Raw genomic sequence first — 57,671 nt, forward strand, 5'->3', positions numbered from 1 at the left:
GCGAGGCATGAAATAATCCTTTACAAACATCTCTTTTTTTCCCTGGGACTACTTAACGATGCTCGCTGTTCAAGCTGATTTTTTAAAGCCTTGAGATCACAAGGCTAACTTTAATCAACATCAGGGCTTACTTTCTAAGAGGTTGTCTGAGAAGTATCATTTGCTACATCAAAGCCCCCTAAATCCCCCAAAATTGGGGGACTTTTAGAAGCAAATTGACTCTTGTTCCCCCCAAATTTGGGGGGCTAGGGGGGCAAAATTCAGTATCAAAAAACTTTTCAGATATCCTCTAAGTAAGCGCTATAGTTAAGTCTTAAAGTTTAGCAACAATTTATCAATAGTTAATACTTAGTATAAGCAAAATTTATAACTCAATAAAATAAGGATTTTGTGAATCATACCGATTCCTAGTTTCCGAGAGAGAAAAATCTAGTTAAATTTAATGAATATAAACATAAGCAAAAGGTAAATAATTTTCTCTTTTGTAGGTTTCCCGATCTTACTTGGGAGTATCTGACTGATCTCAAGTCCGGTAGCATCAGTATTGTCTAAAACAAGAGTAATCAAGGAAAAAGGGCAAAAAAAAGCCGACTATAAACCAGGGAATCAAACGGACTTGATATCAAATTTCAGAGTAAGGTCACTGTCTACATCTAAGAGTTGCAGCATAAAACTATCATGAAAAAATTACCAATAGCTATAGCTGGGGCAGTGGTTTTTAGCCTAGGAACAATCGGAACAGCCCAGGCGGCATCATTCCTCTCTACTGCCAATGGAGAAGTTGGAAAAATCGATACCTCAACTGGAAAATTCACACCATTAAACAGCAACGATATCCCCTTTTTTGATATAGCTTTATCCAATAGTGGTGAGCTATTTGGTGTCACTCCCAGCGCTTTGTATAGTATTGATAAAAGCACAGGCTTATCCTCCCTAATTGGCTACCTTTTTGCGTTTATAAATGCTTTAGGGTTTTCTGATGATGATGATAAAGTCCTTTACGGCGCTGGAGATGATAGTTTTTATACTATTGATACCTCTAGTGGGGCTGCATCATTAGTGGCCAAAATTCCTAACTTCAACAGCAGTGGCGACATAGCATTCGATTCTGTAAATAATCAATTTTTTGCCACATCACTCTCTGTTGATGGCAGCTCTGACATTTTGTTCTCTATCGCTAATGACGGTACAGCTAGTGAAATTGGTAGTATCGGCTTTAGCGATATATTTGGCTTATTCTTTGAAAATGGAACGTTGTTCGGTTACACAGCTGATGGACAACAGATCACCATCGATCCAACCACAGGAGCAGGTACTTTTAGTCAAAATGTCGCCTTCGCGGGTATTAATAGGATCTATGGAGCAGCAGGTTTTTCTAGCATTAATGTTTTTGAACCGATGTCGTTTGTTCTTAGCACTACTGTTCCTGAACCGATGTCGGTGCTAAGTCTGCTAGCAGTAGGAGCCTTTGGTGCGGGTGTGCTCTCTAAGCACAAACCGTAATAGCAACGGTATAGTTAACCGCTATAGTTAACTGTTGAGGATTCACGGTAACCAACCTATACTCTCCTATCCTGGTGAGGGTAGCTTGGTGATCCAAGCACTGAGATCCACTGCTAAGGTTTGACCCAAATTGAGTAGGGGGCTTGGGGAAACTGAAGTACTAAAAGAAGTGCTACAGGTACACATTTTACATAGCCAAGGATAGCTGCCATTGCTATCACTATCTTTACTATCTTTCTTTAAATCTTGGCTTTGGATCAGCTGAGGCAAAAATTGGTTATGGAAGTACTCCAAGTAAAGTTCTTGGCAACGATCTAAGGATAAGCTGAGATTGAGCTGATTGCCTAGATCAATCATTTTCTCTAGCCGTTGAATATCAACTTCCATGTCCTCTGGGTTACTATCGTAAAGAATTTGCCAGAGCGTACGCAAAATTAACTTTTCTAAGGTTTGCTTGACTTCTATGCTATTCAACTGACAGTGGAGATGATTTGCTGCTGTTGCGATCGCTTCTAACTCTGCCAACCTACTCCATACCACCTGCTGATCACTGCTATCACTATCTAATGCCCTAATCACAGTAATACACTGATTGGATATAGCAATTTCTGCTGCTACTTGCAACTCCTTGGGAACAGATAACCCACCCTGATGGAAAGCGATCAAGGCTCTATAATTATCCCGATAAACCTCGGTATAGAGCTGATCCAAACGGGTCAAGGTTTCCTGGCTCAACAGCTGCATAATCCGGTGTCGTTCTTCAGCAAACAGATGCTGCCAATTAAAATGTTGCTGCCCAAACAGCTGATTCATTACCAAAATTGTGTGGGCTGCACTGCCTTGGTCTAGGGCATTAAATAATGTGTCCAACCGCTGGCGGTAGCCTCGACATTCAGCAAGGGGTTGAATACAGCAGTGGAAGTCCCAACCACCTAGGTATAGCAAGGCAAACACAAAATCACCACTTGCCCTAGTGATCTCAGAAGCCAATTGTAACTGTCCCACAGCTAGGGTTAATGCCCCGATTCGTTTTAGCTGGTAATATTGCTGATGGGCATAGTAACAGTAGATTTTGTCTTTTTGGGAATACTTCTTAAATAGGGAACTAATGGCGTAGTCTGCTACTACTTGCTTCCAGCTAACCTGGGCTGACACCACTAGTTGCTGATAAATCTGGTCACCAGTTTTAAAGCATCCCACATTACTGGGTGCTAGAGCAAGGCGTTGGATAAATTCTTCTTCCAGTTGAACTTTAGCAACATCACCAGCTAACTCCATAGCACGGGCAGCATAGCGCAGAATCTGAACCCCTTCTGGACGGGAGATTTCCTCAAAAAACCAACCACAACTGGTATACATCAGCAGAGCATGACGCTGCATTTCCAGCAGTCGTAAGGCATCTACTTGTTCGGCGGTCGTCAGTAGGTGAGTACTATGACGCTCCAGAAAACTGTCCACATTAGCTGGGGAACGGTTCTGAATCACTTGGATATACTCATCCCGCGCTAGCCAAGGGTCATGGAAGAATTGGCTACCAGTCTCTTGATAAACCTGAATCAATTCATCCCGTAACCAATCCAGAGCATTCCGCAGGGGACGACGCCACCTTTGGTGCCACTTCCCATCACCACCACAGCCACAATCATCTTGCCAACGGTCAACCCCATGGGAGCAACTCCAAGCTGTTACTGGCTTCAGTACCACCTCCCAGGTGGGCGGATTAAAGCTAAGGTAGTGGGCAAAGTTGGTTACTGTCCAGTTACGCTCGGGAAACTCATGGGTAAAAGCGTAGGCAATACACTTCTCAGTGCCTGTTTTGTGATGGCCAAAGGTTTCTCCATCCGTTGCCACAGCAATCAACTGGGCACTGCGATGATTCCCACGTACTGCTTGACCCAAACGCTTGGCAAAGTGTTCAGTGCTGCTGAGTAAATCATTGAAGCCCATATCTCTGGAGATTGGGCCATCATAGAAAAAGATATCAATAAATTTGCCATTTTTGAGGAAGCAACGGTAAGGGCGAGTAGGGTCAATCTGAGCACCTCCCACTTCCTGCCATGGAGAATTACTATTGTGTTCACTGGTGTGTTCACTGGTGTGTTCACTGGGAATTGGGCGGCAACGTTGAGCTTGGGAAGGGGCTAGGATAATAAACCGAATATCTTCTGCTACCAGTGCTTCCAAGGTGGGATAGTCTACTGCCGTTTCCGCCAGCCACATCCCTTCGGGTTCACGACCAAAGCGGGAACGGAAGTCCGCTTTTCCCCAACGGATTTGGGTGTATTTGTCCCGTTCATTGGCTAAGGGAAGGATGATGTGGTTGTAAACTTGAGCGATCGCATTCCCATGACCATTTAAGCGTACGCAACTCTTCTTGTCCGCTTCCAGAATCCGCTGATACACTTCGAGATCGTAATCTTCCAGCCATGACATTAAGGTTGGACCAATATTGAAGCTCAAATAGTCATAGTTGTTGACAATATCTATCACTTCCCCTTGGTCATTTAATACCCTGGCAAAGGCATTGGGGCGGTAGCACTCATAGTAAATCCGTTCGTTCCAGTCATGAAACGGAGCAGCAGTAGGCTGACGCTCAATGGTATCTAGATCAGGGTTTTCCCGAGGCGGTTGGTAGAAATGACCATGGATAGTAATATAGACACCGGTGGCCGTATCTAGGGAGTCATTGTTGAGCGTCGAGTAGTGTTTTATCTTGGCAGTGGACTTAGCAGTGGACTTTATTTCCTCAGCTTGTAAAACTAGCAGTTCAGCTACTGAAGTCATGGGAATATGCATTCAAAAAAACAGCAAGACAGCTAACCCAACCCCAGAACGTAATGTTTGGGGCCCGGCAGCGAATACCCTTGAGCAAACTTATACTGGTTTGGCAGTAACGAACAAAAGTAGCGGATAGTTAGGACAAACGTTAAATGCTTAACACAATTATTAATGCAACTGCAAGGTTTAATTCAAGTAATTCTAATCAGTTTATGGAAATTGCGGTAATCTTATCAATCTTAACCAGATCATAGCAAATTTCTATGGTTAAAAAATATACCCTAGGACTGATGCGCTTGAGAAATCGTTGAGTATCGAAAAGCTTTATTGAGCACACCAGCTACAGCGTAAGCTACTTGACTATCTAATTTATCTCTCTAAGTTGATCAGCTAACACGCATCCAAATTTAATCTTTTCATGTTATGAAAGAAACCGTCAAACCATCCGCCCATCTCCCTATCTCCCCATCTCCCCATCTCCTCATCTCCCCATCAGTCTCAACCCAAAAATTAAGTGCGTGACAGCTTAGGGGCGTGACAGCTTAGGGAGACGGGGGGATGGCAAGAGGGATTGACCAAGCCCGTTTCGATACTGCCCTAGTCCCCCAAACTAAATAGAATAGTAAATCTCTTGAGGTAAAGAAACCTAGATGCTCACCAAAAACCAAATTTTGTCAATTTTCCTACTGTTTATTCCCATTTCAGTAGCCGCTGAATTTCTAGAGTGGAACTCGGCGGTTATTTTCATTACCTCTTGCTTAGCAATTATTCCTTTAGCAGCATGGATGGGAACAGCCACAGAAGAAATCGCTGTGGTGCTCGGTCCAAACCTAGGAGGGTTATTAAATGCCACCTTTGGGAACGCTACAGAATTAATCATTGCCCTAATTGCCCTGAATGCTGGGTTAGTAGAAGTGGTTAAAGCCACCATCACTGGCTCCATCATCGGTAACCTACTCCTAGTGATGGGATTTGCGATGCTGCTGGGTGGATTGCGTTACAAAGAACAGGAGTTTCAGCCCATTGTGGCGCGGGTGAATGCCTCTTCAATGAACCTAGCAGTGATTGCCATGTTGCTACCAACAGCAATGGATACCACATCCATTGGTATTCCTCAATCTACATTACAACAGCTTTCAGTAGCAGTTGCCCTAGTTTTAATTCTGGTTTATGGGCTAACTTTATTATTTTCCATGAAAACCCACACCTATCTATTTGATGTGGGAATCGCGGAAATGGAGTTAGAAGAAACAGAGGAGGGTGAAATTGCCAGTTCCGAATCTAAACATCTGCCTAATATCTGGTTGTGGGTGGGAGTCTTGGTAGTGGTTACCCTGCTAGTGGCTCTAGAGTCAGAACTTGTGGTGGATAGCTTGGAATCTGCCACATCACAGTTAGGACTAACAGCGCTGTTTACCGGAGTAATTTTACTGCCCGTAATTGGTAATGCAGCAGAACACGCCACTGCGGTAACTGTCGCGATGAAGAATAAGATGGATCTCTCAGTTTCCGTAGCCGTGGGGTCTAGTCTGCAAATTGCCCTATTTGTTGCCCCAGTGTTAGTGCTAGCTGGGTGGTTTATGGGTCAGCCCATGGATTTGGATTTTAATCCCTTTGAATTGGTAGCAGTAGCCGTAGCTGTGTTGATTACTAATTCGATTAGTTCTGATGGTAAGTCAAATTGGCTCGAAGGAGTGTTGCTATTAGCAGCTTATGTGGTATTAGGACTAGCGTTTTACTTCCATCCAGTGGTTGAAGGATTGGGATGAGTTAACGCCTAGTGTGTAGAGTGTGATGGATGAAGGTGATGATAAACAAAGCAATGCTCGCCCGGTCGTGGCTACGGGAACGCAAAATTTAAGTGAATAAACTTGTCATCAAAAAAATGGGTCTGAAACCCCGTGCTTCTAGGACGGCTTTGTGTTATCTTCTTTGAAGACGCGATGACCTGAAAAGAAAAGGTGAAAATCCTAGCAGTGGGACGCTTTGGTTAAATGGTAGCTACCCGAAATGGATGCTCGGTCAAAGACTCCAATTCCAGCCCTCTGCAAGCACAAGTCTTTTTGGAGAGCGAATCACAATACTTAAAAAAAAGTAGACTCAATGACATTTTGTCGGAGAGAGTAGAGGCAATTGGCACCGCCAAGTGGGCTATCAACCCCATGTTGGTAGTTGTTACGAGCAATGCCCCAAAAGGGTACCTCCTCTAAAGAATCCTCGCGCCTTTAGGCCGGGGAGTGTCAACATCCCTGTCATCCCAAAAAAATCTGGCTATAGTAAAGCTAGAGGGGTCAATTGTCAATGATAAATCGGTTTGATTCGTAAGACAAATTGATTGGTAAGAAAAATCATGATCTAATCCACCCCTTTAGCCTTTGCCCTTTGCCCTTCATCCACCCATCTAGCTTGAGATTAACCGAGCACGCTGATGGGATGGATGAGCCCCTGAGGACATTAAGCCGAGATGCTGGAAGCCGAACAGATATTACATGAGCGCTATCAACTCAAGCAACAACTGGGACATAATGCTGGACGACAAACTTGGCTAGCTGAAGATATAGGAGTTTCACCTCCAGAATTGGTAGTTGTTAAACTGCTGGCATTTGGTGGTGACGTTAATTGGGACGATTTAAAACTCTTTGAGCGAGAAGCACAGGTACTTAAACAGCTCAATCATCCCCGTATTCCCAAGTATCATGATTATTTTAACATTGATGACCGAGTACTCTGGTTTGGCTTGGTACACAACTATATACCTGGCTCCTCCCTCAAGGAACAACTAAATCAAGGTAAACGATTTACAGAAGGGGAAGTGCGCCAAATCGCTGTGGATGTGCTGAAAATTCTTGAATTTCTCCATCAGCTCAATCCAGCCGTACTACACCGAGATATTAAGCCTAGCAATCTAATTTTAGGGGATGATGGGCAGATTTATGTCATCGATTTCGGGTCAGTACAGGATCGGGCGTCCCAAGAGGGCGCGACATTTACGGTAGTGGGAACCTATGGTTACGCCCCCATGGAACAGTTTGGTGGTAGGGCAGTACCAGCATCGGATTTGTATGGCTTAGGGGCGACGTTGATTCATTTGCTCACCGGGACTGCACCTGCTGACTTGCCCCAGCGGAATTTGCGCATTTGCTTTAAAGACCAAGTCAACCTCAGTGCTAACCTGATCAGCTGGATTCAGAAGCTGACAGAACCAGCTCCAGAGCAACGTTTCAAAAGTGCGTCTGAGGCAATTCTAGCCCTAGAGTTGGGCATGACACTTAATACTCCCAAAAGCAACAAACTGAGCAGACCCACCCCAGTCAAATTTGTGAATAATTCAGGTCAAGGGGGTGTATTGGATGATCGAGTACCGGTACCAGATGAAATCAAAGGCTGGAACTGGGGAGCTTTTTTGATACCTTGGTTTTGGCCTATGACAAATAATGTTTGGATTGGACTGATAGCATGGGTGCCTCAATTGGGTTGGTTAATGGCGATCGCGCTCGGTGCCAAGGGCAATGAATGGGCTTGGAAAAGTCGTCGCTGGCGGAGTATTGAACACTTCAAAGCTCACCAAAGAGGCTGGGCAATCGTGGGGATTCTCTTTGGCGCACCACTGAGCGTGATGTTGTGGATACTTGTCTTGGGCTTGATCTCAAGTTTTTAATACGAAAAGGATCTAGCTTGCCCCTTCGCGCTGGGAAAAGTAGAACTCAAACATGACAATACTTCTAGCAAAATTAGACCATTGGAATTGTCAAGAAACAGCAGTATTTATCGCAGTATGTATCAAAGATAATAACGGACCATTCTGCTCTGTGCCACTAACCGCTAATTCGCTATGACACAAGTAAACCCGCTCTGTAACTCTACCGAATAAATCTCGCAAAATCCGCTCTAATCGCTGTTGATCAGCTTGGACTTTATCTTCCTCTGTCCAAGGACGTCCAGACCATTCCTTTAGAAATAGATGAGCTCCGAAAAGGGTAGCTGCACCACCACTGAGCCAGAGGGAAGAACCTGCATCTAACCAAAAGTGCCAACGGTGGCAGCGGCGAGCGGCACGGTATTGGAAAATAGTAGCAAGGGTGACGGCATTGGTAGCTGTGGGTAGGCGGCGGACGGGATAGGGATTAGCAGTAACGGTGCCACGACGTAGCATCAGAATGAATTGGGCGATAGTTTGGGTGGAACGCTGACGGTTAGACGGTTGTTGGTTCGTTTGGCTCGAATCATTCACCTTCAACTCTTTCCCCAGGCGTCCATTCACTTCCCAGTAGTGTTGAGCGGTTTCCATCAGTTCCCGCAGTGCTGCTAGCTGGTCATAGGCAAGATTAGAGCCATGCCACAAAAATTTCTGAATAGCGCGGTCGAAAACTACCAGGCACGAAGGAATCAGACCCTGTTGTTGTTGCTCGCGCTGTAGTTCTAACCATTGGAAAATCTCTGAGTAGGCAGTGGTTGCCTGATGCCCTAACCTATCCCAGCGAGGAAACGACTCCACTGGTAACAGACGAGGTTGCTCAGGATCAGGAGCATAGCAGTGATCCGCTAATAAACCAGCACGGACAGGGTCAATTAGGGTTGCCGGTTGCAGATTTGAACTCTCAACCTTCAACCTTTCAACCTTCAACCTTTCAACCTTCAACCTTTCAACCTTCAACCTTTCAACATTCAACCTTTCACCCTTCAACTCCTGCACTTGTGGTTGGCTACTGAGTACTACCAGCATTTGTGCGATCGCATCTCGATTCACTAACCGTCCCAAGCCAGGATACACTAGCGCTAGTAGGGTTAGTAATCCCTGAACCATCGGTGAGCTAATTAATGGGCGCTGGTCATTGAGGGGTTCGACAGCAATACCTTGGTTAGTCAGGATTTCCGTTAAGGTGTAGCGTGCGATCGCATCTAGACCTGGAGCAATGATCGCTATTTCACCAGGCTGCACTTGCCCAGACTTGACAGCTTGACTAATCACCCCAGCCGTTTGCTGCAACAGTTGAGCACGGGAGGTGGTTTGAATCGATTGGATAGACTCAGGTAGACCCTCAATAAACATGGAATTAGTAATTAATTCCACTACTGTGTTTGCCAATTCAACGGGCATTGCATCAATAGATGAATCCGGTAAGATTTCCACCAAGCAACGGGATGCCAAATCTGCTAGATAATTCGGGTCAGCATTAAGTCCCAAGCGTACCTGTCCATTAGGATTAAAGCTAAAAGCTCCCACAGCCCCTTGATTGAGTAGAGTCTCAAATAAATCCCGAGCGATCGCAGGATAGTCATCCACATCATCCGCCAGCACTGCCTGATACCGCTGCTGTAAATACTGCTGATAAGTGGGGTCTGGCAACAAATACCGCCAATACAGTTCAGCAATAATCCCGTAGCTTAAGAATCCCCTCTCTAGACACCAGCTTCGCCACTCTAGCAACAGCTTTCCCACCGTTGACCAAAGTTCCGGGTTTCCTTCCTCCTCTGGAATCCCGACCGTTAACATGTGGGGAATGTCTTCAACAGGTATCCCACTCACTGCTGCTAATTGTAACAAGTCCAGGAGCCGACGAACTCTAGTGTAATCATTCCCCCCTGGCAGTTGTAGTAGATCATTATCCAGGTCAGTACGCCAGTGCTGGGTGGCTAAGTCCTGCTCAGTCTCAGGACGCAATCGCAACGGAAACTGTGCCTTGATATCCAATCGCCCAATTAACAAGGGCCAAAATAGCATTACCTCATCTTGGAAAAAACCTAAAGGTGTCTTGGAAAGTACTGGATACCGTCCCCGGATTACCTCTGTCAGCCGATCTGCAAACTGACGCCGATTATCGTCATTAGCAGCAAACACTAAAATTCCTGGGGCTTTTGAGGGGGTTCGTTGATATCTTGAACTCGACTTTGGGTTTGACCAATCCAGTCCTCCTTCAACCCATTGGTAAAACTGACTGACAAGGCGAGTTGTTTTGCCAGTGCGAGTTGAGCCAATGATCCACAGTGAATTTTGAGCCACAAAATTTTTCTTTAGGTAATTTGCTATTATAGCACAACTAGGATGTAAGAGTTCTAGGAATAATTAGGTGTAAGAATGCACCCCTTAGATGTTGAGAGTATGATCCTAGAGAATTGAATGAATCTTCAAACTATCTTACGCACAGCTAGACAATGGTTCTTCAATACACCAGAGAGAGCCTTGGATCAGGCATACAAAGCGGCACTAAAAATTAAAGCGATTGAAGATGAATATTTTGGAGGTAAAAAAATCTCCGCCGATACCAGTCAATATAGTAACAGCGTTATTGCCTATTTTGAGGCAGAAATTAATAAATATATCAAGACTATCAACGTTAGACTAGCAGAATTTAAAACCAGTCGTTCTGTTATAATAAATTCTGAATTAACTGGATCTAATCCTCTCGAAACTAGTCAACAACAAGCTAGAGAAAATTCTCGGTTATCTGAGTCAATCGACCTCAGCGATCAGCAGTCAATACTTATTGAAAAATTAAATTTTATTGATGAAATTATCAACAAGTATGCGGCCCCAAAACCGGAAAAATCCACCGCAGCATTGATTCCCATAAACCAAAAGCCAGATAATCAGATTACTAACGCCAGTCCAAGACAGGTTATCAAGCAAAATTCCAATCTTAGAGAAGCTGCTTATTTGGAATCAGACAACAATTCATCTCGAAATAATCAAGGAGCTAACTCCAAGAAAATCACCGATAAAACCGGTGTATTACCTAGGTCAATCGTAGGAACAGTCAAAAGAATTCAGCAGGAACTCGATCCACGAGCTGAAGATAAAGTTGTCAAAACCTTTCGTCGGTCTCAACGTAAAACCGTAATCTCTATTAAATTTATCCTCATTTTAACTATTGTTCCTATTTTAACTCAGCAAATTTCTAAAACGTTTTTAGTTAGTCCCATAGTTGATCACTTTAGAAGTAGCCAGGAATCAGCTATTTTTTTAAATTATGAAATGGAAGAAGAAGCTCTGGTAGAGTTAAAAAAATTTGAAGAAGAACTCCACTTTAGAAGCTTACTGGGGTTTACTCCTAAACTATCTGAGGAGGAGATGGAAGAAGAAATTAAGCATAAAGCTAACGAACTGGCAGAAGACTATCATAATCAAGGATCCAATGCCATTAAAAATATTTTTGCTGACATTATAGCTCTAGTTAGTTTTGCCTTAGTTATCATGAACAGCAAACGAGATGTAATTATTTTAAAATCGTTTATGGATGATATTATCTATGGGCTTAGTGATAGTGCCAAAGCGTTTATAATTATTTTGTTTACCGATATATTTGTAGGATTCCACTCTCCTCACGGTTGGGAAATAATCCTAGAAGCCCTATCCCGACATTTAGGAATACCAGAAAGTCGAGAGTTTATATTTTTGTTTATTGCCACATTTCCAGTTATCTTGGATTCAGTGATAAAATATTGGATTTTCCGCTATCTGAATCGGATATCTCCTTCAGCAGTAGCTACCTATCGCACCATGAATGAATAATAATGGCTTTACCGTACTTTTTAGGCTAAATAAACAGTCTGTAAGAGGGAACGGGGAACAGCGATGCAGCGCGGTCTTGGGGAGGCAGCGCGGTCTTGGGGAGGCAGTGCGGTCTTGGGGGTTTCCCCCATGAGCAACTGCCGTGGTTCCCCCCATGAGCGACTGCCGTGGTTTCCCCCATGAGCGACTACATCAAGACGGGAACAGGGAATAGTGGTAAGAGGCGGTATTCTAAAAATTTTGTTACTTGAAGAGCATAATTTTTCTGTCTTGATACAGTCACTCATGGGGGTTTAGCTAAAGACCGCTATTGAATAAGCATAATAATATAGCCGTAAAAATAAAGCTTAAGACATGTTTATTTTCCCTATTCCCTATTCCCTATTCCCTACTCCCTACTCCCTACTCCCTACTCCCTACTCCCTACTCCCTCACCCAATTTAAATATAGCCATTTTGGCAATATTCAAACTTTAAAACTTACAACTTGAGCATAGAGATAAGCGATTGTTTCAGACATGATTGACCGCACTCCTTGACTAGAAACCCACCACTGTTTTGGTTCATAGTCAAGGGAATTAGCAGCTATTGCTCCAACTTTAATCTCAGGACCAAGAACTTGCTTAAATAGCATCCAACTTCTGCGAGTATGAACATCAAACGAATAAAGATTAATCGATTTTATTGATTCATCAGACGTTAATAGCCACTCCCGTAACGCCTGAACCGATGCTAAGGTACGATTGACAGTAACATCTGGTGCTGGAACAGCAACTAATTTATCTGGCTCAAAACCCAGTGCGATAAACGTTGCCGCAGTCAATTCAGCATAGCTTTTATACTCTGACAGATAATATCCTTTACGCAGAGGAAGGCCAGTGGTGATTATTTTTTGATAATTACCCCGATCAAATTCTTCCATGGCACCTTTTAAGGCATAGTCCGGTAGCCATCCTTCTACTACTAAAGCATCAGCGTTAATGGGAGAATTAATCGATAAAAATGGGTGGATATGAGTTAACATAAAGAGACTAAACGTAATAATCAAAAAAATATTCACAAACCATCCTTTAACCGTTAAACCCCACTGTTTTCGCCTACATACTAAACGCATGATTGGGACTTTTTATGAAAAATTATCTCGTCAATAGTCACTAGTCATTAGTAACCACAAATAAATGATATTGTGGTCACTAATGTATGGTATAGCCTACGGTAGAGAAAACCGTGGTCACCTAATCACTGATGACTAAGAATTACTGATGACTAGTAACGTCTAGAGCATCTTACTTTTCTAGTACTTACCAATCAAAGTCCCATCTGTCCGGATTATTTTAAAAAGGATTCTATTCAGTCCGCTTGCTTCCTTCGTTTATAGTCTTATTTTTTGATAATTGACTAATGACTAGCAGCTTATTAATTCTCTACAGGTTTGTAAGCATTCAGCCGTCAGCTGTCAGCCGTCAGCTGTCAGCCGTCAGGTTAAAATAAACCTCCTTCGCGTAGCGTGTGCCTATGCCCAATGCGCAATGGGCAAACAGGAGAATTTAATAGTTCGAGATTAATGAAAATTGGAGTAAGCATTCAGCAGTCAGCGGTCAGTGCTCAGTGCTCAGTGCTCAGCGTTCAGCGTTCAGCGGTCAGCGGTCAGCTTATTTTACTCAAAAGCTGTTCGGTGTAGCTTGGCCTACGGCCAATGGCACCTCAAGTAGCACCATCTGTAGCGCTAATCGCTGACCGCTGATAGCTGATAACTGATAGCTGATAGCTGATAGCTGATAACTGATAGCTAATAGCTTACACAGGCTTCTTTTTGAGATACTCAAAAACCGACTTATCACCAATATCAGGTGGAATCGGTTGCAATACTTTACGCAGGGCAAACACCATAAACAAAACCGCCCAGAGTCCTAACAGAATCATCTCCCAATCTGTAGACCAAAATCCAACGATATGTCCTAGTAGCAGCATAGGGACTAGGGGAGTTAGGAATTTAGTTTCCAAGCGATTAAAGCAAAATGCTTCCTTGAAATAAATTCCGGTTAACGCTGCAAAGGTAAAACCAATTCCGAATAGAGAAATAGGATGGTTATAAATGTATAGAGCAAGGGGCTCATTGCTGGAAAAGGCCAGTACAATGGAGGAAATGCAACCGATGCCCCAAAAGATTTGTAGTAGGCGGTGCAGGGGAGCTAGATAAATATGAATGGTGACTAAGCTAACCCCTAGGGCAAGGCAGAATAAGCCATAAAGAGGAGTCAGCACATTTAAAATACTTGGGCTAGCTCCCCGCAATAGAATTAAATTACTCGCGATCGCAAAGCTCAAGGCTGCTACCACTAAGCCAGCGCGGTAGATAACTACGCCAATGCGATCGCTTTCGGTAATGGTAAATTCTCCAAACTGACCTTGGTAAACTACCGGTTCAGATGGTTGTAGTGATGTGGTCATAATATCCTGGAAAGGAACTCTGTACTAATGAACATTCTAATTTTTAATGCTTAATTCAACTGTATCTCCCCAATCCAGCTGTAATTGAGACTTAGCACTCCCACCGTTAACAGCGATTTCTACCCAACCATGGCTACCAATTAGGGCAACGATCTCTCCAAGTGGGCAATTGCTGTAGGTTTGACTATGGGGGATAATGCGATCGCTTATCTTAACCGACCAAGTTTTGCCATCAACCTCACCCCCTGGGATATTGGTGATTAAATTGCCAAAATGGTCAACATATTGGATAGAACCAATAATCCCATCATCGGTTAGTGTTTTTGTTGGTATATCTAGCGTTACCAAAGTGTTTGGGTCAATTACCTCTCCCAAGCTTTCGATTGCTAAGCCACTAGCCAAGTGAGCTGCAACACTAGCAAAGATATCTCGACCATGAAACGTAGTGCTAGGATTTCTAGTGCGCCAGTAGGCTGAGTTGCTTAGCTCAACTGCTGCCATGACTGGGTATTGCTCCAAAACTCCACTGAATAGCCCATTATCTGGACCAACCAAGAAACCCTGTGAAAGTTGGATAGCGATCGCTCTTCGGTGACTGCCGACTCCTGGATCAACCACCGCCACATGAACTGTCCCAGCTGGAAAGCAGGGATAGGCATTGATCAAATTAAACCGAGCAGCGGCTAGGTTTTGAGGGGGGATTTGGTGAGTCAGGTCTACTATATTCAAAGTTGGGTTCACTTGGGCAATGACACCCTTCATCACACCCACATAAACATCTTGTAAGCCAAAATCACTCAGGAGAGTAATAATCCGATTGTCAGGCATGGTTATCTCAAATCCAGTTGACTGATGATCATATCCCTTCTCGGGTAATCGGTAATGGGTAATGAGCCAGAATTGCTATGAGCGTCAAGGGCTTCCAACTTTAAACCTTAAACTTCAAACATTAAACTTTCAACTTTCAACCGTCAACCGTCAACCGCTTCTTAAGGCTGAAGTATGAAGATATGAAAGCTAAAGCTGAAAGCTATCTCAAGCTGAAAGGTCAAGACTGAACGGATGAGTTAGGATAAGGATTAAATTCAATACCACTTAACAAGGCTAATCTACCCTAGAGCAAAGGTTCACTAATCATGTCTATGGACACATTACTGACAGAGGTATGGAAAGCTTGGCATAGCCACAATGGCTGGATGGCTTGGAATTTGTTTCTAGCATCAATACCATTAGCTCTAAGTTTTTGGCTATTCCGGAGTAAATCTGGCTTACACTCCGGATTATGGTGGATAGGTTTAGCAGTTTTTATCCTATTTTTGCCCAATGCGCCCTATCTGCTCACCGATGTAATTCATCTAATTCAAGCCATTCGCCGCAATTACTCAGTATGGACAATTACTCTAGTTGTTATTCCCCAACATCTGCTAGTTATCCTAACCGGTTTTGAAGCTTACGTTCTATCTGTGATTAACCTAGGTGAGTATTTGCAGCGGCGAAGGTTAGGAAAGTTGATCGTCTCAGCTGAGTTAATTACTCATGGTCTGTGCGCCTTTGGTATTTATCTAGGACGATTTCAACGCTTCAACAGCTGGGACTTGGTTGCTCAACCCAATAGCTTAGTCAAGGGCATGATTGATGATTTAACCTCTAAAGGTCCACTACTAGTAATGGCCGTAACATTCGTGGTGCTGACTGTATTTTACTGGATGATGAAGCAAATAACCTTAGGAATTATGATCAGAATGCGCCACCAACGTTCTGGCAGGGCAGCTTCTGGATAACAGATTCCTGGATAACAGATTCCTGGATAACAGATTCTTGGATAACAGATTCACAACTTCCAAAGTTTTATGGCTGATTACATTCAGCCTTTTCTGGACTGAAATCTGGCGTAGTATAGTTTTCCCTGTTGCGGTAGATATAGCCGTCAGGTTCGTTTTTGAAGATTACACCATTGGTAACTAACCCCAGAACATTTTGACCTGAGCTGTTGAGAATTTCCATAGCCGCATTAGCACTGGCAGAATCGATTTTTTCAGGTCGGGCTACCAGTAAAATGCCATCAGCCATTTTGCCCAAAATTGGCGCATCAGCCATACCAGCTAATGCTGGAGTATCTAAGATAACACAGTCATACTCTCGTGAGAACTTCTGCATCAGTAAAGCCATCTTCTGAGAGTCTAGAAGAGCCACAGGATTTGGAGGAATTACCCCAGCCATCAGAACATCAAGACCAGTCATTACTTCCCGTTTAGCCTGATGAAATTGAGCATCACCCACGAGAATATTACTTAAACCTAAGGAGTTAGTTAGTTCCCACAGATGATGTTGAGATGGATAACGCAGATCAGCATCGATTAGTAACACCCGGCGTCCTACTTGAGCCATAGCTGCAGCTAAATTAGCACAGACATGGGACTTGCCTTCCTTAGGAACAGAACTGGTTACTACAATCGATTGCAGTGGTCGATCAGAACTGATAAACTTCAGATTGGCTTGCAGAATTTGATAGGCTTCACCGACGACAGAGCGGGGCAAATCTCTTGGAAAAATAGGAAAAACATTCTGTTGAGACGATCCAGCAAAGTAGCTCGTACTGACCAGCTTGCCGTAATCTGGAATAACCCCTAACAAGGTATATCTGAACAAATCTTTTAATTCTTTGAGAGTATGAACCGATCTGTCTAAGAGGTCGATCAAGAAAGCCGTAGCGATCGCAACTAAGATACCAGCAAAAGCTCCTCCTGCCAGGATCAGGTTGATGGGGATCGGAATCGGCTGTTCAGGAACGATCGCCTCTGAAATAACACGGGCATTACCGACATTTTGATTTTCCGCAACTCTGGTTTCTTGTAGTTTGCTTAACAAAATTTGGTAAGTTGCTTGTGCAGCAGCTACCCGTCGCTCCAGTTCCCGCTGATTCTGCTCTAGTTTCGGTAGGACTCTAGAGCGCTCTTTGTAAGATGACTGAGTATTCCTCAGAACACCTAGTTGGCTAGTCAGTCCTAAACGCTGTACCTCGGACTGAACCAATTCTGCAGTCAGTTGTTGCTGGATTGGTCCAAACTCTAACAAACTCTTAACCGGTGGCGCTGGTTGTTGGCTACCAATAACCTGGGCTATTCGCTCTTGTAGTAATTTTAATAGTGCGGCTTCCTGAAGAGCCAACTGAGCGACTGTCGGGTATTCATCGTTGAAGCGGGTGCGCTCCAGTGCTAACTGAGCTTGTACCCCTTGGAGTTGTGTCAGTGCCTCCTGGACCCCAGTAGACTGCCTTAAAGACGTAGCTGCCACAGCTTGCTGTGTATCCAGACCAATCTTATTGCGCAAGCCCTCAGACTCAGCATTTATCTGTGCTAACTGAGCCTGAAGTTGAGAAATTTCGTCGTCTAATTTGGCAATCGACCCGACTGCAATGCTAGCTTCTTGTTGCAGGTCTAATATTTTATTAGCTTCTTTGAATCTACGCAAATCCGCTTCTGCTTGGCTGACAGTAGCTTCAACTTTTGGAAGTTGTTTCTCAATAAAGTCACGAGCGGCGACAGCTTCCGCTCGGTTAGTTTGGATATCATTCTCTATGTAAACCTTAATCAGTGTGTTAACGATCCTTTCTGCCCAAGTAGGATCATAGGATTCATAGGAAATGGTGAGGATATCTGTCCCCGGAATTGGTTTGACACTCAGTTCTTTTAAAATGAACTCAGGAGATATAAATTCACCGTTTTTATCCCTGAGGTTAAGAGCTTGGATTGTTTTTTCTATAATTGGTCTGGAAAGAATAATTTCTACTTCCGTAGATAAGGGGTCGCTCTGGCGAGCAACATTATCAATCGTGCCAGTTGGATTATCAACCCCGGTCAGAGAAGAAGAATTATCGGTCTTTAACAACAATTGAGCTGCTGCTAAATAAACAGTTTTTTGAGAGAAAACATACCATGCGGCCAGACCGAAAACACCACCAAATGCTAGGCTTGCTGGCAAAAAACGCCGTTTGAAAACTAGCCAGTATTTATGAAAATCTATTTCTTCTGAATAATCTATAGCTTCCATAATTTTTCATTAAAAAAGTTGAATACTCACTGACAAAAATTTAGTAGATTGCTCACCCTTTTTTCACCGTCAGAAGCTAGGTATTGATTTTCTCAATATATCTAGAGATAGATGCTATATTAATTAGAATAAATTATGATGCTATTGGTTACTTAAATTTGATTAAATTAGAAAAAAAACAAAACACAAAAAAAACCTATGGTGTCTAGCTTTTTTTTAGTGTTAATTTTCCATTGTTTTCGGTAATGGGTAATGGTTTGGGAGTAATCACAAGTCTCCGTTGCCCATTACTAATTACCAAACCTTACACACCAAACCTTACACTGTTAATGCTTCCAGACATGATATAAATCGTCTTTTGATTACTCTTCTAGTCAAGTCTGTCTGGCTTTTCCCTTAGAGGGCGAAGCATTTGTATACAAACTGGCATGGTTAGAGCTACTGTTTAAGCTACATATCCAGGTACAAATACTTCGCCCCTACCGACAATGAGTTTGGGTAGATTTAGCTAGCGTGTTGTCGATACCAGTCGATAGTATTCTTCAACCCCTGCTTAAACTCCATCTGAGCAGTGAAGTTAAACTCCTCCTTGGCTCGTTCAATATCCAGACAACGGCGAGGCTGACCATTGGGTTTATCAGTTTCCCAGACAATTTCTCCCTTAAATTCCATCAATTCGCAAATCAACTCAACTAAATCGCGAATTGAGATTTCATAGCCTGTACCCAAATTAACTGGCTCTGGTTGATTGTAATCCGTGGTAGCCATCACAATACCCCGTGCTGCATCGGTTGAGTAGAGAAACTCACGGGTAGGACTGCCATCACCCCACGCAGGCAATTTCATTTCTCCCTTTTGTTGGGCTTCATAGACTTTACGAATTAGGGCAGGGATTACGTGGGAACTGCTGGGGTCGAAATTATCTTCCGGACCATACAAGTTCACCGGTAACAGGTAGATGCCATTGAATCCGTACTGTTGCCGATAGGCTTGTAGCTGGACTAAAAGAGCTTTCTTAGCAACCCCATAAGGGGCATTGGTTTCTTCCGGATAACCATCCCAGAGGTTATCCTCTTTAAAGGGTACTGGTGTGAATTTGGGATAGGCACAGATGGTACCAACACAGACAAATTTTTCCACACCGGCTTCATAGGCGGCATGAATTAGCTGAGTACCCATCATTAAATTGTCATAGAATAGCTCAGCTGGCTTTTCTCGATTAAGACCAATGCCACCAACATGAGCAGCAAGATGAATGATGATATCCTGCTGATCCACAGCTCTTTGACAGTTCTCTAAAGAACGCAGGTCATAATCAAGCGATCGCGGAATAGTAATCTTCTGTGCATCCGCTCCAGCTTTACACAACTGATCCACTACCTGACGTCCTAGAAATCCAGCTCCACCAGTAACTAGAATCCTCTTATTACTAAGATCTAAACTTTCCATTTATTTGTCATCCTTGCCTAGCTTTTGGAGAACTATCACCGTCTGGTGCATCGCAATGCAAGCAGGAATATACTGAGTCATTATTCAACACAAATCCTATTAATCCGGATTTGTGGTTGCTGATGTATTGGCTTGCACTAGCGATGCTACCTTCACAGTCAGTCATAGACTAACGGATTAGTCAACCATCGTAGCTACACCTTGACGGATATAGGCTTGATCATTCAACGGTTGAGTACTTTTGCCATTAGGGAGCGACAGACCCAAGGCTTGTAAATCCGCTTCTACCATTAAACCTACCAACTGCTCAAAGGTTACAGATGGCTCCCAACCTAGTGTCTTCTTTGCCTTGGTGGGGTCACCAATTAGTATATCTACTTCGGCAGGACGCAAATAACGCTCGTCAAACTCGACATAATTATTCCAATCGAGATTGACATATTTGAAGGCAATCTCTAAAAATTCCTTAACTGAGTGGGTTTCACCAGTCGCTACCACATAGTCATCTGGTTTGTCTTGCTGGAGCATCAGCCACATGGCCTTGACATAGTCCTTCGCGTAACCCCAGTCTCGCTTAGAATCAAGATTACCCAGGTAGAGTTTTTTCTGCTGACCTCCGACAATTCGGGCAATTGCTCGGGTAATCTTGCGGGTTACAAAGGTTTCCCCTCGACGGGGTGACTCGTGGTTAAACAGTATACCATTGCAGGCAAACATGCCGTAGGATTCACGATAGTTTATAGTTTGCCAGTGAGCATACACCTTAGCACAGGCATAGGGAGAGCGGGGATAAAATGGAGTAGTTTCCTTTTGGGGTATATCCTGTACCTTCCCAAACATCTCAGAAGAACCAGCTTGATAGAAACGCACGTCGATACCGGTGCGCTGACGATAGTCCCGAATCGCCTCCAAGAGTCGGAGAGTACCCATGCCCACCGAGTCAACGGTATATTCTGGGGAGTCAAAACTGACCCGAACATGGGATTGAGCCCCTAAGTTATAAATTTCCGATGGCTTAACCGCCTCTAAGATCCGGCGTAGGGTCACACCATCAGTCAAGTCACCGTAGTGTAAGAAGAACCGTGCGTTTTCATTGTGGGGGTCTACATAGATGTGGTCAATGCGATCTGTGTTGAAGGTGGAGGTCCTTCGGATAATACCATGAACCTCATAGCCCTTTTCTAGCAACAACTCACTCAAGTAGGAACCGTCTTGACCTGTAATTCCAGTGATTAGCGCTCTTTTTGGTTCCGTCATTCTTTACTTTTCCTGTAACGTAATGTGGGCAATTTTGGTAGATATTGCTTCCCGAGAAAATCTCCCATGCAAACTTCCCAGTTTGCCTGGGAGTTAATCATCACCAGGTTAACTCAAAAATTTATTTGTGGCTGTAGTGAATTTACCGTAAATAAACTCTCAGTAAAAATTTCACATATTCTCCACAGAAAGTTTAAAATTATAGATTAATATAATTATTGAAAGACTCAAATAGTGTTGACGTAAATTATTTTTTGGGGTAAAAAGTTGCTATTCTTTTTTTTATTTTAAACGATCAGGATATTTTTTTTTATTTTTTAAAGAGTTTTTTTATGCAAATCTATTTCCATAATATGGAGCATACTAGTTTAATAAATGCGTCGCCACTAAGGCAGTATTATTGCCTAGCTATCAGTAATAAGCATACCACATCAGAGGGTGTATTGAAGGTTAAAAACTTTACAAAATTATCATAATTTCGCAGGGGATAAGTTCTCAAATTTTATGAGTATGGGCAGGTTAATTAGGTTGTTTAGCCCCATGCTTTAGGATGAGGGCGACTTTGGAAACACTGGTTTAGTCAAGCATCAAACAAAATTAAGTGTACGGCTATATATTTATATAGGAAGTATACCAGTTTTTCAAAATCATCCTGTTATGGCATAATTTTTATGTATAAATAAGCTGATGGCCGTTGATTTTTTTTGATCGCTTTATAGTAAATAGTTTGATAGCCAAAATCCTCTGAATACAATTAAAACAATTGCATCTTCAATTATTAAATAAATTTATAATTTATACAATTAAAAATATTAGCTTTTTAGTTTTTATTTAAAATTTAAATAATTGCATTATTTGATAAGTATCCTATCCAAATTTTTAGCCTGAAATACCCTTGATTATTAGGTCTAATAATTGGGTTTTAATCGGATATTAATCAATGGAGTTGTCTAGGATGGGACTGCCCTTAACTGAAACCTATAGATTTGATATACGTGATCCTATTTTTGCAAAACTTCGTCGCAATACCTATGCTGTATGGCTTCGCATCGTTACATTAGTGTTCACTGATCTATTCATGCTATTGATGGCATGGTTTTTTAGTAAGTATATAAATAATGATTGGGGAATAGTCAATCAAGCAATACTAGTTTATATAGTCATACCCTGGGAAATTTTATTGATTGCTTTACAAGACCTTTATAATTCTGGTAACAAACGCCGTGACTACTTAGCTCTAGCCCAGACAATCACTGTTGCCCAGATTAGTCTACTCGTTATTGCTTGCCTGTATCAACCCGATCAATTTGTGATTCAACTAATTGATAGTTTGTTATGGCTATTAAGCCTCGCTCTTGTCTGCATCGGACGCTTAGGAATAGATTTTCTTCTGAGACGGCTTCGTAAAAAAGGCTTACTTCGCTATCCAACCCTGATCATAGGTTCACCATATCAACAACAAAAAGCAATTCAAATACTGGAAAACGAAGATTGTTATGGCGTTATTAAATTCTTCGATATTAATTTATTAGATCAATCGAACCTATCCGATTTTATTAAAGAAATTCGTGCTCTAGACGTAGCCGAAGTATTTGTTTGCTCTTGGAACAAGGTAGAAGATTATATGTTCTTTTACTGGAGTCTCAGAAACGCAGGTATCACCTTGCGAATTTTGTGTACAGACTTAGGACCTATTTACCAAAATGTGGAGATGTCTAGTATAGGTGGTGTGCCTACCATAGGGTTTTCTCCCCCTCTAATTACTGGTATTGACTTTTTGGCAAAAAGATGTTTGGATTTTGTGCTTTCTGTCTTAGGAATAATTGTGCTTTTGCCACTGTTTATCAGTATTTCCGTTTTAATCAAGCTTGATTCCCCAGGACCGATATTTTACAAACAGGAAAGAGTTGGCTTACATAATAAACGATTTAAGACTTGGAAATTTCGCAGTATGTTTGTGGATGCTGACCAACGTCTCAAAGAGCTAGAAGCTCGTAATGAAATGAAAGATGGTGTTCTCTTTAAGATAAAGGATGATCCACGGATTACCAAAGTAGGAAAAATTATCCGCCGCTATAGCTTAGATGAACTTCCCCAATTACTTAACGTTCTCTGTGGAGAAATGAGTTTAGTTGGTCCTAGGCCATTGCCAATCAGAGATGTCAATAAATTCTCTGAACACCACTTTATACGTCATGCAGTTTTACCGGGAATAACCGGACTTTGGCAAGTGTCCGGTCGTTCGGATATTACGTCTTTTGAAGAAGTGGTACGTCTAGATACTTTGTACATGGAAAATTGGTCACTGTGGCTAGATTTGAAGATTTTATTAAAAACTGCCATAGTGCTTTTTCAAAAAAAAGGCGCTTACTAGTAACCTGAGTTGGATATAACCAACTTTGTCCAGGAGTCAGGAGTGGGGAAAGGGTAGCATGGGCTCGCCTAGTGCGTAAGCTTACCGCTTGAGGTGCGCTTTCCGGATTAAGAATTAAATTCGCCACGGGTCGCACCTAAAGTACTAAAGTATCGGTTAAATTTCCTAAACCAATAACAATTTATGTCCTGAGAGAGAGATAATGTTCCTCAACACTTGGGAATATTCTCAATAATTAGTTAGGGTTATTTTTCTACAGTGGAAAAAAAAATATGGTTATTGAGTTAACTGTTGCCATCCCAACATACAACGGTCAGAAGCGTCTACCAGAAGTCTTAGACCGACTGCGAGACTGTTGCCAGCAAGACCAACTCAGCTGGGAAGTTATTGTTATTGACAACAACAGCACTGACGGCACTGCTAAGCTTGTTCAGGCTTATCAAGCCAATTGGCCACAGCAATATCCCTTGAGGTATTGTTTTGAACCGAAACAAGGGGCAGCTTATGCCAGATGCCGTGCCATTCAGGAAGCCAGAGGTGAACTAGTGGGTTTCCTAGACGATGACACGATTCCATCAATGTCTTGGATAGCTTCTGCTTACGCCTTTGGCAAATCTAACCCTACTTGTGGTGCTTATGGTAGTCAAATTCATGGTGTTTTTGAAGTCACTCCTCCACCAAATTTTGATAAACTTGCGCCATTTTTAGCAATCACTGAACGTGGCTGTGAGCCATTACTTTATGAACCTCACAAAAAATTACTACCGCCTTCAGCTGGGTTGGTTGTGCGAAAACAAGCTTGGTTAGAGAGTATGCCCTCTCGGCCTATTTTGACTGGGCGTACTAAGAGCAGTATGTTAACTGGGGAAGATTTAGAGATGTTGTCTCGTATCCAAGCTAAGGGCTGGGAAATCTGGTACAATCCTGCTATGGAAATTGAGCACAAAATCCCTAGCTGGCGTCTGAGACGTGAGTATTTAATTCCATTTTTCCGTGGGATTGGTTTAAGTCGTCATGTCACCCGGATGTTGAGTGTAAAACCTTGGCTAAGACCGTTGGCAACTCTGGCTTACATGACCAACGATTTGCGCAAAATTACCTTTCACTGGCTCAAACATGGTGGTGCTATCCAGTCTGATTTAATTGCAGCTTGCCAAATGGAGTTGTTTCTTAGTAGTCTATGGAGTCCTTTTTACCTCCTTAAACATGGGTATTTTGCTGACTATGATAACTAGTTATTTTAACTAGTTATTTGAACTAGTTGAAAAGGTTTAACAGGGGGAAGGAACTGGAAGAGGGAATTCATAAATTGCTCATAAATTGCTCATAAATTGTGATATCATACCGCAAATAGGCAATACCTAAAAATGCGATTATGGCCCGGTCGCTGCTACGCGATTGGCCGTAGGCCACGCTACGCGAACGCGAACGGAACATCGCGTTTTGCTGCTGACGTGGGATTTTCTTGAAATACTCACTGGTTTAAGCCGATTGTCTACTTATGACTAGCTCTGATAACTGATTTGAGTAGCGAGGGTGGAGCAACCCGAGTACCTCCTGTTTTTTGTAAGTGAGAGTCAAAGCATCCATAATCCCTTCCAGCCATCCTTCCCGATTTCTAAACAGCCAACGCTGTAGTTCTTTTAGGGGCATTCCAGCAACCGCCTCAGTGGGCAAAGCAGTTAGAATTTCCAGAGGGACAATAAAACCAAGAGACACTTCCCCATAGGTAACCATAGCTAATTCAGTTCCTGACTGCCAGCGTGTGCGATCAGAACGTGCCTTGGTAGAAAGTTGGGCAAGGGAAACTTGATGGTAAAGAAAAGTCATAGTTATAGATTCAATGTTTTCCCATGCCATACTGGAAAATCCCAGCTGGCATCACTAAAACTCAGAATTCCCAGCTAGCCAACACCTGTAACTAAACACCTGTAACTAACAGAGTTTCTGAACGAACGCAGATGGCACCTTTATCAAAATCTTGGCCTGTTCACGTCTTTGTGGTTTAACCAATTTTGGTTTAACTAAAACCCCATTATCCATGCTGCCATTTTTACTAAATTTCACCCTGGCTCAAGCCACCCCAGCACCAACACCTCAAGTAGAAATCGTGCAACTCCAAGAAATACGCCCTCTACCAGGACAATTAGATAATGTACCGGTATTCAACAGCAACAGTCCCGAACTAGTACAGACTGAAGGAATTTTACTGTCCACATTTCCCCCTTTTGACAAAGCCAACCCAGGGGCTCACTTAAACTTTCCATTTCAGGGGCGCTTTGATATCTTTGCCCACCATGTTGCCAAAGCAGCCACCCTAGATGATTTGCGCACCCTCTATCTAGGGATTATCCTCCACAATCCGGGCAAAGAACCAGTAACAGTAGATATTATTGAGGCAGCTAGTTACCTGAGTCAGCCTGATGCACCATTTATCGAATTACCCTCCCAAGTAGATAATTCTTCCGGTAGAGTTTATGCTGGGCCTGGTAGCCGAGTGATGAGTGATATTCTCCGTGGAGGTAGGCAAGAGGGATTTCCTGCCCAATTGGTGATTCAGGCTCAGCAAAGCCGCATGTTGCTGAATCTGCCAATTCCAGTGCGAACCTTGACACCACCGATTAATGGTCGCTCAACGTTGATGCGGTTATACAGTGATGGAAAAGTATACGCCGCTAGTCTTGCTCAGTATGCACCTTTAGATAGTAATGGCAATGAACGCTCTCCTACTATAGCTCAATGGCAGGATTTATTAGAGCAAGGGGAGTTAGCTGGACCACGCGATCGCGCCCCGACTGATCCGATTGCTACTACTGGTTCAATTATCTACGGTCGAGTGGCAGGAGTAGCCCGAGGCTCTAGATGGCAAGCTCAGTTGGTGGATAATCCTACTGCTCAATCTCTAACTATTCCGCAACCGGGAAAAGCCTTTTCCTACGGACTGAGTACCCTCCATCACGGCAGGTTAGGTACTGGTCAAATTCAGAGTGCGCCGATGTTAGTCCGTTATCCAGATACCGCCTATTTTGCCCATGGTAACTATGGGGTGCAATACAGCCTGACCTTGCCACTGATTAATCCCACCCGGGATACTCAAACGGTCACCCTGGCTATTGAGACACCAATTAAACAAGATCAAATCCAGGGAGGATTAAGGTTTTTAAAGGCACCAGCTAAGCAAATATTTTTCCGAGGGACAGTGCAATTGAGCTATAAGGATGATCAAGGTTTACCTCGGACGCGCTATGTGCATTTGGTACAACGGCGTGGTGAGCAGGGGGTAGCCCAAGTTAGGTTGCAGATGCCACCCCTTGAGCAACGGCTGGTGCAAGTCGATTTTCTCTATCCACCAGACTCGACACCCCCCCAAGTTTTAACTGTTCGGACACACCATCAATAGACCTCTTGCATAAGTCTCATAAACCGTGGGTGTTGACCAGGCAAAAGGCAAAAGCGATAGATTTTGATTTCATATTTATTTTTGCGCATAGATCCAATAAAAATCTCCCCATCTGCCCATTTCCCGCTTCTGACGACTCCCGACTCCCGACTCCCGACTCCCAACCCAAATGTAAAAAACCTAGCCCTGTGAGGATGGCAAGGTGGGGAGTATGTCACATCAGGTTATATGTATCAATGTAAATTGATATTGTAGTCAATGTAATAAATTCATGAAATGATCAGTTGATTATTTCGATAGGTAGATAAAATGTTATACTCTAACTTACTAGACTGAAAAAGTCAAACAATGATCAGTGTCTTCCTATGTTTTCCTGTGAGCATCCTGCCTTGCGAGTTCTTGTAGTTGACGACCATGAATTAACTCGATATAGCCTTCAGTTAGCATTTTCTGCTCAGGAGAATATTGAGATAGTTGCTCTTGCTAGTAACGGGAAAGAAGCCATTGATATGGTAGAGTGCCATCGCCCGGATGTTATAGTACTTGATCTACAAATGCCTATGATGGATGGTCTCAGTGCAGCCACCCGGATCAAAAGTCTAGAGCCAGACACTAAAATTATTGCCTACTCTTCAGTAGAAGACCCCCAAATTGAGGTGATGAGCCAAACTGCTCCCGTTGACATCTTCTGTAGGAAAGATGTTGCCACCTCAGATCTAATTAATTTAGTTAGGAAAATGGGGAGTGATAAAGTTAACTGTCTAGAACCACTAGCTAAAATCAGCTGAGAAAGGAAAACTATAATAAGGCGCTGCTAAACTAAGGAATTATGCAATTATAGTCAGCTGATTTCCTAATTATCTATTACCTTCAGTTATTCCATTAATCAGCAACGCCAATTTTTTTAGGCATCAGTTAGCCTTTATATTCGGGGAAAGTACGCTTAAATTCATCGATTAAGTCATCGAGCTCTTCCAGAGCCTGATTAACGTCAATTCTGAGGGTTCCCAAATCGGGTTGCTCCAGAAGCCGTAACAAGGATTCCCGTTTACTCGTGATTAAGGTAATTCGCTCCTTAATTTTTTCCAACTCCATTTTTGGCTGTCTCTTATCTACAATAATTTTATGATAACGATCAGATTTTATCATAAAAAGGGGGAATAAGGTATTTAAGAGAAAGACTTGGTGCATTGATTACTTCATTACTTACTTAGCTAGACTCAGAAATATCGGTCAAGCCAGTAATCAGAGTATTGGGTTCATGTAATGATGGGGAGATGGGGGATAGGGCAGATAGGAGTGGATAAAATTAAGCTAAAACCATATATTGGTAATTTTGTCAACTTTTATGACTTGACCACCACTCTAGGATAATAAAACTGGAGTTATTTCTGTTACATAGCTAAATAATGTTACCCCGAACTTCCCTAGGAACTGTAGGTCTAGTCATTGGTGGATTACTGACCGTAATCGGCTTTGTTGCCTACGCTACCGATAATGCCACCCTGAATCTAGTGGGATTCTTTTATGGAATTCCGATTCTACTAGGAGGTCTTGCCCTCAAAGCTGCCGAGTTAAAGCCTGTGGAATTAAGCCAACCAACAATTCCTGAAGTCCTGACGCTGCGAGAGCAAAGCGCCACCCCAATCCAAAACCAGATTCGCAAAGACGTAATGCGATATCGCTATGGTCAAGAAGCCCATCTAGATAGTTCCTTGGAAAGCCTTGGTTTATCTCCTACTGATGAAGAAAGACCTGTGTTGATGGGGTTACGAGAAACTTCGGTGGATGGTGCTTATGCCTTAATTCTCGAATTTGACTCCCCACTAATTCCTTTTGAGACTTGGCTCAAAAAGCAGGAAAAACTGGAAAACTTCTTTGGACCTGGTATTAGAGTAGATTTAACCGAACTTGAAGAAGACCAGGTGGATGTAGCACTAGTGGCAATACCGGAAGAAACCACCAGCGTCTAAAGACCTTACCTTTAAAGCTCCCCACTGTTACCTAGACGGGGATTCTCACTTTAAACAGTCTGTCATATACCGCCCCGTGACGCTGAGCGCCGAGTTGTTGCCTAGACATCGGCGCTCAGCGTTGCTGTTCTGTTGCCGGTATAGTTTTTACTAGAAAACCAAACACTTTCAGCCCCGCGTCTTTAGACGCGGGGCTGAAAGTGACTAGCGACTTTAGTCGCCGTGAAAAAGTTTGAAATCTAACCTTGACAGTTTTCGCTGGACGTGTTAGCGTAATGTTCTAATAGAAGAGGTCGAGTTCTGATGATCATAGTAGAGCTTAAAGCATACGGTAAGCCCCATAAATATCAAGCAATAGACGAAGCAATTCGGACGGTTAAATTTATCCGTAATAGCTGCATTCGTTTATGGATGGATAACAAAGGGACAGGGAAATACGACCTTAGCAAGTACTGCAAGATACTAGCTAAAGAATTCCCTTTTGCCAATGAGTTAAATTCTACTGCTCGACAAGCTGCGGCTGAAAGAGCATGGTTAGAAGTTACCGTAAGAATAGTGGAGCCTTATTTCATGAGTTTTAACCCTTTTCTGCATAGCCTATCGCCTATAAAGGCTCCACTATTCTAAGGTTTCATCTCCGGTCATCAATTTCTCGCTTCTTTGAAAACTGCAAGAAAAAAGTACCTGGGAAGAAAGGCTATCCCCGTTTTCAGAAACACTGTAGGTCGGTTGAGTATAAGCAATCAGGATGGAAACTTTCTTCTGACACAAAGTCAATCACTTTCAGTGACAAGAAAGGAATCGGAAAGCTTAAACTTAAAGGTACCTGGGATTTGTGGCGTTTCGACAAAAAGCAAATCAAACGGGTTCGCATTGTAAAAAGGGCGGATGGCTACTATGTTCAGTTTTGCATCTCTGTCGATGTAAAAGAACAACTAGATCCAGTTGATGCCACTGTAGGGTTAGATGTAGGGCTGAAAGAATTCTATACCGACTCTAAAGGCAACACCGAACCTAATCCACGTTTTTATAGAACAGGAGAAAAGCGTCTAAAGTTTTATCAACGCCGAGTATCTCGCAAAAAGAAAGGCTCATCTAACCGCAAGAAAGCCGTTAATAAATTAGGCAGACAGCATCTTAAAATAAGTAGGCAGCGTGAAGAACATGCTAAGAGACTAGCACGTTGCGTAATCCGGTCTAACGACTTGGTCGCCTATGAAGATTTAAGAGTCAAAAATTTGGTTAAAAACCATTGTTTAGCTAAATCTATTAACGATGCAGGTTGGTATCAATTTAGAAAATGGTTAGAGCATTTTGGTCAGAAGTTTGGTAGAGTCACCGTTGCGGTAAACCCTGCCTATACAAGCCAAAATTGTTCAGAATGCGGCGAGGTAGTAAAGAAGTCACTGTCAACCAGAACTCACGTCTGCGAATGTGGCTGTGAACTAGACCGAGATCACAACGCCGCAATCAATATCTTAAAAAGAGCCTTGGGTACGGTGGGGCACACCGGAACCTGGATCATAGATCCGAACTCTTCGGGAGATCTGGCCTCTACTGTTCTTGGTTCCGGCCAGGTTCAGCAAGTCGGGTCGTTGAGCGAAGAATCCCCGCGCCTTTAGGCCGGGGAGTGTCAAAGGCGCACTACATACCACTGCAAATACTCTCCAGGTCCTACATCTAATTCACAGCTGGTCTCCATCAAATACTGTCCTTGCTCCTCTAAAGAGGTCAAATGCTGCAAATCCCTTGGCAAATCATCCTGACGATTTGCCAAGATTGCCATTAACTTTGACTTTAACTCCATTGCAGTCAGAATCACCTCTGGCTGATTAGTTTCGAGAACTACATACCCATCTTCCTGGAACATTATAGAATTAGGCATATCTTAGATCAAATCTGCTTTCTTCCTTCGTTTATAATCTTAGGATGTTTGTGATTTTTTGGGTCTTTGTGGTAACTAAAAAACTATTCCTTTGCAAACCTATTCCCGTGCCAGCTACAAAACCCTGATCGATATGTTTCTTTCTCTCAACTACGAGCCAGCCTTAGAATCCCTGGGATATGACTATTTTGACGAAGTAGCAGCAGCAGAATTTCCTAGGCATATCCTGCGATTTCGTAACGACCAATTGCTACCCCGTATTGGGTTAAATCCCCAAGACACTAATGACCAAGACTTTATCCAAGCTTTCGGTAAATTTCAGGGAGTTCGACCTTTTTTAGCCCTGCGCTACCACGGCTATCAATTTGGTGAATATAACCCTAGACTAGGGGATGGAAGAGGTTTTCTCTATGGTCAAGTAAGAGGAATCGATGGGGAACTTTACGACTTCGGTACGAAAGGCTCTGGCACCACACCCTACTCCCGAACTGCTGATGGTAGACTGACCCTCAAAGGAGGGGTGCGGGAAGTACTTGCAGCTGAAGCGTTGCACCATCTTGGAGTTTTAACCTCCCGCTGTCTGAGCCTGATTGAAACTGGTGAGCAACTATGGCGAGGTGATGAACCTTCTCCAACTCGCTCATCAGTGATAGTACGTTTTAGCCGTTCCCATATCCGGTTTGGTACCTTTGAGCGACTGCATTACTTTAAGCGTCCGGATTTAATCAAAAAGCTATTAGACCATGTAATTGAGCAGTACTACCCAAGCATAATCCCCCTAAAGGAGGATAACAAACATGAGCAGTATGCTCAGTTTTACGCTGAGTTGGTGGAACGAGTGGCTCGATTAGCAGCCCAGTGGATGGCAGCGGGTTTTTGTCACGCTGTCTTAAATACCGACAATATGTCGATTACTGGAGAAAGTTTTGATTATGGACCATTCGCCTTTATCCCCACCTATGACCCTAAGTTTACCGCTGCTTACTTTGACTATTACAGGCGCTATAGTTACGGCAATCAACCTGGAATTTGTCAGTTAAATTTAGAAATGCTTCAGCAACCGTTAGGGATGGTAATCCCAACATCGGAGATGGAAGCAGGTTTAGCCGAGTTTGGGAAACATTATTACCGCAATTATCGGCACTTGATGCTGAATAAACTGGGATTTGAACAGTTGCCAGAGTCGGAAGAGTCAGAGTTATTGAGGTTAACGATTCAGTTCCTGCAAGATACTCAGGTTGGTTATCACGCTTTCTTTGCTGAATTAGCCCAACAGTTTGATAAGAGTTGGCGAGATGATGTTACTCAGATAATGAGCCGAGAATCTTTTTGGGAGTCAGAGGCTCAGTATTCATCCCTAGCAGATTGGCGCAATTTATACTACCACCTTTTACAAAATTTATCAGTTGATCAGCTCAAGGATATGTCAGCACTTCTGCGAGATAAGAATCCGCAAACTGCTTTACTCAGACCTGTCATTGAAGCAGTTTGGGAGCCAATTACTCAGGAAGATAATTGGGAGCCATTTTATGAGTTGATCACGAAACTACAAGGTAAACAATGAAAAAGCTAAACACTGAAATAGTGATTAGTTCCAAGCTGAGGCAAGAACCCTTTATCCCAATTTACTTATCCCAATTTACATTTATCCCAATTTAATTTAATTCAAATTAGGATTATTGACATTTCCCTTAAATTCTGGTAATACAGACGGTCTAGGAGATGACACTGGAGCTAATGGTATCTCAAGCAGCGGTCGATTCAGAGCAATCCTGAGGGGTTCTGCTTTCGGGGATGGAGTTACGTTATTCGCTATCTGTGGCACTGGTGAGGGGCCATTAGGCACAATCATCGAAACTGCACCGACAAACATGGCAGCAAGGGCAGCACCACCCCAAACAAATTTTCGGCGATTCCGGCGGCGGTCAATTTTTGAGAAAACTTGCTGTGCCAGTTCTTGAGCTGGTTGCTCTGTTTGTGGGACGGGCATGGTTCGGAATGCCTGACGTAGCATCAGCAGTCGATTGTATAATCGTTTGGCATCTGGGTCAGTTGCCAATAGCTGCTGCACATCAGAGCGCTCTGCTGATGTTACTTCCCCATCAACGTAGGCACTGATTAATTGAAAGCGATCGCGTTTGAGGGAATCCATATCTTTGGCAGATTCCTGCCCATAAGTGTTATCAGGGTTAGGGTTAAATTTAGAGGTCATTTTCTCATCACCAACGAGTCATCGTAAACTCCCCACACTAGATCTCCCATATTTTTTATTTTAAGGGAATAACCAATACAGGAAATCCTGCTAATAGATAAAGATCTGATCAAGCAAGTCTGGTTAAATCAGGGGCTTTAGATAAAGATATGATTAAGCAAGCCTTGTAAAAATTTGAGATATTATTAAGTAACTATACTGATGTTTAGGAATCTAGATAAGCTTGCAGGTGAGATTGCAATCTCGCTCTTGCTCTAGCAATTCTCGACTTAACGGTTCCGAGAGAAGCGCCAGTAATTTCGGCAATTTCTTCATAAGCCATACCTTCGATTTCCCTAAGGATGATGGTAGTACGAAACACTTCTGGCAACTCTGATATTGCCTTGTGCAGTTGCTCATAAAACTCTCTGGTCGTCATATCTTCTTCTGGACCAGGCTCTGCTGAAGCAATTTCCCAATCCATATCGCCATCATCCATATGACGTGGTGCATCCAGAGACAGGGGGTGGGCTACCCGCTTGCGTTTGCGGAGCTCATCATAGAAAAGATTGGTGGCAATACGGCTTAACCAACCTTTGAACTTGACTGGTTCATTAAGTCGTTTAATATTACGGTAAACCCTAATCCAGACCTCTTGGGCTAAATCGGAGCGATCTTGCCAGTCTGGTGCTAAGTGATACAAAATCTTATCCACGTGGGACTGATACCGACGTAGTAGCTCAGCAAAGGCTGTGCGGTCAGGATTCATACCTTCCTGACAGCGTAAAACCAAATCATAGTTAGAGAGTTTCTCAGGTTGCACCGGCACTTGAGGAAGTGTTACCTCTGTTGACCAGGATAGAGAAATTGGTTGACTCATGATTGGAATAGCTTCTAAAACTTTCTTCCTCTCATTGACTCCCAACTTCTGCGATTGGTTCCCGCTCATCGAGCACTAGTCTATGTTACATTTTCACGCTTGTAGTGGACTGAGCCAGCAAACAGCCAATTAACTATTAAATTAACTAGTCATTCCCAATTAATTAACTATTAAATAAATTAATTATGGCCATAAGCAACTCAATTAACACCAGCTTAATGATATTTTGCTTTGGGTCAGCAGGATTGTTAATCTCAGCTAAACTACCACAGCTTAACCTGAAGCAACTTACACCTGAGATTAGCCAGGTCTTGCCAGCAACCTCTCGGTTGACCATAGCACGACTCGATACAGATAAGACGCTGACAAAAACCTCTTCAGTATACCCAGAACTGGAACCGTTGTCATCCGAAAAAACAGCCTCAGATCTGATAAAACCTCAGGTAACGCTAAAGAGACTGAAATCAAAAATTCCCAAGGTTTTACCAGCCACTTCTTATTTTACTGACGCAATTGCTGCTATTACTTACCAGGTAGTTGTGGATTTGAGTGATACTACGGTCTATTTGTACTGGGGAGAACAATTGCTCCAGAGCCACCCAATTGCTATTGGTAAACCCGGTTGGGATACACCCACTGGCAGTTTCAAAATTATTCGCAAACAACCCAACCCTATTTGGAAAGAACCGATTACTGGTGAACTCATACCTCCTGGACCTGATAATCCTTTAGGAGAAAGGTGGATTGGTTTTTGGTCTGACGGACACCATCAAATCGGGCTTCATGGCACTGATGAAGAAGAGCTAATCGGCAAAGCGGTTTCCCACGGCTGCTTACGGATGCTCAACCAGGATATTAAACAGTTGTATGAGCAGGTCAGTCTAGGAACACCAGTAATTGTGAGAAATTAAACATCTCAACTCCAAAAATTGTACTTTAAAATTTTTTTTTTAACCATAACCTGTTAACACTGACTCAACGTAATCCATGTAATCCATTTGAGCGCTGAGGCTTGGGCTCAAAGCCTGGTGCACAGCCCTCTAACATACTACTAATCTGTCCCATCAGATCTTTGCTGGTTTTTTTGCGGATTGCTTGGCGATCAGCGCCAAAATCAGGTCGCTCTAGGTATTTGGCTATGGCATCCTTGACTTGATGGTTAATTAAATCCATTAGGTCTTGCTTTGCTCTTTTACGCTGGTATTGAGCACCTTTTTCGGTAGTGGCATAGAGAGGGGGCAGTCTATTGAGGGCATAGGCAGCAATATCTCCTACCTCCAGAAAGCGATCGCTCTTGTCTTCTATCTTGGTAACTTGATCAATTGCTTCGCTTAATACCAACTCTTCCATGACATTGATAAACTGCTTGCGAGCAACTGTAACCACCTCACCAGATAGCAGCGCCCCCATCAGCTTGTCTAATGCCATATATTCTTCAATGGAGAGTTCCGAAGCTGTGTCACAAAGGCGACCGACCTCACTCTCCATCAGGGGAGTTAAGTAGCCATCTTTCAACGCTTTTTCTACAATTTGCTCAATTCTCATGAGTAGATTTAATAGCTATTGATTTAATGGTCAAAATAATTAATAGTATAATCTAGGAATTTAGCTTCGTCTTGATCTGATTAAGCTGATACCGATGGGTGAATCTGGGGGATTTCGTGAAGCGGAGTCAGTGGTTAGTGGGATTTTCTAGTAAAATCAAAAAAAGTAAGTTAGCCATAGGGCGTTATACCATGACTAACTATAAACACGAGGAATTTATGGAGTAGTGGTCAATAACCACTAATTCCTAAAGCCAGGACAAGTTAACAGCTAACCCATAGGGAACCGGCAAGAGGAAAGAAAATTTTTCCCTCTTGCCGGTTCCCTTTAACCTTTAAGCTTTACCGATACTTTTTAGCTACCAAAGTCTACCAATATCAACTTCAGACCACCAATGCCAGCTGATTACTCAGCCAGGGGGTATCTCCGCGCTTCACAGTGAGGCGAGGGATTGCTCGCTTCACTGTGCGCCATTAAGGTTCTAGAACCAGATCCAATGTCACTACAAAACCCTTGGTTTTCGGGAAATTTATTTAATTGACACAAGGTCGTGGCACTAATTCGATAGTTAAAGTATAGCAAATTACTTGAGTCAATGGCCAAGCTTTGTGAGACTTTTGCCTACTGTCCACTAACCCTTGATGTTTAGATTTATCTATGATTGAAAATGTGCTGGCTTAGTTATTGTATAGGTGATCCACTTAAGTGATGGGCTGGGGTCAGGTCAATTCACACCTTGCCATCTCCAGGGTACCGGGTCAACTGACTGACCGTGAACATAGAGACCCCAATGTAGATGAGGACCAGTGGAAGCACCTGTAGAACCAATGGTACCAATGACCTGGCCAGCTTGAACAAAATCCCCCTCTTTAACTTTAATTTGGCTCAAGTGCAGCATGATACTGAGTACCCCTTGACCATGGTTAATCCCTATGGTGTTACCATGAACCCGGAAACCTTGAGACTCTCGTCCCACTAGTGCTATCCGTCCTGCTGCTGGTGCTACTACTGGTGAACCGAAGCCACCGGCATAGTCAACACCACGATGGTAGTAGTTTTTAGCAAAGACACCGTTGTAGTAGCGACGAATACCGAAAACGCTGGAGACACGAGCATTGTTGGGTCTATAGAACTTACCATTCCAGAATTTTTCTGGGGTCAATAATTTTTTAAACTGGGCAACCCGATTTAATTCAAGCTGGGTTGCTGGAGCAGAGGCTTTGCCAGAGAGCCGGATGCGTTGGACAGGGAAAGACCGATTTTGAAGTGGTACAGCTATGTTGTTGACTTTACCATCACCAGCCACCCGCAAAACCAATTTTCCTGGTTTATCTAATGGTGTAGTAGGTACTAAAGCTCGATAACGATTTGTCCCTGCTGCAAAGGTAGGATAGGTCTTTTGACCCATAGAAACGGTCGGTGGTGAACCGACTGTTTCGGTTTGAATTACCACTGACAAAGTATCGCCTAACTGGGGATTGTCTGGTTGAACTTGTACCTGTAAAGCTTGCACTGGTTGGCACAGGGCTACAAAACCCGATGCCAGGGCTATTGCTGTAGTTGTAATCAGGCGTTTGGCAAGGTGCTTTGCACTCAGAAGTGGGGTGGGACTAGAAGGAGAATAGTGCTCTAGCCCTGATAGTGAGCCATGAGAGGATAGTAATTTCACTGACTTATACAAAGCGCGACTATAGATTTTTATTCTTTAGCTACTGGGGCATAGACTATCATTTAGCCCAGTGTGTTTCCAATTCCATTTAGTTTGCAGATGAACCTGGCCAAAGAAGATTGAGTCAGGTGCCATCATAAAAGGACATCTAAGTAAGGTCGATAGTCTATCACACTAACGGTTAGGCTAATTCGGTCGATGGATGCTCTATATCAATCAATACCAAACTATGAAATAGTTTTTTTTAAGGGTAACTCACGATTGCCAAACTAAGTCGAGGTTTAAATTAATGGACAGTTGGATCATCAAGCTCCATGACTTCATTGGTGAAATCCCCTTCCTGGTGATTTCTTTAATTACAGCCGTAACATTTTGCTTTTGGTTAATTCCCTACACCACTGATTTGATGGTGAGCTGTGCAGCGGGTCTTGCTGGTGAGTATTTAGGGCGCGAGCAACGCACCTTGGTGATTAACTCAAGTACCAACAATCCTGAGTTACTTTTAATGCTTGTCTCACTGGGATTAGGTAGGCTAGGAGGGATAGCTACCCCACTAGGCTCAAATTTTGCAAACATTTATCTTATGTTTTTTGTTGCTCCATTATTTGTTTTAGTTAAGTGGTTTTTGAAGAGGGATTTTAATAAGATATTAAATCTCCTGACTCTAATCAATCGTGAAAAAAAGTTGGTAATTTGGCATTCAATTATGTCCTTAAGTATGTTTGGATTTGCCAGTATAGCCTATTGGTGCCTAACCGGAGGCTTTCAGTTTAATTATTTATCAGAAGACATCCCATTAAGAACATGGCACTGGTTATTAATCGGAGTGTTGATCTGTATAATTGGGATTGGGATATTTGTGTATTTTGAAAATAACTTGAAAAAGAAGCGCCCAGGATTATTTGAAGATATCACTGAGGAAGATTTTGAGTCAAACTGGTGGAAGTTTTTTTTAGGGACTATATCCCTGACGGTATTATGTTATGTTTTAAATGCCTTATTCTTGGCCTATACTGAACTATATAGTTCAGTATTAAGTCAGTGGTTGGGCTCAGCAGTGTTTGTAGGTTTACATTATTTTATTGGTAGTCTGATCTCTTCTTTACCAGAAGCGAATGTGGCAATAAAAAACTATGAACGTCTAACTTCACCGGATCTCAATACAGCCCTAGCATCAGCAAGTCAATCGAATATGACTAATCTTGCCCTGGGATGCTTCGGCTGTATTATCGCAACTATATTGTTACTGACTGGACTAAGCTATAAGTTGTAAATCAAACTTCAGCCTTTAGCCTTTAACCTTTAGCAATCAGCTATCAGCTATCAGCTATCAGCTAAAGGCCACGCTACTGTTCTCGCAGCACCTCAAGTAGCGCAATCGGTGCTTTTAGGTGCGACAATCACGCGAATTTAATTCTTAATGGTAAGAGCGTACCTTTGAATAAAATAAACTGACCACTGACGGCTGAATGGTTACCTTTAGGCTTTAGGTGCCTGTGGCTTTAGATAAGCGATCGCATGATAAGGGATCATGATGGTCTGCTGATCTTGAGTGATCAGACACAGGCAGTTTTGATCTTGCCAGCACAATTGCCCGCTAAAGGAATCTCCAGTGAGAAGTTTTAGCTCTAGGAGTTGTTGGTCTTTGATATAGCCTTGAATTTGACTAATACTGGGCAAGCCGGTATCGAATTGGGCCATAATCACAAAAAATCGTGGGATGTGTGGGAACCCTAACAATCATAACCAATCATACTTGGCCAGGAGGGTTTTTGGCGTTTTGGGCAGCATGATCAGAAACAGTATTGTGACTTCTCCCGACGCCGAATCAGAGATTACGGCGCGGGCTTCTCAACCTCACGACTGAGACTTTCTGCGTAGCACTTACCTGTGAGTTACACTCACCCGGCAGTACGCTATCAGCAGACAGTTTCCTTTCCCCGTCGCCCACGGGTACTTTTTCCAATCCTCGCAATCTAATCACCTGAGCCGCTGCATGATCTCTATGAGTTCGATAGCCACATTCAGGGCAGATATGTTCTCGTTGACTGAGCAGTTTCTGTGCAGTTGCCCCACACTCTGGACAGGTTTGACTGGTTCCACTAGGATCTACTCTTTCAAAGTAGCCACCTCGTTTCCAACAAACCCATTTGAGTAAGTCGAGGAACTGTCCAAAAGAAGCATCAATACACTCTTTTCGTAGCATTCCTCTATTGAGTCCAACTGTGTTGAGATCTTCGGCAAAGATAGTCTCTGCGTGGTCACACAAAAGATGTGCGGTTTTCAGGTGAAAATCCTTGCGAGTATTGGCAATTTTATGATGTAATCTTGCCACCAGTACTTGTGCTTTTGAGTAGTTCTTAGAACGTTTCTGTTTTCTAGCTGCTCTACGTTGCAGTAATTTCAACTCGCCTTGTAGGTGCTTTAAAAACTTGGGACGTTCTACTGTGAAACCATCAGAGGTTGTCAAGAACTTTTCGAGTCCCAGATCAATCCCAATTGCGCGACCGCCAGGTGGATTATCTGGGATTTCTACGTCTAAAGCAATTGTGACAACAACGTACCATTGAGTATGTCTGGCTTTCGACAAAACCCTAACTTGCTTGACTTGGAATCCATCTGGAATCGGTCTATGCAGGTTGATTGTGACTTTCCCAATCTTGGGGAGATCTATCACGCCATTCTGTATCGGGTTCTTTTTGAACTGTGGATACAGAAATGACTTGAATTGACCAGATTTTTTGAATCGAGGAAACCCAAAACCACGAGCACGAAAATCATCCCAGGTATCATGCAGCCTACGAATTGTTGTCTGCAATACCTGAGAATGGACTTTCTTGAGCTTTGGATTAACCTTTTTAGCTATCGGGAGGTTGTTTTGCTGAAGATGATAACTCGGAAATGGAGTATTGGCTGGGATGATATATTCTTTCGACAACGAACATCTGTCTGATTCACATTTTCGACTCGCCAACCAGTCTTTCAACTCTCTCAAAGCATAGTTGTAAACCCCCCGACAAGTCTCTAACCATTCAAGCATTTGAGCTTGTTGGTCAATACTTGGATAGATACGGTAGGAGTAATTCATCATCAGCATAGAGAAACTCTACCATAAACACACAAATCAGTCAATGTATTTTTCATCCCCTTGATGGGGATGAAAAATACTGGGGGAGTCCATGTATGCCGTCGGCATACATGGACTCCCCCAAACCCCCTCGCCAGTTAAACAAAAGGCTACAAAAGAATTACCATAGCACCAGAGCCGATTAATAGGGAGTTTACTATGGAGTTTACAAAGTACCATGGACTGGGGAATGACTTTATTCTGATTGATAATCGGGATGACCCGGAACCCAGAATAACCTCAGATCAAGCGCTGCAGCTATGCGATCGCAATTTTGGAATCGGTGCAGATGGTGTGATTTTTGCCCTGCCAGGACAAGAGGGTACTGACTATACGATGCGGATTTTCAACTCTGATGGTTCTGAACCAGAGATGTGTGGTAATGGGATTCGCTGTTTAGGAAAGTTTCTGGCTGATTTAGAGGGGGATAATCACAAAACTCATTATCGGATCCATACCCTGGCTGGGGTGATCATTCCTGAACTCAAGGGCGATGGTAAAGTCAGGGTGGATATGGGGATGCCCCAGCTTAGTGCAGCTCAAATTCCCACTGTTTTGGCAGAGGCTGACCAAAAGGTGATCAATACCCCGATCGAAATAGCCGACAAATTATGGGAGGTTACCTGTGTCAGTATGGGGAATCCTCACTGTATAACGTTTGTGGACGATGCCGATGCCATACCTCTGGAAACTATTGGTCCACTGTTTGAGCATCACTCAGTTTTCCCCCAACGAACCAATACAGAATTTATCCAAGTGGTGCGTCCCGATTATATCAAGATGCGGGTTTGGGAGCGGGGTGCTGGGGCAACTCTCGCCTGTGGCACGGGGGCTTGTGCTTCTGTGGTGGCTGGTGTGTTAACTAACAAAAGCGATCGCATTTGTACCGTGGAGCTTCCTGGTGGTTGTCTTGACATTGAATGGTCCGAAACCGACCAGCGAGTTTACATGACTGGGCCAGCTGAGCAAGTTTTCACCGGTAAACTATCGCAAATCTCGGGATAAGTCCAGATTTGTTGGCTATGTATCAATCTTGCTGGGGAAATCCTGCTTTAAACTGCTTGACTACCTGATCGAGACCAACGGAATGGGATGCTTTAAACAATAGACGATCCCCAGGTTGGACAAACCCCAGTAGATGTTCCACTAGAGGATTAGAGTCACAGAAACACTCAACTGGCACCGAAGTAACACCGGTTGCGATCGCTTCTGCTTCTGGCTCACTTTCATCCACCAAAATCCGCAAGCCATCTAGATTGAGTTGCTCAACCTTTTGACCCACTTGCTGATGAAGTTCACCGGATTTGGTTCCCAATTCCTTCATCGCCCCAAGTACTGCTATATGGCGTTTGCCAGGAGTCTGAGCCAGCATTTCTAGGGCAGCTACCATAGATTCAACTCCAGCATTGTAGGTTTCATCGAGAATCACTACATCGTTAGGTAACTCATAACGCTGGGCTCGACCTGCCGGTAGATCAACCTCTAAACCATTCCTGAGGGTTTCCCAATCCACCCCCAATAATTTCCCAATGGCTAGGGCCCCTACATAGTTCAGGGCATTGTGGCGACCTGGGAGGGGGATAGGAAACTCCATGCCCTCTACTTTCAGGATTTCCGGTGCAATCAACTCTCCTTGGACATCACCACCCTCTAAACCATAGGTTATGGTTTGCCCTTGCCAAACCTCAGCTGCGGTATCAATTAGGCGTTGATTGTCGTGATTGAGAACCGCTACACCCTTGTTGGACATATGTGCTAATAACTCACACTTGGCTTTTGCGATCGCTTCCGTAGAACCCAACAGACCAATATGAGCTGTACCCACATTAGTAATCACGCCCACCGTAGGGTTGGCGATCTCGGTCAATTCAGCAATCTGTCCTGAACCACGCATTGCCATCTCGATTACAGCATAGTCATGGTCTGGTGACAACTCAAGCAAGGTTTTGGGTACACCAATTTCATTGTTGTAATTGGCCTGGGTTTTGAGTACAGTTCCTTTAGTAGACAAAACTGCTGCGATTAGCTCCTTAGTGGTAGTTTTGCCTACAGAACCAGTGACAGCAATCACCGGAATCTCAAACTGGTCACGCCACCACCGAGCAATTTGCTGGTAGGCTTTGAGAGTATTTTCTACCTGAATCAGCGGCAAACCTTCGAGTTGGGTAACTTTAGTCGCCTCAGCAATGACCGTTAATGCCCCCTTCTCTACAGCCAGAGCTGCATAATCATGACCATCAAACTTTTCACCCCGCAGCGCTAAAAATAGTTGACCCGGCTCAAGGTGACGGGTATCAGTGGTAATGCCAGTGAATGACTTTTCCAGGATTTTTTCTGGAATGTCTACGGTCTTGGCGGCGAGAATGTCAACTAATTTTCCTACAAGAAGCCGACACACCATAAATTTCTTGTTCCCCCAGTGTCCTAATTGTGCTGTTTTCTCTAAACGCTCTATTTTCCTGGTCAGCCAATAACTTTCACATGGTTTTTACTTAATTTTCACAATTTCCACTCATTGGCACAATTAGGTAAAGAGTAGATGAAGATATACTAATAATATAATAGCTCACCTCAAGTTTAGGTGATCATTAGAATATATCTACCACCGTAGATATATTGTGATACACCGAACTCTCTTTGTGTTAGCTAAGCCACTCAAAGTTGAATTTTCATCTTCTCAAGCCAACCACCATTGATGAGCCCTAGCTTTAGCACCTAGGAGAGCTACCTAAAGTGACCACCTGGAGAGACTCTAAAGAATCGGAAATTCGACATATTAGCTTGCCAGAGCAGCAAGTCTACAATCACTTACTCCAGTGGGTAAGGGTAGAATCACCAAAGCAATCAATTGAACGCTTCCAAAGGCTCTTCCTGGATGGAGTGGGATACGAAGATTTTGAAATCTGGTTGGCCTTGGAAAAGATAGTAATCGATAAGCGGGCTCCGACAGAGTTCCGATTTGTGGTCAATCGCTGCTGCCATATTCTGATCAATCACTGGCATCTGAAACCAAACACCAGAAGAGCAGTCCAAGAATTGGTAGCTCTGTTTGATCATGTGCCGCCTTCTTTGAGGGTTCACTCTCGGGCTCCTAGACGCCTGCGGGAACTAATGCAGCTGTTCAAAAGAACAGAGCAATATCTAACTCTGCAACGTCTGTCTAGAGTAATGAGTGATACACCTCAATACTCTAATGGTTCTAAACCAGTGGCAAATTTGATTCAGCGGTATCCCTACTTATATGAACATTGCTTACTCAGTGAAGACAGCTCTCAGGAATATCAGCAAACTGTACGGCAAGTTCAAGCTAGGGTTCAACGGCGCTTTGACTGTGATTTATCTAAGTACGTAACCTATCAGGTGCGATGCGCCCATGTCATGCGAAATCGGGCTATCACGACTCCAAAACGGATAATTCAACCAGTGTCAAATCCCACATTGCTGACCGAACGAGAGTTGGCAAGTGCTCTCAAGCAGTTTTTTGGAAAAGTGCAAGGGTCTTACAGCTACCGAGATTTTGCTCGTAGTTTCCATACCCACAGTCGGCACACAGCCTTTTTTAAAGACTTCAAGGACGATTTATATGAATATTTGATTGCCTCGATTGACCCAGCCTATGGGAAGCAACAGTTTAACCAGCGATTGTATACTCATTTGCAAAGCACCTTGCCTGAATGGGATTACCAAACGCCCAATGAATTTATGGTGGTGCGCACCTGTACTCAATTGTTAAATTTTTTGGTAGTGGAAAGCCCTAAGCGCCCCCATCACTATACATTTGTTGATTTGATTGGCAATATAGGAACCACCATTACCACTGGACTATTGCTCAAGATTGTATTGGTCTGCGCTAAAGTCAAGCCCTATTTAGAAAAGCGATTTTCGATTCTGTTTAACCACTACGAGTCCCAAACCAGAAACAGCGTACCTTGGTTAGTCCCGTCTCTGGAAAACTTGAATATTGCCTTCAGTGTCCACTTTGGATCAGCTGATATCTCCTGCCTTAATCAGATTTTATGATTCGGATTCTGTGAATTTTAACCTAGCGCTATAACTATAGCGCTATAACTGTGGAGTTGATAATACCGATCACGTACACAGGATTTGTTCCCACTTCCGACTTCCGAATTCCTTACTGCCTACTCCCTACTCCCTACTCCCTACTTCCTACTCCCTAGTTCCTACTCCCTACTCCCTACTTCCTACTTCCTACTCCCTACTTCCTACTCCCTACTCCCTGTTCCCTTTGCTATAGTTGCCAAATTCCGATTATTGTAGAGACTCATGGCCTTTTCTACACCTTGCTTAAGAGAAAGTTCAACTGCCTCAACGGCTAGTTGGACTACTTCCGACATTAACTTGGTTTCCTGAGGTGAAAATTTTCCTAGGACGTGGGAGATCGTGTCTGGCTTCTGACTGGATTTGCCAATACCAATGCGCAGGCGAGGGAAGTTTTGCGTACCCAGATGGGCAATTGCGGATTTCATGCCATTGTGTCCTCCCGCTGAACCGGAAAGGCGCAGACGCAAACGCCCTACTGGTAAGTCCATATCATCATAAATGATCAAGACCGACTCAGGTGTGAGCTTGTACCAATCAGTCACCGCCCGAATTGCTTGTCCAGAGCGATTCATGTATGTAAGGGGCTTGAGCAAGCTTAGCTTATTTCCTTTTAGTCCAATTCCTTGACCAAACCATCCCTGAAAGCGGCGATTTTCGCTCCCTGAAATCTGTAATCGACGTGCGATCGCATCGACCACTTCAAAACCGATATTGTGCCGCGTTTTATCGTACTTGGGTTCCGGATTACCTAAACCCACAATCAGTTGAGGAATTATAATTTGTCCGGTTGTTTCGATAGTGCTCATGGTCAAAAATCGTTTGGGTCAAGGGTAGGTAATGGGTTACCCATTACCTACCCTTTATGATCTAGATGTTTCCGGACATCATAACAAGGGAGTGGGGAGTAGGGCGAAGCCGTGCAGGCATGGGTGCGGAACTTGACACGTCATACTTTACATGTTATATTTCACACGTTATATTTCAAACGTTATACCTTTCCCCATCCCGGATTAACTACGCAGGATATTGAAAGAGGGATTCCAGATAGACACGAGCACAAGCGCGATAACTCTGGGACGTTTCTGGAGTCTTACCAATACCATTTTGGAGCAAAAACAGGGAAAGTGCTGCTGCGAAGACCCGGTCTTGGTCCCAGCTAGGATGGGTTTCTAGGTAGCGCTTGAGAGACTCGTGCAGGTCTTCGGGGATTTCTGCCAGGATACTTACGGTTGCGTTCATAGTCACCTCTTCATATAAAGGTATTTTTGGAAAAAGCCACCTGATTTCAAGCACTTCAGATAACTGCCTTGGCCAAAAGAAAGCCAAGACAAGCCAGCACCGAAGCACTGAATTTTGATGTCACCCTTGCTTTAGTTCAGAACTATCCCCAAATCAGGTAGGGTAGTCCGTGCTAACCCCTGCTAGTCGGCGTAGGTTAGCTGAGAGCAAATTTTTTTATAGGTTGGTCGCACCATTTTCATCTGAAATGGGGTGGGTTTGTCAATGCTGCGAAATATTACAACTCTTGTTGACATTCCGAAATGTATACGAAATAATCAGGGTTTGAGGCGCTTTTTTGTTACATAACTTTACATAAACTGTGGTCTTAACTACTGCGGAATACTAAGTCGGGAAAATCCCCAGTAAAACTGGAATACCTAATGCCACCGTTGAGGCTTGTGGAAAACTATGGGAAAACTGTGGAAAAGCTTGAAGCTCTGTGTGGAAACAGTGGGGAATCTGTGGGGGAAATTTGGGAGAAACGATAAGAATTCTTACAGTTTCGTTGGCGGTGGAAAACTGGTGACCACAGATGGGGTCATTGTAGATTGTGAATCCTGATGTATTAGTATACTAGTGTGATTGAACTAGTATTAGCAAACTCTTGACTTGACTCCTTAAGGAAAAAACAAGGAAAAAAAATCTAACCACTGACTAATTGCTTCTAACCTAATTATGTGGTATTGTCAGGTAGATTGTCTCTTACGCCACCTAAAAGCTTCTTCATGAATTTGTTGTATGTCTTGATCAGAGATTTTGTCGATGTGAGACAAGACTAAACTCATGCGGCCTTGAGCCTTGAGTTGGTCACGGTGGCGGCAAAGAAAATCCCAGTATAAGAAATTAAAGGGACAGGCTCCCTGGCCAGTGCGCTTCCGAGGATTGTAACCACAACTGCTGCAGTAGTCGCTCATTTTATTGATGTAATTAGCTGATGCAGCGTAAGGTTTGGATGCTAGGATGCCGCCATCGGCAAACTGACCCATGCCAATCACATTGGTTTGCATCACCCAATCATGGGCATCGATAAAGGCTCCATGAAACCATTCTTCTATAGATTGAGGCGAAACTCCAACAATTAGAGCAAAATTGCTCAAAACCATCAGTCGCTGAATGTGATGGGCGTAACTCGTGCGTTCAACCTGACTCAAAATTTGGCGTAAACAGTTCATGTCTGTTTTCTGGGCATGCCAGTAAAAGTCAGGTAGGGGCTGGGTGTGGTTGAACCAATTGCTTTGGGAGTAGTCAGGGTTCATATAGATATAAATACCGTGCATATATTCCCGCCAACCCAGGACTTGACGAATAAATCCTTCTGTGCTGCTTAAGTCGAGTTGGTTTTGGTGATAAGCATTCTCGACTGCTTTAATTACTTCCTCAGGTTGGAGTAAGCCGATATTGAGGTAAGGGGAAATTAGGGAGTGCCACATGGTATCTTCGTTGGTGACCATGGCATCTTGATAGGGACCAAAATTGGGTAGGCGATGGTGAATGAAAAAGTCTAATACTTGAAGAGCTTGATGGCGATTGACCGCCCAACGGAATGGTTCTGTTTTTCCGTAGCTGGGAAAGTTTTGAGCATTAACGGAGTTGATCACCTCTTGGGTGATTGGGTCGGGTTCAAACCAAAGGGCGTCTGGTGGATTTAGATTACGTTTTGGGGGTTTACGATTTTGTTTATCGAAATTCCATTTCCCACCAATTGGCTTATTTCCTGCCATCAAACTATTAAATCGCTTGCGCCCCACCCGATAGAAGTTTTCCATTATTAGACGTTTTTGAGATTTCGCCCAGGTTTTAAAATCAGACTCGCTCCACAGAAAATGATTGTTGGGAATAAAGGTAATTTGGCAATTTAGTTTTAGGTTGCCAATTATTTCTGCAAAGGGTCGGTCATTGGGGGTCATTACCCGTAGTTCGGTAATCGTATTTTTTGTGACCCAGGCTTGGAGAGGCGTTTCAAAGTCGTCCGCTGTTTCATAGCTGACTGGCCAACCTTGCTGGCGTAATTCCTCAGCAAAGTGGCGCATGGCTGACCAAATGAATACCAGTTTTTGGCGGTGGTAACGTTTTTGTTGGACGTAGCTTAGGGATTCAATCAGAATTACTGGTGTATTTTGATAGTTTTGTTGACAACTGTGTAGCGCTGATTGTTCATTCCAAAGTTGATCCCCTAGTACCCAAATCCCGATAGTCATTCTGGCTAATGCTTTTTACTGTATTGATATCATACAATAACTTCAGGGATTTTTGTGTTGAGTTTTAGGAAGTAGGGAGTAGGGAATCGGGAGTAGGGAGTAGGGAGTAGGGAGTAGGGAGTAGGGAATAGGGAATAGGGAACAGGGAATAGTGGAAAATAATGAATTGACCAAAAAATTATCAAAAAACTACTTTTTATAGATGACTGATGACGTTTTTACTATGACAAATGTTTGTTACTTAAATTATCATTTTTGCACAAAAAATTACTTAATATAGCATTTGTATTTGAGTTATGAATCCTACTCCCTAAAACCCAATATAGCAGTATAGCTCATAAATCAATTGTGATAATTTTTGATGCCATATTCCCTACTCCCTACTCCCTACTCCCTACTCCCTATTCCCTGTTCCCTTTACTATACTAGTCCAATACCTCAACTGTCCCCAACTGACCATCAATCCTGACCCGCTGACCATCTCGTAATATATCAGTGGCATGATTAATATCCATTACGGCTGGGATACCATACTCTCGGGCTACAATGGCACCGTGGGACAGACGTCCCCCTACTTCAGAAATTAAGCCACCAGCACGAGCGAGTAATGGTGCCCAACCGGAATCGGTGTAGGGTACAACCACAATGGTTTCCTGGTCAATAGTGATATCACTTTGCAAGGTTTTCACTACTTTTACCAAACCCTCTACAAGTCCCGAACTGGCACCAATGCCTTGTAGCAGTCGTTGCTCAGACCCAGCTAAAGATTTGGGGTCAGCGGGTAAGGGAGGATTATTGCCATAAACCAGGAAAGGTACGCTAGTCAGCTGAGCATCCTGTGCCAATTTAGTCCGCCGTTGTTGCACAATTTCTGGAAGCTGTTGTCTGAGTTCCTGGTTATCACTACCTACTAGAGAGCGAATTTCGGCTAACTCCAAGAAAAAAATGTCCCCTGGTTCAACTAGTAAACCTGACAGCAGCCAGCGTGCCTCTAGAGCCAAGAAGCTCCAGCGTAGGTGAGCCATCAGCTTAGAGTAGACTTGGGTCACCCGACCTTTGAGATCCAGCCGTGCTTGTACCACTTCAGCTTTCCAGCGTTGCCCTCTAGATTTTGGAGATTGGGGGAGTGGATAAGCTAGAAACTGAGCGAACAACTTTCTGACAGCTCGGGGGTCTTCTTGCCAGCGGGGAATTGCTACATCGGTTGCCACTTCGCTCAGGTAACCATAGCGCTCAAGAAAGTGGTCAAACTGCTCTAAAATGCTGGAACCATCTGGGATTTCTGCTAGGGTGGCAAACAGAGAGGCTCCACTTTCATAGATAACCTGTTCGTGGCTTAATAAATGGCGAGCATCTGCTGCTATCCTAGCCAAGGCTCGCATACTATCGACCTCTGGAGTTTTGCTGTTATCTAGTTCTTTGTCATCAATCTTGAGTACTGCCTGCCGCAAGGACATACTAAGGGGAGCAAGAATACTATAGTAGGTGGCTCGTTTCAACACCGCTAGAATGCTGTCGATGCGTTCTAGGAGTTGTACTGGAGATAATTCCGACTGGGCTCTTGCTGAAAGCTGATTCAATAGGGGCAGAAAGTGGGTTTGGTAATCCGCTTCAAAGTCTTTATCTAAACGCCATTCCCGACCGAGCAATCGTAGTAAACCAGGTACGTTTTTTATAGTGGTATTTATCGGTGGTTTGGAAAACTTAGCTCCCCTAGTCAGAAATTCCAGACTTTCTGGGGGTAGACCCATACGCCGAAAAATTTCCCCCAACAGCGTAACATTGAAGTAAGCATGGGAATAGTGCAGGGTGGCAGTTTCGGTGAAATCCATTCCTTTAGCTCGTCTGCCTAGCACTATGGTAAAAATCTCTCCCCAAACACCGCAGGTTAGGGGACGATTAATCGACCAAGTTAGGGGTCGGATTACTCCTGGAATTACTTCCGCAGCAATTTTACGAGTCCAGGTTGGTTGTAGAGTAGTGATCGGTCGTGCTTGCAGTAACCAAAGTTTTTGACCGTCATAACTCCACTCAATATCTTGGGGAAGACCTTGGTAATAGTCTTCTAACCGACGTGCCAAGAGCGCCACTTGTTTGATTAAGGCTGGGGGAACATCACCACTACCTTCAATGCGTGAGGAGGCCAAACCTTCTGCTGAATCCTCTTGCTGCCCTGACTTCTGGAAATAAACTTGGTACTGCTCTGGTGTTACTTTACCCGATACAACTTGTGTAGCATATCCAGGTAAGGCTTCGACCACGACAGCTTCTCCCTGTTGGGAAATAGGGTCACGACTGAAAGCAACCCCAGAAAAAACCCCCTTGACTTGTTTTTGAATGAGCACAGCCATCGCTGTATCTGGCAGTTGCTGATCCCGACGGTATTGTGCAGCTACTGGATTACGATAAGACTCTAAGACTCGATTAATGGCATCCAGTAGTGCGGCTGAGCTGGTCACCTGCAAGATGCTTTGATACTGCCCTGCGGCTGAAGCCTGGGCTGAATCTTCTCCTATGGCGGAAGAACGTACTACCAAGGGTTCAGATTCAGAAACGGGTAGGTATTTGATCAAAGGTTCTGGATCATCCCCTGGAGGGAGTACCCAGCCCACAGGTACTGAGTAACCAGAACGCTTCAGCTGGGATAGGGTGGCAGCTTTTTCCCCAACTTTTTTACGGTCTAGTTTGGTGTCCAGAGAAATTACGGCACTATCGCCTTGGAAAAAATGAAACACTTTCTTAGATTCTGCTTGAGCTTCCCCACTCGGAAGGTCTAAGTCATCGGGAATTTTTTGATAAATCCAAGCTAATAATAGACTCAAGCTGGTGGCAATTACAATTCTGGAGAAATCCTGGGGATGTAATAAAGCCAGAATCACCGGGAACAAGACTAAAATCACCCGTTTGCCATGTTTGGGATTGCGGAAAATGGTAAAGCTAATCCCTCCAATCAAAAATACCAGCAATGCCAAAATGGGGTCATGGCATAATACTCCCCAAGTGACATTGGTCGTCCCTGCACCTTTGCCTATCCAGTAACGACCTAACACCAACATGATTAGAGCGATCAATTCCCAAGCTGATTCACTGGGAAAAAAGTGGCGAGCTAGTAAGACTGCGGCAATTCCTTTTCCTGCCTCTGAGAGCACTGCCAAGACACCAACCAGATTTCCTCCGTGGTAAAAGGCGGCTGAAACTGATATATTACCAGTACCGACCTGGGCTAGGTTATGCCTTGTCAGTACACGGGTAATCCAGGCAATCAGAGGTAGTCCGCCTAAGATAGGACAGACGGTAACAATGAGCAAGAACCCTAAAACCTGGTTTAGTGTCATGGGACTAATGGAAATCACTTAGTGAGATAGAGAGGGCTTGATAATAAGTACTTTATTAATAAGTATATAAGAAGTAGATAAGAACTATTTGAACTTAATGGCATCAAAATATGTCTAGTAATCGCAACTAGCAATCATAAGTTTAGTTTGTAAAATTATCTAACCCAAAAACAAGCCAAATTGTCTAAAAAAATTGCTGGCTTAGTTTAACTAAAATACGAGTAAAGTATTTATATCATCTGGTAGATTATTGCCTGTTATAACAATAATAGTTTTGGTTTCATGTCTTAACCTGATTTAGTCCCTCACTTGTTTTGATGGCTACAGCTTTTGCACAGGGGTTCTCAAGTGCGTTTTCCATAGTGAATTGGATTCCTATGCCAGTAGCACGTCAAACCCCATCTTGCCCCTGATAGTCACACTTTTGAATTAGTTTACGATGTTTGGTAAGGTTAAAGTCTTTTCTTTTTTTTTATTTAAGCATGTCTTGATGCAGTCGCTCATGGGGGAAACCACGCCAGTTGCTCATGGGGGGAACCCCCAAGACCGCACTGGCTCCCCAAGACCGCGCTGCATCGCTTGATCATGTATAGCAGAAGTCAGAAGTAAGAAGTAAGAAGTCAGAAGTCAGAAGTCAGAAGTCAGAAGTCAGAAGTCAAAAGTAAGCTATGGCTAAGTTTCGGAGTTTAGGAATGTCAAACACCTGAATGGGTAGTGCTATATTATAGTATTTTGACCAATCTTTACACAGATAGGTAGGTAATGGTGTGGCTAAGATTGTGGGTGTTCATGGGATTAATCAAGAATTTAGAGGTAGTAATACAATTTATGATCAATGGCTACCAGCCCTCAAAGATGGTTTGGAGCGTGTTGGAGCTAGATTAGATTCTGATAATGAATTCCACTGTGCCTTTTATGGAGACCTGTTCAGAGGTCGCTCAAAATCAGCAATGGGGATACCTAACTATGACGCCAGTGATATTGACTCGGATTGGGAGAAGGAACTCCTCCTGGAATGGTGGGAAGAAGTAGCAAAAGTAGAAGACGATATTAAAGGCCCAGCGGATATATCCAGAGAAAAGGCAACACCGAGACTTGTTCAAAAGGCTTTAAATGCCTTAAGTGGTTCTAGGTTTTTTGGTGGTGTTGCTGAAAAGATCGTGATTTCTTTTCTGAAGCAAGTTGGGGGTTACTTACATAATCCAGAGTTAAGACAGCAAATTCGCGATCGCGTTGTGGAAGCCATAGATCAAGATACCCGTGTATTGGTTGGTCACTCTCTGGGGTCAGTTGTCTGTTACGAAGCCCTATGCCAACATCCAGAATGGTCAGTGGAGGTTTTTGTGACTCTAGGTTCCCCATTGGGGATAAGAGGGCTGATTTTTGATCGCCTGGAACCCTCACCTGTCTCTAATTTGGGGTCTTGGCCGGGAAGTGTCAAACAGTGGATCAACATTGCGGATGCGGGAGATATTGTTGCTTTAGAAAAAGAATTAAATCCTTTATTTGACGGGTTAGTGGAAGATAAGCTTGTTTATAATGGATCTGATGCTCACAATGCTAGTAACTATTTTACTGCATCTGAAACAGGAGAAGCTATTAAGTTGGGCTTGATTGATTAGTAGACGAGGTATATGGCGGGAAAACCCAGGTATTATTTAATCGCTTGTGGAACAAGCAACTACAACGATCAGGATGTAGATAACTTAGATAGTGTTCCGACAGACTTACAGAGAGTTGTTGATTTATTTATTCATAAATTTGGATATGAAGAAGCCTTGACGAATCTTCGTTTAAATCCGAATAAAAATGAGTTGATAAAACAATTTTCAGACTGGCTTCAGCATGAAGAACGATGTCAGAGCGATCGCGTTATCTTTTACTATTCCGGTCATGGTGAAGATCTTAAAGGAGATAGACATTATCTTTTGATGGAAGAGACTGATTACAATCAACTTCCTCAGACATCCTTGCCAACAGAAGATTTAGTTCGTCCTTTGAATAACGAAGGAGTTAAGATTGAACAAATCCTGTATATTATCGATAGTTGTTATTCTGGGGTCGGAATAAGTGATGTCTCGAAATTTACTACACAAGTTGTTCAGAAATACCAATCAGTAGGAGGAGCAGGTATCGCAGTTCATGGGATTGCGGCTTGTCGTGCCAAAGATACAGCCAAAGAAGATGTATTTTCTAGGGGCTTGGAGCAAGTTCTTAACGATTTAAGTAAAAACTACGGTAATTTATACATTCCTCTAGATTATATAGTTGACCAAATTAATCAGATTATTTCCTCAGAGCAACGTGCTTCCTACTCAGCTTCTGGCTCTGAAAAATTTGCTAAATTCTTCCCCATTCTGCCTAAGACTATACAAACATGGGAAGAAAAGCAAGATGAACTCATTAGGGAACTTTTTGCTGGATTAAAGAAACACCCAGAAGATAGCTTACTTCAGGTAAACTCTTTTATTTTAAGTTATAAAACTATTGAAAAGCTTGTCTTAGACGATGAATTTATTCTGGATTGTATAGAAATCGAAAAAAGACTGACTGAATTAGGAAAAAAACCAGTTTCAAGAGGAATATGCCCTCTAGTGGCTTGTGCAGAATGGTGTCGGCGAAGATTTTCTAAACAGGATAACAAATTGAGGAGACTTGCTAAGACTATTAAAAATTGGCAACAGGAAGTTCTAAGATATCGAGAAGATGCAAACCTCTCTACAATCCAAGAATCTGTTAAAAAAGCTGATTTAAAATTTCAAGAACTGATTACGACAGAAAATCTGCGACTTCAAGTTGAGATTGAACCAGAGGTTGATAATGATAATGGTACAGGACAAGCCTCTGGTGCCTTACTTTTGAGTATGAATCTTTGGCTTGAAAGTCAGGATTTACCACTTGGTCGGTTTGCAGAAAAGATACGGTTAGAACCTTGCGACAGTGGAAAAAGTGTCTCTGAGCAAGAGAGTGAGAGTTTATACACTAATCTTGAAAAGATTTTGCCCAACTTAATTCGTAAGGCTCGTTATAGTTTACCGGAACGAGTTAATTTAACAATTGAGTATTTTCTTCCTTTCGACTATTTCAAAACAAAATTGGAGAAGATTAGGTTTAAGCGAGGGAGAAACCTAACACCCCTCGGTGAAGAGTACCCAATTTTTATCAACTCCTATGAACGATATTTTGATCCAGATTTTCTTGAGATTCGTGATGAGATTGAAGTCAAGAAGCAAGGGTTATGGAATGATGTAAATAATTCTGTGACTGAACCGAGTGTCCCTGGGGAATTTGAAGGGGATGATATCTATTATATGGGTACAGACCCATCAGATTCCGATCTAGAAAGAATTGAGGAAGCTTTACCCATTGCGGTCTGGAGTCGGGACGTGAACCAACCTCTGATTGAAGGAGAGCATCTAAACCTCTCAGAATGGCAAGATTGGCCTAACAAAATACGTGATTTACGAAAAAAGAAAAAGGGTTTGGAGGTAACCCTTCTCTGGGATGATTTATATCCGAAGCCTTCCCAACGCTGTAGACCCTTGAATACCGACGTGGTGGACTAAAATGCCAAAGAACCCAACATCTGACCAGCCGGATCGTCGCATCTACCGGGGCTTAACCCTCACTAGAGGAAGTTTACCAACCCCAGAAGACCAACAACAGCATCTGAGTCGTATGCCACCGCCACCCCCTTGGCGCACCTTTGGTCTGTCAGTTGAGCAATGGCGTGAAAAAGCACAATCACAAAATACCCAAGACATCGTAAGAAAGATTAATCCAAAGGCATTGGGGTTTGTTCCGACCAAGCAAGCGGTAGAATTGGTCAATGCTGCATTGTGTTTACGTCGCCCTTTACTGATTGAAGGAAATCCCGGTAGCGGCAAAACATCCTTAGCCTATGCAGTAGCAGCTGAATTGGGATTACCGGGGCCTTACCGCTGGTCAATTGTTTCTCGCACTACTTTGAAAGATGGTCTGTATGCTTACGATGCCATTGGGCGATTACAAGAAGTGTCTTTACTGAGGCAACAAGTTGGTAATACAGAGAGAATAAAAGAACCTGATATTGACATTGGTAACTATTTAAGATTAAGACCAATGGGTATGGCATTTCATCAATCTCAACCCGGTAGACCGGCTGTGCTGTTAATTGACGAAATTGATAAGAGTGATATTGATATGCCCAATGATCTCTTACATATATTTGAGGAAGGATTTTTTGAGATTCCAGAACTGAGTCGCTTAAACAACGACTCCCAAAAGGTACTTCCTTACCGCAGTCAAAGCCATGATAGTGATGAAAAAATTGAGGTTGAGAAAGGATTAATTCAATGTCAAGAGTTTCCCTTAGTCTTGATGACCAGTAATGAAGCACGGGAGTTTCCACCAGCCTTTCTACGCCGATGTCTACGGTTATCTCTCAAGCAACCTGAGACACCAGAGGGTTTCTATAAAATTTTAGAAAACCGCTTTGATGCCGCCCATTTAAAGCAACTGGATCAGCCAGCTCGGAAATTAATCAAGGAATTTTTGGGACGAATTAATGCAACAGACACAACGTTAGCAACGGATCAATTGTTGAATGCTATATATTTATTACTACAAGGAGATGACTTAACTGAAGAAACACGGAAAGATCTATTGAATACTATTTTCAAATCACTGTGAGGTCAGGGGGAAATGGTGAGTCAAAAAAATCAATGGTGGCAAGATGATAGAGAGGTGGCAGAGCTGATCTGGTGCTTGGCTCATTTAGATCGTATTGTTGCTCCTCCATCCTCTCAAGACATCAAACCACCAGAGGATGTACACCATTCTGATCCAGAATCATCTACTGAAAATCTCTCAGACGATTATCCAAAGATTCCTCCTTCAGGAAGGGAAAAAGCAGAACAAAAGATACCCATTGCGGCTAATCTTAAACAGCCTGACCATGCCCCGACTTCCCCTCAAAAACCCGAATCATCCTCCAATAATTACAGCTCTCCTATTCGTGTTCCTGACCCCTTTCCCTTACCCAAACCTAGGGAAATCAGTAAGGCACTGTTGCCCTTATCTAAGCGTGTTCCTGGACTGCTAGCCAATGAACTGGATATTGAGGCAACCGTTGAACAAACCGCCGAAGCTTATGGATTGCCAATGCTGGCATTTCGTTCTCCCCTAGAGCGATGGTTTGAAGTACATTTATTGATTGATTGCTCCCCTTCCATGGCATTTTGGGGAGATTTAGCAGAAGGGGTGGCAACGCTTTTTCGCTGGCAAGGGTTTTTCCGGGATGTCCGGATTTGGCACTTCGATACAACAGAACCTACCCCCCAATTGTTTTCAGGTGTTGACCGGATTGAACGGAGTGTTCGTAGCTTGATCGCACCAGGAGGACATCGACTCTTTATTGCCTTAACGGATACTTTGGGAAAAGCTTGGTATTCCGGTCAAGCCTTTGAGGTTTTAGCACAATTAGGAGAACAGCATCCTGTTAGTATTGCCCATGTTTTTCCTCAAACCCTATGGCAGCGCACAGGTCTAGATCAGGCAATTCAACGACCATTGATTGCTCGTGAGCCAGAGTCTCCTAACTCCATGTTACAAGTAGGAGCTAGGCTTCGTACAACGGCTAGGTTATATAAATTTCCAATTTTCAATTTATCTAGGAACCACTTTAGCACTTGGGCGAATTTTACCACCGGGAGTGGCAGCAATTCTATTCAAGGGGTTTTAATTAGACAGGATAAGCCCGAAACAGCCACAACGAATCCTAAAAAGCAAAGGTCGGAACAACCTGAATCAGTGGCGGAAAATCCAGAACAGTTACTGAGAGGATTCTTGGCTAATGCTAGCCCCAAAGCCCGGGAACTTGCTGAAGTTCTGGCTGCTGTTCCCCTGATTCCTCCAGTCATGCGTTTGGCACAACAGTGGTTTTTACCCGATAGCGAACACTGGCATCTGGCAGAAGTTTTTTTTAGTGGTCTGATCCAAAAGTCTTCCTTGGGGCCAGAGCAGGTAACTGTTCCCGAAACTTGGTATGAATTCCGTCCGGGAATTCGGGAGTTACTGCTAGGAAATAGTCCAGTTCAACGCACCACTGAGATTTGGCGGGAAATTGGAGATTTCATAGAGCGTCGTTATGGTAGTCTGCGGGATTTTCCAGCACTGATTCCCAACCCAGCCGGGTCTGTTCCAGGTGTTGCTGCAGATCGAGACCTCTATTTTGCTGAAGTCAAGGCTGCAGTTTTCACCACTTGGGGAGGAGAATACGCCAAGTTTGCAGAGGAAGTCAGTGAAAAAGTAGCAAAACGGAAACGGGAGAAAGAAGAGATTGGTAAGGGGACAGTTGAGCTCACTGACAACTTAGAACCTTTTGAATTTGAAGCGGAAGTCCCCACCATTGTTTTTGAAGAGGAGCCAGACCAGGATGAAGAGAAATTACAACAGTGGACATTTGAAACCCCGACTGTTAACCATCACGGGGAAATTACCGAAACAACAACCTACACCGCCTCTTACTTCACCGAAACCCTAACCGATAATGTGGAACTGGAAATGGTGGCTATCCCTGGAGGAACGTTTACCATGGGTTCCCCTGAAAATGAAGTTAGAAGTCAGAAGTCAGAAGTCAGAAGTTTCAGAAGTAATGAAACACCTCAACATAATGTCACACTCCAACCCTTCTTTATGGGGAAATACCCTGTCACCCAAGCCCAATGGAACGCGATCGCATTAATGACAGACTTGAAAGTCGAGAGAGACTTAG

The 57,671-nt window shown here is 43.3% G+C and carries 44 protein-coding genes and 1 pseudogene (1 of these 45 only partly in view); 22 read left to right on the forward strand and 23 right to left on the reverse strand.

The features are described from left to right. The first annotated feature begins 678 nt into the window (after positions 1 to 678). A complete protein-coding gene (locus BJP37_RS03845) occupies positions 679 to 1,503 on the forward strand; it encodes a PEP-CTERM sorting domain-containing protein (RefSeq protein ID WP_075896611.1) in 825 nt (274 codons plus the stop codon). Between the two features lie 66 nt (positions 1,504 to 1,569). Here BJP37_RS03845 and BJP37_RS03850 read toward each other — a convergent pair whose 3' ends face one another. Next, positions 1,570 to 4,287 (reverse strand): DUF3536 domain-containing protein, encoded by a 2,718-nt coding sequence (locus BJP37_RS03850; RefSeq protein WP_075896613.1) that lies wholly within the window; start codon positions 4,285 to 4,287, stop codon positions 1,570 to 1,572. A gap of 644 nt (positions 4,288 to 4,931) precedes the next feature. Here BJP37_RS03850 and cax point away from each other — a divergent pair. Next, on the forward strand, positions 4,932 to 6,050 hold the full coding sequence (gene cax / locus BJP37_RS03855) for a calcium/proton exchanger (protein WP_075896615.1): 1,119 nt from the start codon (positions 4,932 to 4,934) through the stop codon (positions 6,048 to 6,050). Between the two features lie 695 nt (positions 6,051 to 6,745). Beyond that, complete coding sequence (locus BJP37_RS03865; RefSeq protein ID WP_075896619.1) at positions 6,746 to 7,939, forward strand: serine/threonine protein kinase; 1,194 nt, start codon at positions 6,746 to 6,748, stop codon at positions 7,937 to 7,939. A gap of 90 nt (positions 7,940 to 8,029) precedes the next feature. Here the strand turns inward: BJP37_RS03865 and BJP37_RS03870 are convergent, their stop codons facing one another. After that, a complete protein-coding gene (locus BJP37_RS03870; protein ID WP_075896621.1) occupies positions 8,030 to 10,282 on the reverse strand; it encodes a hypothetical protein in 2,253 nt (750 codons plus the stop codon). 117 nt (positions 10,283 to 10,399) lie between these two features. Between BJP37_RS03870 and BJP37_RS03875 the strand changes: the two genes are divergently transcribed. Then, positions 10,400 to 11,791 carry a proton extrusion protein PcxA gene (locus tag BJP37_RS03875; protein WP_075896623.1) on the forward strand — a complete coding sequence of 464 codons (1,392 nt, stop codon included), beginning with the start codon at positions 10,400 to 10,402 and terminating at the stop codon, positions 11,789 to 11,791. A gap of 465 nt (positions 11,792 to 12,256) precedes the next feature. Here the strand turns inward: BJP37_RS03875 and BJP37_RS03885 are convergent, their stop codons facing one another. From BJP37_RS03885 to BJP37_RS03895, 3 genes are all read right to left on the reverse strand, one after another. Further along, a complete protein-coding gene (locus BJP37_RS03885) occupies positions 12,257 to 12,814 on the reverse strand; it encodes an ElyC/SanA/YdcF family protein (RefSeq protein ID WP_081431442.1) in 558 nt (185 codons plus the stop codon). A gap of 773 nt (positions 12,815 to 13,587) precedes the next feature. Beyond that, positions 13,588 to 14,241, reverse strand: coding sequence for a DUF2301 domain-containing membrane protein (locus tag BJP37_RS03890; RefSeq protein ID WP_075896629.1), 654 nt, complete (start codon positions 14,239 to 14,241; stop codon positions 13,588 to 13,590). A gap of 36 nt (positions 14,242 to 14,277) precedes the next feature. Then, entirely contained in the window at positions 14,278 to 15,069 is a 792-nt protein-coding gene (locus BJP37_RS03895; RefSeq protein ID WP_075896631.1) for an SAM hydrolase/SAM-dependent halogenase family protein, read from the reverse strand. A 314-nt stretch (positions 15,070 to 15,383) separates the two neighbouring features. On the opposite strand from BJP37_RS03895, the gene BJP37_RS03900 reads away from it, so the two are divergent. Beyond that, positions 15,384 to 16,022, forward strand: a complete 639-nt coding sequence (locus BJP37_RS03900; protein ID WP_075896633.1) for a DUF1361 domain-containing protein — start codon at positions 15,384 to 15,386, stop codon at positions 16,020 to 16,022. 67 nt (positions 16,023 to 16,089) lie between these two features. Here the strand turns inward: BJP37_RS03900 and BJP37_RS03905 are convergent, their stop codons facing one another. From BJP37_RS03905 to gmd, 3 genes are all read right to left on the reverse strand, one after another. After that, a complete protein-coding gene (locus tag BJP37_RS03905) occupies positions 16,090 to 18,291 on the reverse strand; it encodes a GumC family protein (protein ID WP_081431061.1) in 2,202 nt (733 codons plus the stop codon). Positions 18,292 to 18,795: 504 nt separating this feature from the next. After that, positions 18,796 to 19,740 carry a GDP-L-fucose synthase family protein gene (locus BJP37_RS03910; protein ID WP_075896636.1) on the reverse strand — a complete coding sequence of 315 codons (945 nt, stop codon included), beginning with the start codon at positions 19,738 to 19,740 and terminating at the stop codon, positions 18,796 to 18,798. A 177-nt stretch (positions 19,741 to 19,917) separates the two neighbouring features. Then, a complete protein-coding gene (gmd, locus tag BJP37_RS03915; RefSeq protein ID WP_075896638.1) occupies positions 19,918 to 20,997 on the reverse strand; it encodes a GDP-mannose 4,6-dehydratase in 1,080 nt (359 codons plus the stop codon). Between the two features lie 940 nt (positions 20,998 to 21,937). Here gmd and BJP37_RS03920 point away from each other — a divergent pair. Further along, on the forward strand, positions 21,938 to 23,371 hold the full coding sequence (locus BJP37_RS03920) for a sugar transferase (protein WP_229415185.1): 1,434 nt from the start codon (positions 21,938 to 21,940) through the stop codon (positions 23,369 to 23,371). A 272-nt stretch (positions 23,372 to 23,643) separates the two neighbouring features. After that, positions 23,644 to 24,606 (forward strand): hormogonium polysaccharide biosynthesis glycosyltransferase HpsE, encoded by a 963-nt coding sequence (gene hpsE / locus BJP37_RS03925; RefSeq protein ID WP_075896640.1) that lies wholly within the window; start codon positions 23,644 to 23,646, stop codon positions 24,604 to 24,606. A gap of 247 nt (positions 24,607 to 24,853) precedes the next feature. Here the strand turns inward: hpsE and BJP37_RS03930 are convergent, their stop codons facing one another. Then, complete coding sequence (locus BJP37_RS03930; protein WP_229415186.1) at positions 24,854 to 25,201, reverse strand: hypothetical protein; 348 nt, start codon at positions 25,199 to 25,201, stop codon at positions 24,854 to 24,856. Between the two features lie 211 nt (positions 25,202 to 25,412). Between BJP37_RS03930 and BJP37_RS03935 the strand changes: the two genes are divergently transcribed. Then, positions 25,413 to 26,771: a DUF3370 domain-containing protein gene (locus BJP37_RS03935; RefSeq protein ID WP_075896644.1), complete on the forward strand. Its 1,359-nt coding sequence runs from the start codon at positions 25,413 to 25,415 to the stop codon at positions 26,769 to 26,771. Positions 26,772 to 27,136: 365 nt separating this feature from the next. Continuing rightward, positions 27,137 to 27,559, forward strand: coding sequence for a response regulator (locus tag BJP37_RS03940; protein ID WP_075896646.1), 423 nt, complete (start codon positions 27,137 to 27,139; stop codon positions 27,557 to 27,559). A 127-nt stretch (positions 27,560 to 27,686) separates the two neighbouring features. On the opposite strand, the gene BJP37_RS03945 is transcribed toward BJP37_RS03940, so the two are convergent. Further along, entirely contained in the window at positions 27,687 to 27,866 is a 180-nt protein-coding gene (locus BJP37_RS03945) for a hypothetical protein (protein ID WP_075905730.1), read from the reverse strand. Between the two features lie 314 nt (positions 27,867 to 28,180). Between BJP37_RS03945 and BJP37_RS03950 the strand changes: the two genes are divergently transcribed. Together BJP37_RS03950 and BJP37_RS03960 are read left to right on the forward strand one after the other, a co-directional pair. Then, positions 28,181 to 28,744, forward strand: coding sequence for a DUF2854 domain-containing protein (locus tag BJP37_RS03950; RefSeq protein WP_070391148.1), 564 nt, complete (start codon positions 28,181 to 28,183; stop codon positions 28,742 to 28,744). Positions 28,745 to 29,047: 303 nt separating this feature from the next. Further along, positions 29,048 to 30,366 (forward strand): annotated as a pseudogene (locus BJP37_RS03960) (RNA-guided endonuclease InsQ/TnpB family protein). Between the two features lie 11 nt (positions 30,367 to 30,377). Here BJP37_RS03960 and BJP37_RS03965 read toward each other — a convergent pair. Next, positions 30,378 to 30,629, reverse strand: a complete 252-nt coding sequence (locus BJP37_RS03965) for a CRR7 family NDH-1 assembly protein (protein WP_070391149.1) — start codon at positions 30,627 to 30,629, stop codon at positions 30,378 to 30,380. Positions 30,630 to 30,762: 133 nt separating this feature from the next. On the opposite strand from BJP37_RS03965, the gene BJP37_RS03970 reads away from it, so the two are divergent. After that, positions 30,763 to 32,193 carry a protein adenylyltransferase SelO gene (locus BJP37_RS03970; protein ID WP_075905732.1) on the forward strand — a complete coding sequence of 477 codons (1,431 nt, stop codon included), beginning with the start codon at positions 30,763 to 30,765 and terminating at the stop codon, positions 32,191 to 32,193. A gap of 96 nt (positions 32,194 to 32,289) precedes the next feature. On the opposite strand, the gene BJP37_RS03975 is transcribed toward BJP37_RS03970, so the two are convergent. Then, positions 32,290 to 32,841, reverse strand: a complete 552-nt coding sequence (locus BJP37_RS03975) for an anti-sigma factor family protein (RefSeq protein WP_075896650.1) — start codon at positions 32,839 to 32,841, stop codon at positions 32,290 to 32,292. A gap of 205 nt (positions 32,842 to 33,046) precedes the next feature. Beyond that, a complete protein-coding gene (locus BJP37_RS03980; RefSeq protein WP_070391151.1) occupies positions 33,047 to 33,700 on the reverse strand; it encodes a sigma-70 family RNA polymerase sigma factor in 654 nt (217 codons plus the stop codon). Positions 33,701 to 33,885: 185 nt separating this feature from the next. Here BJP37_RS03980 and BJP37_RS03985 point away from each other — a divergent pair, with 185 nt between their 5' ends. Further along, positions 33,886 to 34,611 (forward strand): L,D-transpeptidase, encoded by a 726-nt coding sequence (locus BJP37_RS03985; protein ID WP_229415188.1) that lies wholly within the window; start codon positions 33,886 to 33,888, stop codon positions 34,609 to 34,611. Between the two features lie 64 nt (positions 34,612 to 34,675). On the opposite strand, the gene BJP37_RS03990 is transcribed toward BJP37_RS03985, so the two are convergent. Both BJP37_RS03990 and BJP37_RS03995 read right to left on the reverse strand, forming a co-directional pair. After that, positions 34,676 to 35,245 carry a late competence development ComFB family protein gene (locus tag BJP37_RS03990; protein ID WP_075896652.1) on the reverse strand — a complete coding sequence of 190 codons (570 nt, stop codon included), beginning with the start codon at positions 35,243 to 35,245 and terminating at the stop codon, positions 34,676 to 34,678. Positions 35,246 to 35,969: 724 nt separating this feature from the next. Beyond that, positions 35,970 to 36,914, reverse strand: coding sequence for a M23 family metallopeptidase (locus tag BJP37_RS03995; RefSeq protein WP_075896654.1), 945 nt, complete (start codon positions 36,912 to 36,914; stop codon positions 35,970 to 35,972). A 289-nt stretch (positions 36,915 to 37,203) separates the two neighbouring features. Here BJP37_RS03995 and BJP37_RS04000 point away from each other — a divergent pair, with 289 nt between their 5' ends. Continuing rightward, positions 37,204 to 38,187 (forward strand): hypothetical protein, encoded by a 984-nt coding sequence (locus BJP37_RS04000; protein WP_075896656.1) that lies wholly within the window; start codon positions 37,204 to 37,206, stop codon positions 38,185 to 38,187. Positions 38,188 to 38,393: 206 nt separating this feature from the next. Here BJP37_RS04000 and BJP37_RS04005 read toward each other — a convergent pair whose 3' ends face one another. Both BJP37_RS04005 and BJP37_RS04010 read right to left on the reverse strand, forming a co-directional pair. Then, positions 38,394 to 38,615: an Hfq-related RNA-binding protein gene (locus BJP37_RS04005; RefSeq protein WP_070391154.1), complete on the reverse strand. Its 222-nt coding sequence runs from the start codon at positions 38,613 to 38,615 to the stop codon at positions 38,394 to 38,396. A 127-nt stretch (positions 38,616 to 38,742) separates the two neighbouring features. Continuing rightward, a complete protein-coding gene (locus tag BJP37_RS04010; RefSeq protein WP_075896658.1) occupies positions 38,743 to 40,011 on the reverse strand; it encodes an RNA-guided endonuclease InsQ/TnpB family protein in 1,269 nt (422 codons plus the stop codon). Between the two features lie 189 nt (positions 40,012 to 40,200). Between BJP37_RS04010 and dapF the strand changes: the two genes are divergently transcribed. After that, entirely contained in the window at positions 40,201 to 41,046 is an 846-nt protein-coding gene (dapF, locus tag BJP37_RS04015) for a diaminopimelate epimerase (RefSeq protein ID WP_075896660.1), read from the forward strand. Between the two features lie 22 nt (positions 41,047 to 41,068). Here the strand turns inward: dapF and BJP37_RS04020 are convergent, their stop codons facing one another. Beyond that, complete coding sequence (locus BJP37_RS04020) at positions 41,069 to 42,442, reverse strand: UDP-N-acetylmuramoyl-tripeptide--D-alanyl-D-alanine ligase (RefSeq protein WP_075896662.1); 1,374 nt, start codon at positions 42,440 to 42,442, stop codon at positions 41,069 to 41,071. Between the two features lie 332 nt (positions 42,443 to 42,774). Between BJP37_RS04020 and BJP37_RS04025 the strand changes: the two genes are divergently transcribed. After that, positions 42,775 to 44,061, forward strand: a complete 1,287-nt coding sequence (locus BJP37_RS04025; protein WP_081431063.1) for a Sll1247 family protein — start codon at positions 42,775 to 42,777, stop codon at positions 44,059 to 44,061. A gap of 84 nt (positions 44,062 to 44,145) precedes the next feature. Beyond that, positions 44,146 to 44,319, forward strand: a complete 174-nt coding sequence (locus tag BJP37_RS38400) for a hypothetical protein (protein ID WP_158069403.1) — start codon at positions 44,146 to 44,148, stop codon at positions 44,317 to 44,319. Here BJP37_RS38400 and pth read toward each other — a convergent pair. Both pth and BJP37_RS04035 read right to left on the reverse strand, forming a co-directional pair. After that, the gene (gene pth, locus BJP37_RS04030) at positions 44,265 to 44,909 is read right to left on the reverse strand and encodes an aminoacyl-tRNA hydrolase (protein WP_075896664.1); all 645 of its coding nucleotides are present in this window, start codon (positions 44,907 to 44,909) and stop codon (positions 44,265 to 44,267) included. The two genes, BJP37_RS38400 and pth, sit on opposite strands and share 55 nt — an antisense overlap. A 208-nt stretch (positions 44,910 to 45,117) precedes the next feature. Beyond that, complete coding sequence (locus tag BJP37_RS04035; RefSeq protein WP_070391159.1) at positions 45,118 to 45,342, reverse strand: DUF2811 domain-containing protein; 225 nt, start codon at positions 45,340 to 45,342, stop codon at positions 45,118 to 45,120. Between the two features lie 450 nt (positions 45,343 to 45,792). On the opposite strand from BJP37_RS04035, the gene BJP37_RS38405 reads away from it, so the two are divergent. Further along, positions 45,793 to 45,945, forward strand: a complete 153-nt coding sequence (locus BJP37_RS38405; RefSeq protein ID WP_158069404.1) for a hypothetical protein — start codon at positions 45,793 to 45,795, stop codon at positions 45,943 to 45,945. A gap of 125 nt (positions 45,946 to 46,070) precedes the next feature. Here BJP37_RS38405 and BJP37_RS04040 read toward each other — a convergent pair whose 3' ends face one another. The 3 genes from BJP37_RS04040 to BJP37_RS04045 all read right to left on the reverse strand — a co-directional run bounded on the left by BJP37_RS04040 (position 46,071) and on the right by BJP37_RS04045 (position 50,917). Next, positions 46,071 to 47,582 carry a cryptochrome/photolyase family protein gene (locus tag BJP37_RS04040; RefSeq protein WP_075896666.1) on the reverse strand — a complete coding sequence of 504 codons (1,512 nt, stop codon included), beginning with the start codon at positions 47,580 to 47,582 and terminating at the stop codon, positions 46,071 to 46,073. A 42-nt stretch (positions 47,583 to 47,624) separates the two neighbouring features. Continuing rightward, complete coding sequence (locus BJP37_RS43230; protein WP_269086940.1) at positions 47,625 to 47,756, reverse strand: hypothetical protein; 132 nt, start codon at positions 47,754 to 47,756, stop codon at positions 47,625 to 47,627. Between the two features lie 251 nt (positions 47,757 to 48,007). Then, positions 48,008 to 50,917 (reverse strand): glycerol-3-phosphate acyltransferase, encoded by a 2,910-nt coding sequence (locus BJP37_RS04045; RefSeq protein WP_075896668.1) that lies wholly within the window; start codon positions 50,915 to 50,917, stop codon positions 48,008 to 48,010. Positions 50,918 to 51,684: 767 nt separating this feature from the next. Between BJP37_RS04045 and BJP37_RS04050 the strand changes: the two genes are divergently transcribed. The 4 genes in view from BJP37_RS04050 to BJP37_RS04065 are tightly spaced (at most 12 nt apart) and all read left to right on the forward strand, a layout consistent with a single transcriptional unit that may run on beyond the window. Next, a complete protein-coding gene (locus tag BJP37_RS04050) occupies positions 51,685 to 52,539 on the forward strand; it encodes an alpha/beta hydrolase family protein (RefSeq protein ID WP_075896670.1) in 855 nt (284 codons plus the stop codon). A 12-nt stretch (positions 52,540 to 52,551) separates the two neighbouring features. After that, complete coding sequence (locus BJP37_RS04055; RefSeq protein WP_075896672.1) at positions 52,552 to 54,483, forward strand: VMAP-C domain-containing protein; 1,932 nt, start codon at positions 52,552 to 52,554, stop codon at positions 54,481 to 54,483. Between the two features lies 1 nt (position 54,484). Continuing rightward, the gene (locus BJP37_RS04060; protein WP_075896674.1) at positions 54,485 to 55,588 is read left to right on the forward strand and encodes an AAA family ATPase; all 1,104 of its coding nucleotides are present in this window, start codon (positions 54,485 to 54,487) and stop codon (positions 55,586 to 55,588) included. A 12-nt stretch (positions 55,589 to 55,600) separates the two neighbouring features. Continuing rightward, on the forward strand, positions 55,601 to 57,671 hold the 5' portion of the coding sequence (locus BJP37_RS04065; RefSeq protein WP_075896676.1) for a formylglycine-generating enzyme family protein. Its footprint extends 632 nt past the window's final position; the window shows 2,071 of its 2,703 coding nt (coding positions 1–2,071); it begins with the start codon at positions 55,601 to 55,603; its stop codon lies beyond the right edge, outside the window.

Origin of the sequence: Moorena bouillonii PNG, assembly GCF_001942495.1 — a bacterium.
In the GTDB taxonomy this organism is placed as follows: domain Bacteria; phylum Cyanobacteriota; class Cyanobacteriia; order Cyanobacteriales; family Coleofasciculaceae; genus Moorena; species Moorena bouillonii.

What these genes read in the sequence shown, in the direction of transcription:
- BJP37_RS03845 (WP_075896611.1), top strand. Translation starts at nt 679, where the DNA reads ATGAAAAAATTACCAATAGCTATAGCTGGGGCAGTGGTTTTTAGCCTA.
- BJP37_RS03850 (WP_075896613.1), bottom strand. Translation starts at nt 4,287, where the DNA reads ATGACTTCAGTAGCTGAACTGCTAGTTTTACAAGCTGAGGAAATAAAG.
- cax (WP_075896615.1), top strand. Translation starts at nt 4,932, where the DNA reads ATGCTCACCAAAAACCAAATTTTGTCAATTTTCCTACTGTTTATTCCC.
- BJP37_RS03865 (WP_075896619.1), top strand. Translation starts at nt 6,746, where the DNA reads ATGCTGGAAGCCGAACAGATATTACATGAGCGCTATCAACTCAAGCAA.
- BJP37_RS03875 (WP_075896623.1), top strand. Translation starts at nt 10,400, where the DNA reads ATGAATCTTCAAACTATCTTACGCACAGCTAGACAATGGTTCTTCAAT.
- BJP37_RS03885 (WP_081431442.1), bottom strand. Translation starts at nt 12,814, where the DNA reads ATGTTAACTCATATCCACCCATTTTTATCGATTAATTCTCCCATTAAC.
- BJP37_RS03890 (WP_075896629.1), bottom strand. Translation starts at nt 14,241, where the DNA reads ATGACCACATCACTACAACCATCTGAACCGGTAGTTTACCAAGGTCAG.
- BJP37_RS03895 (WP_075896631.1), bottom strand. Translation starts at nt 15,069, where the DNA reads ATGCCTGACAATCGGATTATTACTCTCCTGAGTGATTTTGGCTTACAA.
- BJP37_RS03900 (WP_075896633.1), top strand. Translation starts at nt 15,384, where the DNA reads ATGGACACATTACTGACAGAGGTATGGAAAGCTTGGCATAGCCACAAT.
- BJP37_RS03905 (WP_081431061.1), bottom strand. Translation starts at nt 18,291, where the DNA reads ATGGAAGCTATAGATTATTCAGAAGAAATAGATTTTCATAAATACTGG.
- BJP37_RS03910 (WP_075896636.1), bottom strand. Translation starts at nt 19,740, where the DNA reads ATGGAAAGTTTAGATCTTAGTAATAAGAGGATTCTAGTTACTGGTGGA.
- gmd (WP_075896638.1), bottom strand. Translation starts at nt 20,997, where the DNA reads ATGACGGAACCAAAAAGAGCGCTAATCACTGGAATTACAGGTCAAGAC.
- BJP37_RS03920 (WP_229415185.1), top strand. Translation starts at nt 21,938, where the DNA reads ATGGAGTTGTCTAGGATGGGACTGCCCTTAACTGAAACCTATAGATTT.
- hpsE (WP_075896640.1), top strand. Translation starts at nt 23,644, where the DNA reads ATGGTTATTGAGTTAACTGTTGCCATCCCAACATACAACGGTCAGAAG.
- BJP37_RS03930 (WP_229415186.1), bottom strand. Translation starts at nt 25,201, where the DNA reads ATGACTTTTCTTTACCATCAAGTTTCCCTTGCCCAACTTTCTACCAAG.
- BJP37_RS03935 (WP_075896644.1), top strand. Translation starts at nt 25,413, where the DNA reads ATGCTGCCATTTTTACTAAATTTCACCCTGGCTCAAGCCACCCCAGCA.
- BJP37_RS03940 (WP_075896646.1), top strand. Translation starts at nt 27,137, where the DNA reads ATGTTTTCCTGTGAGCATCCTGCCTTGCGAGTTCTTGTAGTTGACGAC.
- BJP37_RS03945 (WP_075905730.1), bottom strand. Translation starts at nt 27,866, where the DNA reads ATGGAGTTGGAAAAAATTAAGGAGCGAATTACCTTAATCACGAGTAAA.
- BJP37_RS03950 (WP_070391148.1), top strand. Translation starts at nt 28,181, where the DNA reads ATGTTACCCCGAACTTCCCTAGGAACTGTAGGTCTAGTCATTGGTGGA.
- BJP37_RS03965 (WP_070391149.1), bottom strand. Translation starts at nt 30,629, where the DNA reads ATGCCTAATTCTATAATGTTCCAGGAAGATGGGTATGTAGTTCTCGAA.
- BJP37_RS03970 (WP_075905732.1), top strand. Translation starts at nt 30,763, where the DNA reads ATGTTTCTTTCTCTCAACTACGAGCCAGCCTTAGAATCCCTGGGATAT.
- BJP37_RS03975 (WP_075896650.1), bottom strand. Translation starts at nt 32,841, where the DNA reads ATGACCTCTAAATTTAACCCTAACCCTGATAACACTTATGGGCAGGAA.
- BJP37_RS03980 (WP_070391151.1), bottom strand. Translation starts at nt 33,700, where the DNA reads ATGAGTCAACCAATTTCTCTATCCTGGTCAACAGAGGTAACACTTCCT.
- BJP37_RS03985 (WP_229415188.1), top strand. Translation starts at nt 33,886, where the DNA reads ATGGCCATAAGCAACTCAATTAACACCAGCTTAATGATATTTTGCTTT.
- BJP37_RS03990 (WP_075896652.1), bottom strand. Translation starts at nt 35,245, where the DNA reads ATGAGAATTGAGCAAATTGTAGAAAAAGCGTTGAAAGATGGCTACTTA.
- BJP37_RS04000 (WP_075896656.1), top strand. Translation starts at nt 37,204, where the DNA reads ATGGACAGTTGGATCATCAAGCTCCATGACTTCATTGGTGAAATCCCC.
- BJP37_RS04005 (WP_070391154.1), bottom strand. Translation starts at nt 38,615, where the DNA reads ATGGCCCAATTCGATACCGGCTTGCCCAGTATTAGTCAAATTCAAGGC.
- BJP37_RS04010 (WP_075896658.1), bottom strand. Translation starts at nt 40,011, where the DNA reads ATGCTGATGATGAATTACTCCTACCGTATCTATCCAAGTATTGACCAA.
- dapF (WP_075896660.1), top strand. Translation starts at nt 40,201, where the DNA reads ATGGAGTTTACAAAGTACCATGGACTGGGGAATGACTTTATTCTGATT.
- BJP37_RS04020 (WP_075896662.1), bottom strand. Translation starts at nt 42,442, where the DNA reads ATGGTGTGTCGGCTTCTTGTAGGAAAATTAGTTGACATTCTCGCCGCC.
- pth (WP_075896664.1), bottom strand. Translation starts at nt 44,909, where the DNA reads ATGAGCACTATCGAAACAACCGGACAAATTATAATTCCTCAACTGATT.
- BJP37_RS04035 (WP_070391159.1), bottom strand. Translation starts at nt 45,342, where the DNA reads ATGAACGCAACCGTAAGTATCCTGGCAGAAATCCCCGAAGACCTGCAC.
- BJP37_RS38405 (WP_158069404.1), top strand. Translation starts at nt 45,793, where the DNA reads ATGGGAAAACTGTGGAAAAGCTTGAAGCTCTGTGTGGAAACAGTGGGG.
- BJP37_RS04040 (WP_075896666.1), bottom strand. Translation starts at nt 47,582, where the DNA reads ATGACTATCGGGATTTGGGTACTAGGGGATCAACTTTGGAATGAACAA.
- BJP37_RS04045 (WP_075896668.1), bottom strand. Translation starts at nt 50,917, where the DNA reads ATGACACTAAACCAGGTTTTAGGGTTCTTGCTCATTGTTACCGTCTGT.
- BJP37_RS04055 (WP_075896672.1), top strand. Translation starts at nt 52,552, where the DNA reads ATGGCGGGAAAACCCAGGTATTATTTAATCGCTTGTGGAACAAGCAAC.
- BJP37_RS04060 (WP_075896674.1), top strand. Translation starts at nt 54,485, where the DNA reads ATGCCAAAGAACCCAACATCTGACCAGCCGGATCGTCGCATCTACCGG.